This window comes from Streptomyces sp. NPDC087440 (genome assembly GCF_044744005.1).
Classification (GTDB): domain Bacteria; phylum Actinomycetota; class Actinomycetes; order Streptomycetales; family Streptomycetaceae; genus Streptomyces.
In genome coordinates this window covers 458,959-513,664 of sequence record NZ_JBIUXN010000001.1, presented here as the reverse complement: position 1 = coordinate 513,664, position 54,706 = coordinate 458,959, and the positions used below count along the sequence as shown (strand labels likewise).

The 54,706-nt window shown below is 73.1% G+C and carries 54 protein-coding genes, 1 tRNA gene and 1 pseudogene (2 of these 56 running past the window's edge); 26 read left to right on the top strand and 30 right to left on the bottom strand.

What is annotated here, in order from left to right; all coding sequences use genetic code 11:
* The 4 genes from ACIO3O_RS02160 to ACIO3O_RS02145 form a co-directional block, all read right to left on the bottom strand.
* Nucleotides 1–707 carry the start of a methyltransferase gene (locus ACIO3O_RS02160; RefSeq protein ID WP_401740806.1) on the bottom strand. The gene continues 1,012 nt to the left of window position 1, outside the view, so only the first 707 of its 1,719 coding nucleotides appear in the window; its start codon is at nt 705–707; the stop codon falls past the left edge of the window.
* Nucleotides 708–917: 210 nt separating this feature from the next.
* The gene (locus ACIO3O_RS02155) at nt 918–2,132 is read right to left on the bottom strand and encodes a 4-hydroxybenzoate 3-monooxygenase (protein ID WP_401741838.1); all 1,215 of its coding nucleotides are present in this window, start codon (nt 2,130–2,132) and stop codon (nt 918–920) included.
* A gap of 211 nt (nt 2,133–2,343) precedes the next feature.
* Entirely contained in the window at nt 2,344–3,087 is a 744-nt protein-coding gene (locus ACIO3O_RS02150) for a hypothetical protein (RefSeq protein ID WP_401740804.1), read from the bottom strand.
* Nucleotides 3,088–3,207: 120 nt separating this feature from the next.
* A complete protein-coding gene (locus tag ACIO3O_RS02145; RefSeq protein ID WP_401740801.1) occupies nt 3,208–4,257 on the bottom strand; it encodes an aldo/keto reductase in 1,050 nt (349 codons plus the stop codon).
* 116 nt (nt 4,258–4,373) lie between these two features.
* Between ACIO3O_RS02145 and ACIO3O_RS02140 the strand changes: the two genes are divergently transcribed.
* The 5 genes from ACIO3O_RS02140 (at nt 4,374) to ACIO3O_RS02120 (ending at nt 8,329) form a co-directional block, all read left to right on the top strand.
* Complete coding sequence (locus ACIO3O_RS02140; RefSeq protein WP_401740799.1) at nt 4,374–4,841, top strand: MerR family transcriptional regulator; 468 nt, start codon at nt 4,374–4,376, stop codon at nt 4,839–4,841.
* 227 nt (nt 4,842–5,068) lie between these two features.
* On the top strand, nt 5,069–6,277 hold the full coding sequence (locus ACIO3O_RS02135; RefSeq protein ID WP_401740796.1) for a mandelate racemase/muconate lactonizing enzyme family protein: 1,209 nt from the start codon (nt 5,069–5,071) through the stop codon (nt 6,275–6,277).
* Complete coding sequence (locus tag ACIO3O_RS02130; protein WP_401740794.1) at nt 6,274–6,963, top strand: RraA family protein; 690 nt, start codon at nt 6,274–6,276, stop codon at nt 6,961–6,963. The genes ACIO3O_RS02135 and ACIO3O_RS02130 overlap by 4 nt, the downstream gene beginning before the upstream one ends.
* A gap of 62 nt (nt 6,964–7,025) precedes the next feature.
* Nucleotides 7,026–7,823 (top strand): thymidylate synthase, encoded by a 798-nt coding sequence (locus ACIO3O_RS02125; RefSeq protein ID WP_401740792.1) that lies wholly within the window; start codon nt 7,026–7,028, stop codon nt 7,821–7,823.
* Nucleotides 7,820–8,329, top strand: coding sequence for a dihydrofolate reductase (locus tag ACIO3O_RS02120; RefSeq protein WP_401740789.1), 510 nt, complete (start codon nt 7,820–7,822; stop codon nt 8,327–8,329). Before ACIO3O_RS02125 ends, ACIO3O_RS02120 begins: the two co-directional genes overlap by 4 nt.
* 11 nt (nt 8,330–8,340) lie before the next feature.
* Here ACIO3O_RS02120 and rph read toward each other — a convergent pair whose 3' ends face one another.
* Both rph and ACIO3O_RS02110 read right to left on the bottom strand, forming a co-directional pair.
* Nucleotides 8,341–10,986, bottom strand: coding sequence for a rifamycin-inactivating phosphotransferase (gene rph, locus ACIO3O_RS02115; protein ID WP_401740786.1), 2,646 nt, complete (start codon nt 10,984–10,986; stop codon nt 8,341–8,343).
* Nucleotides 10,987–11,156: 170 nt separating this feature from the next.
* The gene (locus tag ACIO3O_RS02110) at nt 11,157–12,149 is read right to left on the bottom strand and encodes an NAD-dependent epimerase/dehydratase family protein (RefSeq protein ID WP_401740785.1); all 993 of its coding nucleotides are present in this window, start codon (nt 12,147–12,149) and stop codon (nt 11,157–11,159) included.
* A gap of 108 nt (nt 12,150–12,257) precedes the next feature.
* On the opposite strand from ACIO3O_RS02110, the gene ACIO3O_RS02105 reads away from it, so the two are divergent.
* On the top strand, nt 12,258–12,860 hold the full coding sequence (locus ACIO3O_RS02105) for a DoxX family protein (RefSeq protein WP_401740783.1): 603 nt from the start codon (nt 12,258–12,260) through the stop codon (nt 12,858–12,860).
* A gap of 404 nt (nt 12,861–13,264) precedes the next feature.
* Here ACIO3O_RS02105 and ACIO3O_RS02100 read toward each other — a convergent pair whose 3' ends face one another.
* Together ACIO3O_RS02100 and ACIO3O_RS02095 are read right to left on the bottom strand one after the other, a co-directional pair.
* The gene (locus ACIO3O_RS02100) at nt 13,265–14,638 is read right to left on the bottom strand and encodes a uracil-xanthine permease family protein (RefSeq protein ID WP_401740780.1); all 1,374 of its coding nucleotides are present in this window, start codon (nt 14,636–14,638) and stop codon (nt 13,265–13,267) included.
* Nucleotides 14,635–15,759, bottom strand: a complete 1,125-nt coding sequence (locus ACIO3O_RS02095) for an aryl-sulfate sulfotransferase (protein ID WP_401740778.1) — start codon at nt 15,757–15,759, stop codon at nt 14,635–14,637. The genes ACIO3O_RS02100 and ACIO3O_RS02095 overlap by 4 nt, the downstream gene beginning before the upstream one ends.
* Before the next feature lie 954 nt (nt 15,760–16,713).
* On the opposite strand from ACIO3O_RS02095, the pseudogene ACIO3O_RS02090 reads away from it, so the two are divergent.
* Nucleotides 16,714–17,247, top strand: a pseudogene (locus tag ACIO3O_RS02090) (helix-turn-helix domain-containing protein); the annotation flags it as partial.
* A 132-nt stretch (nt 17,248–17,379) separates the two neighbouring features.
* The gene (locus tag ACIO3O_RS02085) at nt 17,380–18,042 is read left to right on the top strand and encodes an SGNH/GDSL hydrolase family protein (RefSeq protein WP_401740776.1); all 663 of its coding nucleotides are present in this window, start codon (nt 17,380–17,382) and stop codon (nt 18,040–18,042) included.
* Nucleotides 18,043–18,083: 41 nt separating this feature from the next.
* On the opposite strand, the gene ACIO3O_RS02080 is transcribed toward ACIO3O_RS02085, so the two are convergent.
* A complete protein-coding gene (locus ACIO3O_RS02080) occupies nt 18,084–18,644 on the bottom strand; it encodes a GNAT family N-acetyltransferase (RefSeq protein WP_401740774.1) in 561 nt (186 codons plus the stop codon).
* Nucleotides 18,645–18,905: 261 nt separating this feature from the next.
* Here ACIO3O_RS02080 and ACIO3O_RS02075 point away from each other — a divergent pair, with 261 nt between their 5' ends.
* Together ACIO3O_RS02075 and ACIO3O_RS02070 are read left to right on the top strand one after the other, a co-directional pair.
* Nucleotides 18,906–19,517 carry a TetR/AcrR family transcriptional regulator gene (locus tag ACIO3O_RS02075; RefSeq protein WP_401740772.1) on the top strand — a complete coding sequence of 204 codons (612 nt, stop codon included), beginning with the start codon at nt 18,906–18,908 and terminating at the stop codon, nt 19,515–19,517.
* Nucleotides 19,518–19,698: 181 nt separating this feature from the next.
* A complete protein-coding gene (locus ACIO3O_RS02070) occupies nt 19,699–20,904 on the top strand; it encodes an FAD-dependent oxidoreductase (RefSeq protein WP_401740770.1) in 1,206 nt (401 codons plus the stop codon).
* On the opposite strand, the gene ACIO3O_RS02065 is transcribed toward ACIO3O_RS02070, so the two are convergent.
* On the bottom strand, nt 20,880–21,776 hold the full coding sequence (locus ACIO3O_RS02065; protein ID WP_401740768.1) for a CPBP family intramembrane glutamic endopeptidase: 897 nt from the start codon (nt 21,774–21,776) through the stop codon (nt 20,880–20,882). The two genes, ACIO3O_RS02070 and ACIO3O_RS02065, sit on opposite strands and share 25 nt — an antisense overlap.
* Nucleotides 21,777–22,413: 637 nt before the next feature.
* Between ACIO3O_RS02065 and ACIO3O_RS02060 the strand changes: the two genes are divergently transcribed.
* Nucleotides 22,414–23,238 carry a phosphotransferase family protein gene (locus ACIO3O_RS02060; protein ID WP_401740766.1) on the top strand — a complete coding sequence of 275 codons (825 nt, stop codon included), beginning with the start codon at nt 22,414–22,416 and terminating at the stop codon, nt 23,236–23,238.
* Here ACIO3O_RS02060 and ACIO3O_RS02055 read toward each other — a convergent pair.
* Both ACIO3O_RS02055 and ACIO3O_RS02050 read right to left on the bottom strand, forming a co-directional pair.
* Complete coding sequence (locus ACIO3O_RS02055) at nt 23,202–23,519, bottom strand: hypothetical protein (protein WP_401740764.1); 318 nt, start codon at nt 23,517–23,519, stop codon at nt 23,202–23,204. The two genes, ACIO3O_RS02060 and ACIO3O_RS02055, sit on opposite strands and share 37 nt — an antisense overlap.
* Nucleotides 23,520–23,603: 84 nt before the next feature.
* On the bottom strand, nt 23,604–24,101 hold the full coding sequence (locus ACIO3O_RS02050; protein ID WP_401740761.1) for an NUDIX domain-containing protein: 498 nt from the start codon (nt 24,099–24,101) through the stop codon (nt 23,604–23,606).
* Between the two features lie 559 nt (nt 24,102–24,660).
* Here ACIO3O_RS02050 and ACIO3O_RS02045 point away from each other — a divergent pair.
* Complete coding sequence (locus tag ACIO3O_RS02045; protein ID WP_401740759.1) at nt 24,661–25,530, top strand: SGNH/GDSL hydrolase family protein; 870 nt, start codon at nt 24,661–24,663, stop codon at nt 25,528–25,530.
* Between the two features lie 107 nt (nt 25,531–25,637).
* Nucleotides 25,638–25,886, top strand: coding sequence for a hypothetical protein (locus ACIO3O_RS02040; RefSeq protein ID WP_401740756.1), 249 nt, complete (start codon nt 25,638–25,640; stop codon nt 25,884–25,886).
* Between the two features lie 26 nt (nt 25,887–25,912).
* On the opposite strand, the gene aac(6') is transcribed toward ACIO3O_RS02040, so the two are convergent.
* A complete protein-coding gene (gene aac(6'), locus ACIO3O_RS02035; protein ID WP_401740754.1) occupies nt 25,913–26,392 on the bottom strand; it encodes an aminoglycoside 6'-N-acetyltransferase in 480 nt (159 codons plus the stop codon).
* A gap of 33 nt (nt 26,393–26,425) precedes the next feature.
* Here aac(6') and ACIO3O_RS02030 point away from each other — a divergent pair, with 33 nt between their 5' ends.
* Complete coding sequence (locus ACIO3O_RS02030; protein WP_401740751.1) at nt 26,426–26,677, top strand: hypothetical protein; 252 nt, start codon at nt 26,426–26,428, stop codon at nt 26,675–26,677.
* A 471-nt stretch (nt 26,678–27,148) separates the two neighbouring features.
* Here ACIO3O_RS02030 and ACIO3O_RS02025 read toward each other — a convergent pair.
* Nucleotides 27,149–27,220: transfer RNA gene (locus tag ACIO3O_RS02025), tRNA-Pro, on the bottom strand.
* Between the two features lie 106 nt (nt 27,221–27,326).
* Between ACIO3O_RS02025 and ACIO3O_RS02020 the strand changes: the two genes are divergently transcribed.
* The 3 genes from ACIO3O_RS02020 (at nt 27,327) to ACIO3O_RS02010 (ending at nt 30,265) form a co-directional block, all read left to right on the top strand.
* Nucleotides 27,327–28,430 carry a winged helix DNA-binding domain-containing protein gene (locus tag ACIO3O_RS02020; protein ID WP_401740749.1) on the top strand — a complete coding sequence of 368 codons (1,104 nt, stop codon included), beginning with the start codon at nt 27,327–27,329 and terminating at the stop codon, nt 28,428–28,430.
* A gap of 121 nt (nt 28,431–28,551) precedes the next feature.
* The gene (locus ACIO3O_RS02015; RefSeq protein WP_401740747.1) at nt 28,552–29,490 is read left to right on the top strand and encodes an alpha/beta fold hydrolase; all 939 of its coding nucleotides are present in this window, start codon (nt 28,552–28,554) and stop codon (nt 29,488–29,490) included.
* Nucleotides 29,491–29,536: 46 nt separating this feature from the next.
* A complete protein-coding gene (locus ACIO3O_RS02010) occupies nt 29,537–30,265 on the top strand; it encodes a MerR family transcriptional regulator (RefSeq protein WP_401740744.1) in 729 nt (242 codons plus the stop codon).
* Nucleotides 30,266–30,274: 9 nt separating this feature from the next.
* Here the strand turns inward: ACIO3O_RS02010 and ACIO3O_RS02005 are convergent, their stop codons facing one another.
* Nucleotides 30,275–31,027 carry a Clp protease N-terminal domain-containing protein gene (locus ACIO3O_RS02005; protein WP_401740741.1) on the bottom strand — a complete coding sequence of 251 codons (753 nt, stop codon included), beginning with the start codon at nt 31,025–31,027 and terminating at the stop codon, nt 30,275–30,277.
* A 157-nt stretch (nt 31,028–31,184) separates the two neighbouring features.
* The gene (locus ACIO3O_RS02000) at nt 31,185–32,519 is read right to left on the bottom strand and encodes an alpha/beta hydrolase (RefSeq protein WP_401740738.1); all 1,335 of its coding nucleotides are present in this window, start codon (nt 32,517–32,519) and stop codon (nt 31,185–31,187) included.
* 75 nt (nt 32,520–32,594) lie between these two features.
* Between ACIO3O_RS02000 and ACIO3O_RS01995 the strand changes: the two genes are divergently transcribed.
* Nucleotides 32,595–33,212: a TetR/AcrR family transcriptional regulator gene (locus ACIO3O_RS01995; protein WP_401740737.1), complete on the top strand. Its 618-nt coding sequence runs from the start codon at nt 32,595–32,597 to the stop codon at nt 33,210–33,212.
* 56 nt (nt 33,213–33,268) lie between these two features.
* Here ACIO3O_RS01995 and ACIO3O_RS01990 read toward each other — a convergent pair whose 3' ends face one another.
* Nucleotides 33,269–33,643: a winged helix-turn-helix transcriptional regulator gene (locus ACIO3O_RS01990; protein WP_401740735.1), complete on the bottom strand. Its 375-nt coding sequence runs from the start codon at nt 33,641–33,643 to the stop codon at nt 33,269–33,271.
* 82 nt (nt 33,644–33,725) lie between these two features.
* On the opposite strand from ACIO3O_RS01990, the gene ACIO3O_RS01985 reads away from it, so the two are divergent.
* Complete coding sequence (locus ACIO3O_RS01985; RefSeq protein ID WP_401740732.1) at nt 33,726–34,307, top strand: carboxymuconolactone decarboxylase family protein; 582 nt, start codon at nt 33,726–33,728, stop codon at nt 34,305–34,307.
* Nucleotides 34,308–34,387: 80 nt separating this feature from the next.
* On the top strand, nt 34,388–34,684 hold the full coding sequence (locus ACIO3O_RS01980) for a DUF1330 domain-containing protein (RefSeq protein ID WP_401740730.1): 297 nt from the start codon (nt 34,388–34,390) through the stop codon (nt 34,682–34,684).
* 27 nt (nt 34,685–34,711) lie between these two features.
* On the opposite strand, the gene ACIO3O_RS01975 is transcribed toward ACIO3O_RS01980, so the two are convergent.
* The 6 genes from ACIO3O_RS01975 to ACIO3O_RS01950 all read right to left on the bottom strand — a co-directional run bounded on the left by ACIO3O_RS01975 (nt 34,712) and on the right by ACIO3O_RS01950 (nt 40,628).
* A complete protein-coding gene (locus ACIO3O_RS01975; protein ID WP_401740727.1) occupies nt 34,712–35,242 on the bottom strand; it encodes a GNAT family N-acetyltransferase in 531 nt (176 codons plus the stop codon).
* Between the two features lie 30 nt (nt 35,243–35,272).
* Complete coding sequence (locus ACIO3O_RS01970; RefSeq protein WP_401741835.1) at nt 35,273–36,043, bottom strand: polysaccharide deacetylase family protein; 771 nt, start codon at nt 36,041–36,043, stop codon at nt 35,273–35,275.
* Nucleotides 36,044–36,235: 192 nt separating this feature from the next.
* Nucleotides 36,236–36,631, bottom strand: a complete 396-nt coding sequence (locus ACIO3O_RS01965; RefSeq protein WP_401741832.1) for a RidA family protein — start codon at nt 36,629–36,631, stop codon at nt 36,236–36,238.
* Between the two features lie 105 nt (nt 36,632–36,736).
* Nucleotides 36,737–38,371, bottom strand: coding sequence for a hypothetical protein (locus ACIO3O_RS01960; RefSeq protein WP_401740725.1), 1,635 nt, complete (start codon nt 38,369–38,371; stop codon nt 36,737–36,739).
* Between the two features lie 184 nt (nt 38,372–38,555).
* Complete coding sequence (gvpJ, locus tag ACIO3O_RS01955; protein WP_401740723.1) at nt 38,556–38,939, bottom strand: gas vesicle protein GvpJ; 384 nt, start codon at nt 38,937–38,939, stop codon at nt 38,556–38,558.
* A 126-nt stretch (nt 38,940–39,065) separates the two neighbouring features.
* Nucleotides 39,066–40,628, bottom strand: coding sequence for a N,N-dimethylformamidase beta subunit family domain-containing protein (locus ACIO3O_RS01950; protein WP_401740720.1), 1,563 nt, complete (start codon nt 40,626–40,628; stop codon nt 39,066–39,068).
* 156 nt (nt 40,629–40,784) lie between these two features.
* Between ACIO3O_RS01950 and ACIO3O_RS01945 the strand changes: the two genes are divergently transcribed.
* On the top strand, nt 40,785–41,105 hold the full coding sequence (locus ACIO3O_RS01945) for a hypothetical protein (protein ID WP_401740717.1): 321 nt from the start codon (nt 40,785–40,787) through the stop codon (nt 41,103–41,105).
* A gap of 18 nt (nt 41,106–41,123) precedes the next feature.
* On the opposite strand, the gene ACIO3O_RS01940 is transcribed toward ACIO3O_RS01945, so the two are convergent.
* From ACIO3O_RS01940 to ACIO3O_RS01920, 5 genes are all read right to left on the bottom strand, one after another.
* On the bottom strand, nt 41,124–42,521 hold the full coding sequence (locus ACIO3O_RS01940) for a tetratricopeptide repeat protein (RefSeq protein ID WP_401740715.1): 1,398 nt from the start codon (nt 42,519–42,521) through the stop codon (nt 41,124–41,126).
* Nucleotides 42,522–42,676: 155 nt separating this feature from the next.
* Nucleotides 42,677–43,588, bottom strand: coding sequence for a hypothetical protein (locus tag ACIO3O_RS01935; protein ID WP_401740712.1), 912 nt, complete (start codon nt 43,586–43,588; stop codon nt 42,677–42,679).
* On the bottom strand, nt 43,578–44,789 hold the full coding sequence (locus ACIO3O_RS01930) for a DUF2306 domain-containing protein (RefSeq protein ID WP_401740710.1): 1,212 nt from the start codon (nt 44,787–44,789) through the stop codon (nt 43,578–43,580). Before ACIO3O_RS01930 ends, ACIO3O_RS01935 begins: the two co-directional genes overlap by 11 nt.
* Before the next feature lie 174 nt (nt 44,790–44,963).
* Entirely contained in the window at nt 44,964–45,527 is a 564-nt protein-coding gene (locus ACIO3O_RS01925; RefSeq protein WP_401740708.1) for a PadR family transcriptional regulator, read from the bottom strand.
* A 36-nt stretch (nt 45,528–45,563) separates the two neighbouring features.
* On the bottom strand, nt 45,564–46,718 hold the full coding sequence (locus tag ACIO3O_RS01920) for an FAD-dependent oxidoreductase (RefSeq protein WP_401740706.1): 1,155 nt from the start codon (nt 46,716–46,718) through the stop codon (nt 45,564–45,566).
* A gap of 112 nt (nt 46,719–46,830) precedes the next feature.
* Between ACIO3O_RS01920 and ACIO3O_RS01915 the strand changes: the two genes are divergently transcribed.
* The gene (locus tag ACIO3O_RS01915; RefSeq protein ID WP_401740704.1) at nt 46,831–47,499 is read left to right on the top strand and encodes a TetR/AcrR family transcriptional regulator; all 669 of its coding nucleotides are present in this window, start codon (nt 46,831–46,833) and stop codon (nt 47,497–47,499) included.
* Between the two features lie 106 nt (nt 47,500–47,605).
* Nucleotides 47,606–49,945 carry an ATP-binding protein gene (locus tag ACIO3O_RS01910; protein ID WP_401740703.1) on the top strand — a complete coding sequence of 780 codons (2,340 nt, stop codon included), beginning with the start codon at nt 47,606–47,608 and terminating at the stop codon, nt 49,943–49,945.
* Here ACIO3O_RS01910 and ACIO3O_RS01905 read toward each other — a convergent pair.
* Both ACIO3O_RS01905 and ACIO3O_RS01900 read right to left on the bottom strand, forming a co-directional pair.
* A complete protein-coding gene (locus ACIO3O_RS01905) occupies nt 49,923–50,423 on the bottom strand; it encodes a response regulator (protein WP_401740701.1) in 501 nt (166 codons plus the stop codon). The genes ACIO3O_RS01910 and ACIO3O_RS01905 overlap by 23 nt on opposite strands.
* Nucleotides 50,424–50,478: 55 nt before the next feature.
* Nucleotides 50,479–52,257, bottom strand: a complete 1,779-nt coding sequence (locus tag ACIO3O_RS01900; protein ID WP_401740698.1) for a PP2C family protein-serine/threonine phosphatase — start codon at nt 52,255–52,257, stop codon at nt 50,479–50,481.
* 373 nt (nt 52,258–52,630) lie between these two features.
* On the opposite strand from ACIO3O_RS01900, the gene ACIO3O_RS01895 reads away from it, so the two are divergent.
* The 3 genes from ACIO3O_RS01895 to ACIO3O_RS01885 form a co-directional block, all read left to right on the top strand.
* Nucleotides 52,631–54,034, top strand: a complete 1,404-nt coding sequence (locus ACIO3O_RS01895) for a sensor histidine kinase (RefSeq protein WP_401740697.1) — start codon at nt 52,631–52,633, stop codon at nt 54,032–54,034.
* A 128-nt stretch (nt 54,035–54,162) separates the two neighbouring features.
* Entirely contained in the window at nt 54,163–54,336 is a 174-nt protein-coding gene (locus ACIO3O_RS01890) for a hypothetical protein (RefSeq protein WP_401740696.1), read from the top strand.
* Between the two features lie 190 nt (nt 54,337–54,526).
* A protein-coding gene (locus ACIO3O_RS01885) for an MFS transporter (RefSeq protein WP_401740695.1) crosses the window boundary here: on the top strand, nt 54,527–54,706 show its start. Its footprint extends 1,194 nt past the window's final position; the window shows 180 of its 1,374 coding nt (coding positions 1–180); the start codon lies at nt 54,527–54,529; its stop codon lies off the right edge, out of view.

Here is a 54,706-nt window from a genome sequence, read left to right as displayed (position 1 = left end):
TCGGCGGGCAGGCGGGACTGCTGGTCGGCGAGGTGGGCGGCCAGCAGGTCGCGGTGGTCGCCGGGGGCGTAGAGCTCGATGCGGCGGTACGGGGACGGGGAGTGGGCGGGCACCGTGAAGTAGAGGACGGTGCCGTTCTCGTGGTGGTTGTAGCCGCCGCCGTCGGGGGCGGCGCCCTGGCCGAGGAAGGCGGCGTGCAGGCCGCGCAGGACCAGGGGGTCGGGACGTACGACCTGGAAGGCGACGTGTGCCTCGTGCTGGCGGGCGCGTTCGTCGGCGGCGATCGCCTCCGCGGGCGAGCCGGGCGCGACGGTCAGCGCGAAGACCTCCACGGTGCGCAGGTCGCCCTCGGCGGACGGCACGGGCGGGCGGTGGATGGTGACGTCCAGCTCGGCGGGCGGCAGGTCGTGCCGCCGGGCGAGGCGGTCCCGTACGACCACGCTGGGACGCGGCGCGCACGAGGCGTCGAGCCCGCAGTCGGCGAGCAGGGCGGGCAGTTCGGTGTCGTCGGCGGGGAAGACGAGCAGCGCGGCGTGGCAGAACCGGCAGTGCTCCAGGACCGAAGCCAGCTCCGGCCCGTCGAGCCCGGGCAGGAGCCGGGGGAGGAGGGCGGCGGCGTCCTGCTCCGCGACGAAGTCGACGGCGGCGCGCAGGCGGGCGGCGTCGGTGAGGTCACCGGTCGGCGTGGTGGTCACGGTCATGGTCATGGGGGAGGGGGTCCTCAAGGGTGCTTGGGAGAGGGGCTGTTGGCGCGAGCGCGCGTACGGGAAGGAGCGCGTTCGCGAAGGAGCGCGCGCGAGAAGCAGGGCGTACGGGAAGGAGCGCCCACGGGAAGGAGCGCGTTCGCGAAGGAGCGCGCGCGAGAAGCAGGGCGTGCGGGAAGGAGCGCGTACGAGAAGGGGAAGCAGCCGGGGGGCTCACAGCCCCACGTAGCGCTCGGCGAACCAGTCCTGCTGGCGGCGCGAGACGGCGAGCGAGGCGAGGCGGGAGCGGCGCAGCGCGTCCAGGAACAACGATTCTCCGGCGGCGCCGCACGGGGTGTCGGGATCCCGGGTGCCGACGGGCAGCCCGTGCCAGTCGGACGGAGCGTGCAGCAGCTCGATCATCCAGCGGGAGAACTCCTGCGCCCGCCACACGTGCGCCAGACACCGCGCCGAGTACGCGTCGAGGCCCTCCTCGGTGCCGCGCAGCAGTGCGTCGCCCAGGGCCCGCCCGAGCAATTCCGCCTCCAGCACCGCCAGGTTGGCCCCCTTCGCGGCGGACGGGCTGATCAGTGCGCCCGCGTCGCCCGCCAGGAGAAGCCTGCCGTGCCGCAGCGGGTCCAGCACGTCCGACTCCAGGTCGACGACGGCGCGTTCCACGATCCGCCCGCGGGTCAGCGGCCCGTGCTCCTTGGCCCCCATCCGCAGGTCCAGCTCGTCCCAGATCCGCTCGTCGGACCAGGAGTCGGCGGGCGTGCCGCGCGCGACCTGGAGGTAGTAGCGGGTGACGGTGTCGGTACGGGCCATGTGCCCGGCGAATCCCCGCCCGTGCACTGCGTACCCCACGGCGTCGAGGCTGGGCGGCGCCTCGGCGAGCAGACCCAGCCAGGAGACCCGGTGGTCGATGTGGCGGCGGACCGCGCTGCCGGATGGCAGGGAGCGCCGGGCCGCGCCGTGCCTGCCGTCGCACCCGGCGACGTACCGCCCCTGCCAGCGGGCGGTCCGCCCGTCGGGCTCGCGGACGTGCACGGCGGGCCGGTCGCCGTCGGCGTCGCGCACTTCCGTGGCCTCGACGCCGAAGCGGATCTGCCCCCCGGCGCTGAGGAACCGTTCCAGCAGGTCGCGGACCAACTCCTGCTGCGGGTAGACGACATGGGTGTCCCCGCTGCCCAGCGTGCTGTAGTCGAGCCGGAACCGGGCCTCCTCGGTCCGGAACTCGCAGGTGCCGTGGACCTTCCCGCGCAGCCGCAGCCCCGCCGCGAGACCGTGCCGTTCCAGGATGCGTACGGTGGCGGCCGCCAGGAACCCGGCGCGGGCCCGGGACTCGATGTGGGCGCGGTCCGCGCGTTCCAGGACGACGCAGTCGATGCCCTGGTCCAGCAGCAGATTCGCGAGGACGAGCCCGGCGGGACCGGCCCCGAGGACGATCACGTCCGCCGCGTGGGCGGGGGCGTGCCCGTGGTGTGTTTCTGTCACGGACCGGAGCGTAAGTGGCCGAAAACGTATGGCTAAACCGGAATCACCTCAATGAGCGACAGAACAACCGATCGAAGAGGATGTGTCCTGCTCCCGCCTGCCTTTCGCCTGATGCGCGCCTGATTCTCGGCTGCCCTTCGGCTGCCTCCCGACTGCGCGGGATCGATTATTCAGCGCGCGTGGCGGGGCTCAGCCACAGCGACTCCGCGTGGGCGCAGAGCTCGCCGTCGCGGGTGGCGACGGCGCTGCCCGCCAGGTACTTGCGGCCGGAGTGCGCGATCTTCCACGCGAAGCTCACGTACTCCTCGCCCGGGACCATCGGGCGCAGCACCTCGGCCGCGAGGTACGCGGTGACCGTGCCGTACGGGGCGTCGGAGTACAGGTGGCAGGCCCACCCGGCGGGGCAGTCGAGCGCACCCCACACATGCTCGGTGGGGAGCGGGGCGCTGCCGGGGCGCAGCGCCGGGTCGGGGCGCCACGCGGCGGCGACCATGGCGTGCTCGGGCAGCGCGGAGATGTTCTGCCGCAGGCCCTGCCCGGGTTCGCGGCCCATGCCGCAGCCGAAGCAGTCGGAGGAGGCGAAGGGCGAATCGACCAGCGTGTGTTCCTTCTCGGCGCGCAGCGCTTCCTCCCAGGTGGGGATGCGGGGCGGCAGCGGTACGGCGTCGGTCGCCTGCGCATGGACGAACGCCCCGTCCCCGTCCGTGATCTCGTACGTCTCCTCCGTACCGGCCCGCACCTCCAGCGCCGTACCCAGCGGCAGGGGGCGCCGGAAGCTCACCTTCACGGGCCCGCCGTCGAAGCGCCGCGCGAGCAGGCCCGCCGCATAGCCGCCGAAGCCCACCCCCGGCAGGCCGTACGCGTGCGGCGGTATGACGACGGTTCGCTGATCCTGCGCGGGGTTGGGCATGGGGCTCCTCACACGACGTACGGGCGACCGGGGGCCCGGGACGGGCCGGGGCCGGCCGGGAAAACCCAACACGCCTCCGCGCACAGCGTCAACCACCTTCCCGCCGGGCCGACTTCGGCCTCACCCCGCCGAACGCTCCCCGAGCGGGCGTCGCCGCAGGGAAGGCTCCTTCAGCGAGCGCGGCTGGAGGTAGGCGGCGGGGTCGTAGAGGTTCACGCCCGGCGGGACGATCGCGTCGATGCGGTCCAGGGCCGCGTCGTCCAGCACGACCGAGGCACCCTTCAGCAGGCCCTCCAGCTGCTCCATCGTGCGGGGGCCGAGGATCGCCGAGGTCACCCCCGGGTGGGCCACCGTGAACGCCACCGCCAGCTGGGGCAGCGTGCAGCCGAGGTCGTCCGCCAGCTCCGCGAGCTGTTCCACGGCCTCGTACTTGGCCGCGTTGGCGGCGACGGCGGGGTCGAAGTTGCCCGGCCGGAACGCCGCCCGCCCGGTGTCCAGGTCCGCCGTCCGCCCCTTGCGGTGCTTGCCGGTCAGGAAGCCGAAGGCCAGCGGGCTCCAGACCAGCACCCCCATCCCGTACCGCTCGGCCACCGGCAGCAGCGCGGTCTCGACGCCGCGCGCCAGGATCGAGTACGGCGGCTGCGCGGTGCGGAAGCGGCCGAGGGCGCGGCGCTCGGAGACGTGGTGGGCCTCGACGATCTCGTCGGGCTGGAAGTTCGAGCAGCCGAAGGCCCGGATCTTGCCCGCGCGCACCAGGTCGGTGAGGACGGAGAGGGTCTCCTCGATGTCGGTGGTGTGGTCGGGGAAGTGCACCTGGTAGAGGTCGATCCAGTCGGTGCCCAGGCGGGTGAGGCTGTCCTCGACGGCTTTGAGTATCCAACGCCGGGAGTTTCCGCCCCTGTTGGGACCCTCGGCCATCGGGAAGTGCACCTTCGTGGCGAGCACGACGTCGTCGCGCCGCCCGCGCAGCGCCTTGCCGACGATCTCCTCGGTCTCGCCCCGCCCGTACATGTCGGCGGTGTCGACGAAGTTGACCCCCTGGTCGAGCGCGGCGTGGACGATCCGGGCGCACTCCTCGTGGTCGCCGTTGAAGCCGTCCTGGAACATCATCGTGCCGAGGCAGTGGGTGCTGACCTCGATGCCGGTCCGGCCGAGGGTGCGGTAACGCATGGCGGTGCCCTTCGCTGAGCAGAGGTGTTGGGTGCGACCCGTACGAGAAACAGCAGGTCGTGAGAGGGACCCTAGGATCTAGACCCGGCTCTAGCTCAAGCCCTTACCCTGATCCGATGGTTGAGGATCGGATGGTTGAGGACCAGATGGTTGAGGACACGACACGCACGGCGGGCCTGAGCATCGGCCAGGTCGCCGACCGCACCGGCCTGAGCGTGCACGCCCTGCGCTTCTACGAGCGCGAGGGCCTCTTCCTGCACCCCGTACGCCGTCAGTCCGGCGGCCGCCGGGTCTACACCGACCACGACGTCGACTGGCTGAACGTCTGCATCATCCTGCGCGCCTCCGGCATGCCCCTGCCGGTACTCCGCCGCTACACCGAGCTGGTGCGCGAGGGCGTCGGCAACGAGCCCGAGCGCCTCGCGCTGATGCGCGAGCAAGAAGCGCAGGTCACCGCGCAGATCGCCGCCCTCACCGAGTCCCTGGACCTGATCCGCTACAAGGTCGGGGTGTACGAGGACATCCTCGACGGCGCCGAGATCCTCGCCCACGAGTGCCACGCCCCGGCCTCCCCGGCACGCTGAGCCCAGCGACGTGAGCCCGGCGGCCTGAGCCCAGCGACGTGAGCCCGGCGCGCCACCCGACCCCGTAGCGGCGACGCCGTGGAGCGAGGGAGTGGTTTGGCCAAAACCCTGGACGGGATGCCGAGTTGGTCCCGATACTGGGCCGCGTCCAGCTCGTACCGTCCAGTGGTCGGGCCAATCGGCAGAATGGGTCGCCGGTGGCCTTCTCTCTCACGTACGGAGTGCACATGACCCCCGCGCCACCGCCCGACGCCGTCGACCGTCGGCTGACGGTCGCCTCCCTGCGGCCCGTCCTCCTCTCCGCCGTCTACCCGCCCGGCGAGGAACTGGCCTGGGTCGGCGGCGTGATCCGCTCCTGGGACGCCGCGCTCGTCGAGGTCATCCTGAGCGACGGCACCACCGGGCTCGGCGAGGCCGGGGCCGGGATCATGGCCCCGACGGCCGTCCCCGGCATCGTCGAGGCCCTGCGCCCGTACGTCGAGGGGCAGGACTTCGCCGACCCGCTGCACGTCGGCGACCACCTGCGCGACCGCACCGCCTTCTGGTCGCGCGGCGGCATCGCCTCCGGCACGCTCGGCGCGGTCGAGGCCGCGTGCGTCGACGCGGTCGGCAAGCGGGAGGGCGTACCGGCGTACGAACTCCTCGGCGGGCTGCGCCGCCCGAGCATCGAGGCGTACGCCAGCGGCGGGCTCGGCAGCACCTTCGAGCAGGTCGCGCAGTGGGCGCTCGGGCAGGTCGAAGCGGGCCTGCACACGGTCAAGTTCCGCGCGATGCAGGACCCGGACACCACGGTGGAGCTGGTGCGCCACGTCGTCCCGCTGCTCCCGGAGGGGACGCGCTTCGTCGTGGACGCCGTGCAGGGGTGCGCGTCCGAGCCGTGGTCCGTGGAGGACGCGACACGGGTCGGGAAGGTGGTGGGTGAGCTGGGCGCGCGGTGGTACGAGGAGCCGTGCCGCGCGGAGAACGTCGCCGGATACGCGACCGTGCGCGCCGCGCTCGACGTCCCCGTCTCCGGTGTCGAGTCGGACGGCACCGTCGAGGAGTTCCGGGTACTGATCGAGGCGGGAGGGGTCGACATCGCCCAGCCCGACGCCACGTTCGTCGGCGGGCCCGTGGCCTTCGGGCGGGTCGCCGACCTGGCCGCCGCGCACGGGGTCGCGTGCGTGCCGCACGTGTGGGGGAGCGGGGTCACGCTCATGACCAACCTGCACGTCAGCGCGGCGCACCCGCACGTCGAGCTCTTCGAGTACTGCACGCTGCCCAATCCGCTGCGGGAGGCGCTGCTGGTGGCACCCCTGGAGCTGCGGGACAGTCACGTCGTCCTTCCCGCCACGCCCGGATTCGGCGTCCGGCTGACCGCCGAGGTCGAGGCGGAGTTCCCGTTCCGGCCCGGCGGCGGGCATGTCATCGGCGCCCGGAAGGGGGAGGCCGCGTGAGTGACTACGGCGATACGTTCGAGCCTGCGCCCGGTGACGAACGGCTCACCTCGCCGATCGTCTCGGACGCGCTGGACGCGGCGGGACTCCGGGGGCAGGTGTTCGCGGCGGGGCTGCGGGGCCCGGTGCCGGGGGCGCGGTGTTTCGGGCGGGCGGCGACGGTGCAGTTCGCGCCGACGGCGGAGGACCGGGACCCGTACGGGGACGCCGTCGACTTGGACCCGTACGGGGACGCCATCGACTACATCGACGCGCTGAGGGCGGGCGCGGTGGCGGTGCTCGCGACCGGGGACAGCACACGGTCCGCCTTCTGGGGCGAACTGTTCAGCGCGGCGGCGATCGGACGCGGGGCGGTGGGGGTCGTCACGGACGGCTGCCTGCGGGACACCCCGAAGATCACCGCCCTGGGCTTCCCGGCCTTCGCCCGGGGGAACCGTCCGCCGGACTACCGGGGGCGGATGCGCGTGGTGGCGGCCGGGCAGCCGGTCGTGCTGTGCGGGGTGACGGTCCGCCCCGGCGATCTGGTCCTCGCGGACGACGACGGGGTGGCGGTGATTCCCCGCGAGGCGGAGGCGGAGGTCCTGGCGAGGGCGCGGGAGCGGGCGGCGGGGGAGAGCACGGTGCTGGGGGAGCTGCTGGGCGGGGACGGGCTGCGGGAGGTGTGGTCGCGGCACGGGATTCTCTGAGGGGGGCTCCGTGCGGAGCTGTGGGTCGAGGCAGGGGTGAGGGGTCAGTAGACTCGTGCGTCGTGGCGGATACCCAGTACGAAGACCTTTTGCGGCTGACACTCACCTCCGGAACGGCCAAGGCCGACCGGACGGGCACCGGTACCCGGAGCGTGTTCGGGCACCAGTTGCGGTACGACCTCTCGCAGGGGTTTCCGCTGGTCACCACCAAGAAGGTGCACCTCAGATCCATCGTGTACGAGCTGCTGTGGTTCCTGCGCGGCGACTCCAACATCGGCTGGCTGCGCGAGAACAAGGTCACCATCTGGGACGAGTGGGCCGACGCGAACGGCGACCTCGGCCCCGTCTACGGCGTGCAGTGGCGTTCCTGGCCCACCCCCGACGGCGCGCACATCGACCAGATCAGTGGCGTCCTCGACACCCTGCGCAACGACCCCGACTCCCGCCGGATGATCGTCTCCGCCTGGAACGTCGCCGAGCTGGACAAGATGGCGCTCGCCCCGTGCCACGCCTTCTTCCAGTTCTACGTCGCCGACGGCAAGCTCTCCTGCCAGCTCTACCAGCGCAGCGCCGACCTCTTCCTCGGCGTCCCGTTCAACATCGCCAGTTACGCCCTGCTCACCCACATGGTGGCCCAGCAGGTCGGCCTGGAGCCCGGTGACTTCATCTGGACCGGCGGCGACTGCCACATCTACGACAACCACGTCGAGCAGGTCACCGAGCAGCTCACGCGCACCCCGTACGACTTCCCCGAGCTGCGCCTGCACCAGGCCGACTCGCTCTTCGCGTACGCCTTCGAGGACGTGGAGGTCGTCGGATACCAGCACCACCCGGCGATCAAGGCCCCGGTCGCCGTATGAGCACGCACGTAGGGCTGATCTGGGCGCAGGCCCGTGACGGCGTCATCGGCGCGGACAACGCGATCCCGTGGCGGCTGCCCGAGGACATGGCCCACTTCAAGGCGACCACCCTCGGCCACCCCGTCGTCATGGGCCGCAAGACCTGGGACTCGCTGCCCCCGCGCTTCCGCCCGCTGTCCGGCCGGCACAACATCGTCGTCACCCGCGACCCGCAGTGGTCGGCCGAGGGCGCCGAGCGTGCCGGTTCCGTCCCCGAGGCGCTGGAACTGGCCGAGAAGGCGGCCTCCGGCACCGGTGAGGTGTGGGTGATCGGCGGCGGAGAGATCTACCGCGCCGCCCTCGACCACGCCACCCTGCTCTCCGTGACCGAGATCGACACGACGGTCACCGGCGACACCCACGCCCCCGTGCCGGGCCCGGAGTGGAGGACCGCCGCCGGGGACCAGGACTGGCAGACCTCCACCTCCGGGCTGCGCTACCGCATCCGTCGGTACACGCGCCCCTGAGGCGCGAGGAATCAGTCCAGGAACTCGACGTAACCGTCCGTGCCGTGGATACGGATGCGCTGCCCGTCCCTGATCAGCCGGGTCGCGCTCCCCACCCCCACCACCGCCGGCAGCCCGTACTCCCGCGCGATCACCGCCCCGTGCGTCATCAGGCCGCCCACCTCCGTCACCAGGCCCGCGATCCCGACGAACAGCGGTGACCAGCTCGGGTCCGTGAAGGACGTCACCAGGATGTCGCCCGCCGCCAGGTCGGCGTCCGCCAGGTCGAGCACCACCCGGGCCCGCCCCTCCACCGTCCCGGCCGACACCGCCAGCCCGGTCAGCGCACCCTCCGGCACGTCGTCCCGCCGGTAGGAGCCGCTCAGCGCCTCACCGTCCGAGGTCAGCACCCGGGGCGGAGTGAGGGACGCGTACGTACGGAAGTCCTCCCTGCGCCGCCGCACCAGGCCCCCGTCCACCCGGCCGGAGCGGGCGACCTCGCGGAACTCCTCGTACGTCAGGAAGAAGACGTCCTCCGCCTCCGCCAGCACGCCCGCCTCCGCGAGGCGCTCCGCCTCCGCCAGCAGGGCCTGCTTGTAGACGAAATAGCGGCAGACGATCCCGTACTTCGGGTACTCCCGGTAGCCGATGAACGTCCGCACCCGCTCGATCATGTGCCGCGCCTCGGCGGCCTTCGCCTCCCCGTCCGGGAGTTCCCGCAGCCGCGCCAGCACCTCGTCGGCCTTGGCCTCCGCGCGCAGCCTGCCCTCCTCGAAGCGCTTCGCCGCCGCGCCCGGTTCGAAGTTCCGTACGTTGTCCAGGAGGACCGGCACCAGCGTGCCCGGGCGTTCGCGCCAGCGCGGGCGCGTGATGTCGATCTCGCCGATGCAGCGCATCCCGTACCGGTCGAGGTACGTCTCGACGGCGTCCCGCGCCTCGGCCCCGCCCGGCACCTTTGCCAGCCCGTCCAGGAAGTCGTCGCCCACGACGCCGCGCAGGTACGCCACCACCTCCGGGTGCGGACGGATCACGTCCGCGACGTCGAGCAGGTCCAGGCCCATCTCGGAGGTGATGTTGTCGGGGGCGGACAGGGTGAGGGTGTCGGCGGCGTTCTTCTCGCCGAGCCACTCCTCCAGCTTCTCGTTGAGCCACCAGGTGGCCTCGTGGCTCGCCATGATCGCCTGCATGCTCAGCGGGTCGCCGAGTACCTGCTTGTGCTCGACGAAGGCCTCGTCCAGGAAGTCGAACAGCGCCGGGCCCGTCTTCGTCCGGGCGGTCTCCTCCAGCGCGGCGACGGATGTCTCACTGCGCGCGATCAGCGCGGTGACGACTGCCGGGTCGTTCTCCAGCGGCTTGGGCGCGCTGGGCGCCGGGTGCGCGGAGGCGGCCGCAGCGGGTGCCGGAGCCGGTGCCGGATCGGGCAGTCCTCGTACGAAATCCTCCTGCGCCAGTACGGTCTCCAGCGCGTCCCGCACCAGCGGGTCGCCCTTCCCCATCAGGCCCAGGAGCCCGGCGCGGCTCGCGGGCTCGGCCAGGCGCTCGGAGACGTCCACGAAGAGGCGGCCGCCCGCCTCGTGCATCTGCACCATGGCCGTGCGCTGCCACATCGACCAGCCCAGCGGCTTCATGGCGTCGGTCATCATCTGCTGGTGGCCGACCGACACGTAGATGCGATGGTGCTGGTCGGGGGCCTCGGGGAGGGGGAAGAGCGTGGTGATCGGGCGGCTCTGGACGATGCGGAAACCGTCGTCCCCACCCGCCGGGCCGGTGTCGGAGACCAGACACCACTCGATGTCCTGCGGACATCCGAAGTGCGCCTCGATCCGGCGGCCCAGCTCCACCAGGCGCACGGCCTGCTCGTCCGTCAGCGCGGGCACCTCCTGCCGCGAGGCGTCGACCGTCACCTCCCGGGTGCCGCCGCCCGGCAGCGGCTCGATCGCACGCTGCTTGGCCGCGATCGTACGGCTGACGACCTGCCCGTCCCGCACGGCGAAGACGTCCGGGTTCACCAGACCCGACACCAGCGCCTCGCCCAGCCCGAAACCCGCGTCCACGGTCGCGACCCGGCGGTTGCCGGTGACCGGGTCGGCGGTGAACAGGATGCCGGAGGCCTGCGGGAAGACCATCCGCTGCACGACCACCGCCATGTGCACCGCCCGGTCGTCGATGCCGCCCCGCCTGCGGTACGTCACGGCCCGCTCGGTGAAGAGCGACGCCCAGCAGCGGCTGACGTGCCGCAGGATCTCCTCCGCGCCCACGACGTTGAGGTACGTGTCCTGCTGCCCGGCGAAGGACGCCGTGGGCAGGTCCTCCGCCGTCGCGCTGGAGCGCACCGCATAGGCCTCCCGCTCGCCGTGCCGGGCGACGGCCCGGGTGACCTCGGCCGCGAGGTCCGCCGGGAGGGCGATCCCCTCGACGGCGCGGCGCAGGCGGGCACTGAGGCTCCGAACCGCCTCCTGGTCGTCCGCGGCCATGCCCGCCAGCTCCGCCAGCAGGGCGACGACCGGCGGGGCCTCGGCGACGACACGGCGGAAGGCGTCCGTCGTCACGCAGAAGCCGTCCGGCACGCGCACACCCGCGACACGGGACAGCGTGCCCAGGTGCGCGCCCTTGCCGCCGACCGCGTCGATCTGCGTCCCGTCCGTGTCCCGCAGGTCCCGCACGTACTGCTCGCTCATCTGTGCCGCTCTCATTTCCGCAGGTGGTGGCTTCGGCGGATGATTCTGCGGCATCACGGGGGCCTTGCGGCAAGACCCCCCGCGGGGTATAGCTTGGTAGTGGCAGGGAGCACGGTCTCCCTGCCTTTGTGCTGTCCCGGGCCTTGCCTGGGCGTTTGCCCCGGGGGCGGTCAGCCCAGGGCGTCCAGCAGCTCGTGTTCGCGGGCCGTGCTCAGCCCGGCGCGTCGCTCGCGGTCGAGGCCCTGCTCGCGCTCCCAGCGGAGGGTGTCCGCGATCATCTCGGCGCGCGGGCGATGCCGCAGACCCGCGGCGGCGGCAGCGGCCCCGCTGCGGTCGGCGAAGGCGTCCCAGCCGGGCTCGACGATCCACAGCGCCAGCGACTCGGGGCCCATGAACTCCACCACGCCCAGCTCGCGCAGCCGGTCCGAGGGCGCGCGGACGACCGGACCGGTGTGCCCGCCCGCCGTACGCGACAGCTCGATCCACTCTCCCAGCGGGACGACCGGGCCCACCGCGTTGTACGTCCCCGTCATGCCCTTCTCGGCGGCGTCCAGCAGCCAGGCGCTCAGGTCGCGCGCGTCGATCACCTGCGTCGGCAGTGCGGGCTCGTCCGGGACCAGCAGGGGTTCCTCGGGGGCGCGGGCGGCGCGGGCCACCCAGTAGCCGGAACGCCCGCTGTGGTCGCCGGGGCCGCCGATCACCCCCGCCCGCGCGATCACCAGACGGTCGCCGACCGCCGCCGAGGACGCCTGCTCGCACGCCACCTTCGCCTCGCCGTACTGCTCGCGCTCCGCCTCGCGCAGCTCCGGCGGGGTCGGCGGGAGGAGGGCGGCGGACTCGTCGGCGCCGTGGTCGCCGTGCGTGGCGTACGCGCTCGCGGAGGACACGTACGTCCAGTGCCGGGCCCGCGGCCCCAGGGCGTCGAGTGCGTCCCGTACGAAACCGGGCTGCCAGGACACCTCCAGCACCGCGTCCCAGTCACGGTCGAGCAGCTTCTCGTACGCGCCCGGGGCCGACCGGTCGGCCGCCACCAGCCGGGCCCCTTCCGCCACGTCGCCGCTCTCGCCACGAGCCAGGCACGTCACCGCGTGCCCGCGCTCGATCGCCTGCCGGGACAACTCCCGGCCCAGCCATGCCGTACCACCCAGTACCAAGATCTCCATGCGGCCACACAAGCACCCTTTGCGGTACGACGCCCAGCGGATTCGCTCTCGGCGGACCCGGCACCGATGTGCCCGCATACCGGGCCACAAGGGGGGAACCCGCGCCCCATGGCACTCATCAGGAGGATCGCAAGGCCCTTGCTGGCTTCGACGTTCATCAGCGGCGGCATCGGCACGCTCCGGCACCCGGAGAAGGTGGCCCCCGAGGGCGAACCGGTGGCGGTTCCGCTGGTCAGCCGCATACCGAAGCTGCCGACCGACCCCGAGAAGCTGGTCCGGATCAACGGCGCGGTGCAGGTCGGCGCGGGCGCGCTGCTCGCCCTGGGCCGCTTCCCGCGCCTCGCCGCGCTGGCCCTCGCCGGAACGCTGGTGCCGACCACGCTCGCCGGTCACCGCTTCTGGGAGGAGAAGGACCCGCAGGCGAAGGCCGAGCAGCGCAACCACTTCCTCAAGAACATGTCCCTGGTGGGCGGGCTGCTGATCACCGCGGCCGACACGCACGGCAAGCCGTCGGTGGCGTGGCGGGCCCGCAGGTCGGCTTCGGCGGGTCGCCGCAGCGCCGAAAAGGCGGGCCGCCGGGCCGAGTTGACGTTCCGCCGGGCCGAGGCGGCCCGCGCCCGCTCGCTGCGGGCGGCCCAACGCACGTCGCGCGCGGCGGGGAAGAGGGCGCGGGGGGCGGCGGGTTCGGTGCGCAAGAGGGTCACGGCGTAGGGGCCGGGGCCGTGCCGGTGTGGGCGGGGCGCTCGTCCGTGCGGGGCGTGGGCTGGACGGTTTCCGTGCGAGTGGGTGGGTGGCTGGTCGCGCAGTTCCCCGCGCCCCTGATGGCATGCCCTCCGGGCAGCCATATCCCCCTGTGGCGGAGCCGCACCCCTCCCCGGAGCCCCCTTGGGCGGCGGGGCCGCCCCCCGGGGGCGGGACGGGCGGGCAAGGGGGCGGCCCGCCCGACACCGGCTCCGCCCGGTTCCGGCCCTCTCGCCGCCGGTCCGCCCCGGTACCGGCCCTGGCCGAGCACCGTGCCGGGTGTGCGTCGCCGCCAGGGCCCCGGCCCAGCCCCGTACCGGATGCGTGCAGCCCCGCCCCGCCTGGGCAGGGGGTCCCCAGCCCCGCCCCTTCACCTAAACCCGCGGGGGCAATAGACGGTTCCGTGCGGGTGAGTGGGTGGTTGCTCGCGCAGTTCCCCGCGCCCCTGGACGGGACGCCAGCGTGAAGAGGCCGTGGAGCAGGATCGCCGTCAGGGTTCCCGCCACCACCCCCGACCCCAGCACCGTCCGTACCCACGAGGGGAAGCCCGCGTACAACTGCGGTGCCACCACCGGCAGCAGGCCGACCGCCAGGGCGAGCGCCGCCACCATGGAGTGCCCCTGCTGCGCGAGGTCCGCGCGAGCCAGCATCTGGACGCCCATCACCGCGATCAGGGCGTAGACGACCAGCGCCGACCCGCCCACCACCGCCGGCGGAATCCCCGCCACCGCCCGCGACACCGGGGCCAGCAGGCCGACGGCCACCAGCAGCACACCGGCCGCGGCCGTGACGTAACGACTGCGCACCCCCGTGAGGCGGCTGATGCCGATGTTCTCGGAGCTGGTGACCATCAGGGACGTGCCCCACAGGCCGCCCAGCAGCGACATCACCGCGTCCGCCCGCGCCACCTTCGGCACGTCCCGCCCCGGTGCGACCTCGCGGCCCGAGGTCTCGCTGTTCAGGACGGTCTGGCCGGTGATCTCGGCGAGGGTGGTGAGGCTGAAGATGAGGAGGGGGAGGGCGGCGAGGAGGTCGAACTGCGGTGTTCCGTACGGGAAGAGGGAGGGGAGGGCGAAACCCGTGCCCGCCGCCGGGGTGTAGGTCCCCAGGCCCGTGGTCACCGCGATCACCGTGCCCGCCGTCATGCCGATGAGTACCGCACTCTGGCGCCACACGCCGCGCAGCAGGAGGTACGCGGCGAGGGTGACGGCGACCGTCAGACCGGCCAGGACGACGGAGCGGGGCAGGGCCTGGCCCGTGGGGCCGGTGACCAGTTGGGCCGCCACCCGCACCATCGCGATGCCGATGAGCAGCACCGTCACGCCCATGACGAGGGGCGGGAAGAGACGTACGATCCGCGCGTACAGCGGCACGACCGCCAGCAGGAGCAGCGCCGCGAGGAACACCGAGCCCGTGGCCACCGCCGGTCCGTGATCGGCGGCGATCTGGAGGAACAGTGCGGCCGCCGCCCCGCCCGGCAGCATCACGAAGGGGAGCCGGGCGCCGATCTTCCAGACGCCGAGGGACTGGAGCAGGGAGCCCGCCCCGCACAGCACGAGCACGGCGCTGAGGAGTGAGGCGGTGCGGGCGGGGGAGAGGTGGAGGGCGGCGGAGGTCAGGAAGACCGTGGAGATCGGGGCCGCGGCCATGGCGAGGACGTGCTGGACGGCGAGCGGCACCAGGCGCGCGGGCGGAACCCGCTCGTCGACCTCCGCGACCTCCGTGACCTCCGTGCTGGCGGTGCTCATCGGCCCGTCTCCAGCCAGGGCAGCTCCTCCGCCGCGTAACGGTACGAGCGGAAGACCGCGTTGGGCTCGGCCGGGAAGAGGCCGCGCACCTCGGACTCCTGGTACCCGCCGAAGTACGGGACGACGTACTCCCAGACGACAAGACCGTCCGCCGTCACCTCGAAGAGGCGACCGGCGGGGGAGTCGGTGATCAGCGTGTTTCCGTTGGGGAGGCGCTGGGCCGAGCCCATGAAGGGCGCGAAGAAGGACTCCTTGGCGGGGTCGTGGTACTCCCACACCACCTCCTTCGTCGCGCGGTCGATCTCGATGACGCGGGAGTACGGGACGTCGTGGCCGGGGCGGAAGACGCCGTTGTCGAAGACGAGGAAGGTGCCGTTCGGCAGCTCGGTGGGGTGGTGCTGCTGGGAGACCAGGCCCGGGTCGGTGCGCCACAGGACCTCGCCGGTCTCGCGGCTGATGACGATCACGGCGGACGAACTGCGCAGGCTGGCCAGGATGTTGCCGTCGGCGAGAGGGGTGACGGAGTTGATGAGCGGCCAGTGCTCGCGGGCGTAGTCGGGGTGGAGGGCGTACGCCTCGCGGTCGAGGTGTTCGGACGCCCGCCAGGACCACACCTCCCGGCCCTCGGCGTCCACCTCCACGATCGTGTCGGCCCAGACCGTCCCGCCCTCGGCCTCCGACCCCGGAACTCCGCCGCGCACGGCCGCCGCGTCCGGGCCCGTCAGGGCTTCGAGGCCGCTGTAGAGGATGCCGCCGTCGTCGAGGTGGTGGGCGTCGTGGTGCTGGAGGGGGTCGATGTGCTCGCGCAGCGGTGTGCCGTCGGGGGCGTACACACCCATGACTCCGCCCCGGTACTTGTGCCACATGGGGAAGAGGGCTTCCTGGTCCGGGAGTACGCCGTTGTGCGCGAGGTTCCCGCCGGGGAGGATGCGCGCGTGCCGTCCCGCGCGGTACGGCAGCTTCCAGGTGTGGACCTCGGTGCCGTCAAGGTCGATCAGGTGGACTTCCCCGCCGCCGGTGAGCGGGGCGAAGAGGGTGTACCCGGCGAAGGCGTGCTCCGGGTCGAGAGCGATGAGCCCCGTGCCGCGGCGGCGGCGCTGATTCTGGTCGACGGTGGTCACGGCGAGCCCTTTCGGTGCGGTGCGGATCAGAATTTCTTTGACGTGGTCGAATGCCTTTGAAGCTAGGGGAGTTGTGTGTCAGCGATGTGACAGGAGTACGAAGCCTCGCGCGGCCCCGCATAGGGTGATCGCGAAAGGCGGGCGACGACCATGGCAGATGCGCGGAACGCGGACACGGGTGCGGGGGCGGGTGTGGGTGCGGCTGCGGGCTCCCTGGGCGCGCGGGCGGGAGGTGCTGAGGGGGCTACCCGCGCCGGGGGTTCCGGAAGGGCCCAGGTTGCCGGGGGCGTTGGGGGCGTTGGGGGCACCGAGGGCATCGGGAGTACCGGGAGTACCGGGAGTACCGGGAGTGCCGGGAGTGCCGGGACCACCAGAGGCGCCGGGGTCACTGAGGTCACCGGGAGTGCCGGGAGTACCGAGGCCACCGGGAGTGCCGGGGTCACCGGGAGTACCTGGAGTGTCGGGGTCACCGGGAGTGCCGGGAGTGCTGGGGTCACCGGGAGTGTCGGGGGCGCCGGGAGTGCCGGGGTCACCGGGAGTACCCGGAGTGTCGGGGTCACCGGGAGTGCCGGGAGTGCTGGGGTCACCGGGAGTGTCGGGGGCGCCGGGAGTGCCGGGGATACCGGGAGCGCCGGGAGCGCCGGGGGTACCGGGAGTGCTGAGGTCAACGGGAGCGCCGGTGAGCCGGACAGCCGGAGCGCGCCTCAGCCCACCGGCGTCGCCAGCACATCTCAGCCCGCCGGTCCGGCAAGCGCGCCTCAGCCCACCGGCGTCGCCAGCACATCTCAGCCCGCCGGTCCGGCAAGCGCGCCCCCGCCCACCGGCGTCGCCAGCACATCTCAGCCCGCCGGTCCGGCAAGCGCGTCCCCGCCCACCGGCGTCGCCAGCACACCTCAGCCCGCCGGTTCCGCCGGCACGCCCCCGCCCACCGGCCCTGCCAGCAGCACGCCCCCACCCACCGGACTCGGCGGTGCCGTCCGGCGTCGGCGGCGGGCCCTGGACCTGACCCTCGCGGCCCTCGCCGAGCGCAGTGGCCTCTCCGTGCCCTTCCTCAGCCAGATCGAGAACGAGCGCGCCCGCCCCAGCATGCGTTCCCTGCAACGCATAGCCGATGGCCTCCAGACCACCGCCGTGCAGCTCATGGCCGCCGCCGACGACACCCGCGCGGCCCTTCACGTGGTGCGGGCCCAGGACGATCCGGGCCTCGCCTCGGACACGGGGGTACGTCCCCTGGTGCGCGGAAACCGCCGGCTGCACGCCCTCGAATTCACCGGCCCGCAGCACGCCGACCGCGAATTCCTGCACGAGAACGACGAGTTGATGTACGTCGCGGACGGCACCGCCGAGGTCCACGCCGAGGGCCGCACCCTCGTCCTCGAACGCGGCGACACCCTCTACCTCGCGGGCGGAGTGCGCCACCGCTGGCGCGCCATCGGCCCCGAGACCCGGGTCCTCCTGGTGGCCGTCGCGGACGGCAGCGACCACTGAGGTCCCCCGAACTCCCCTTCGACCCCACGTCTGTCGGCGGCGCGTCGGCGACTGTCGGCCCGCTGTCGGCAGGCTCCGGCACCGTCGAGGGTGTCGAGCCGGACACCCGTCCGGCGGGCGGAAGGAGCGCACATGACGATCACCCTCCGGCCGGGAAGCACCGTGATGTTCACCGGCGACTCGATCACCGACTGCGGGCGACTGGTGAGCGAGGACGGCCTCGGCTCCGGCTACCCCCTGCGGATCGCGGGCGAATGGGGCCTGCGACACCCGGACCGCCCCGTGACCTGGCTGAACACCGGAATCGGCGGCCACAAGGTGAGTGACCTCGCAGCGCGCTGGCACCGGGACGTGCTCGACGTGCGCCCGGACGTCGTGTCGATCCTCGTCGGGGTCAACGACATGGGCTGGCACACGCTGGACCCGCAGGGCCGCGTCATCCCCGTCGAGGAGTTCGCGGCGGGCTACGACCAGTTGCTCGCGCCTCTCGCCGCCGCGGGCACGGAACTCGTCCTCATCGAGCCGTTCCTCCTCCCCGTACGCGGAGTCTTCGAGGCCGGAGCCGCACTCGTCGGGGAGGCCGAGCGCAAGGAGTGGCGCACCGACCTGGACCCGAAGATCCGAGCCGTACGCGAACTCGCTCGCAGGTACGGAGCCCAACTCCTCGCTGCGGACGACCTGTTCGCCGAACTGTCCACGACGACCGAGCCGGAGCACTGGTCCCCGGAGGGCGTCCACCTGACCCCGGCCGGCCACGCCGCACTCGCGGAGGCCTGGCTACGACTGGTCGCCTGAGCGGACACGCCCGCCGGAAGCACCTCCCTCCGGCGGGCCACCTACATCACCGGCGGCTCATCGTGCAGGACGCGCTGGAAGATCCGGTGGTCCCGCCACTCCCCGTCAACATGCAGATAGCGCGGCGCCGACCCGATCGCCTCGAAGCCGCACTTCTCCAGCACCCGCTGGGACCGCACGTTGTGCAGCACGGTCGTCGCCTCGATGCGGTGCAGCCCCAGCTCGGTGCCCGCCACCTCGCACACGTGCCGCACCGCGGCGCTCGCCAGGCCCCGCCCGAGCTGATCGGCGGCCGTCCAGTACCCCAGGTACGCACTGCAGAACGGCCCCCGGACGATCCCCGACAACGTCACCGCCCCCACCACACGCTCCTCCCGCACCATCAGCCACGGCACGACCCGCCCCTCCTCGTACTGCACGAGCCGGTCCCGCAGCCGGGCCGCCTGCCCCTCGGCGGTGAAGTAGTTCTCCGGCCAACGGGGTTCCCAGGGACTCAGGTGCTCCCGGTTCTCCCGCACGGCCTCGGCAAGCGCCTCGGCGTCCTTCAGCGTGGCGATGCGCAGGTCGACCCCGCCGGGCAGGTCGTACGTTCGACTGATCATGCGCCCACGGTAGCCGCCGTGCCCGAACCCGTGGAGGCGGTGCGCGGGGTTCGACCGGCAAGCCGGGCGGCACCCGTACGCCCGCCACCCCGCGATGGCGGGTGCGCGATCCCCCCCGCAGCCCGCAGCCCGCAGCCCGCAGCCCTCGGCCGATTCCGGGCCGCTCCCGCTCCCACGCTCCGGTCAGCCGCCACCCCCCTTACCGTCCGTTCGGTAAACTCCGTACGCCGTCCCGTCCTGCCCCGCCCCGAGAGGACCCCCGTGCCGACCTCCCGCCCCTCCTCGCGCCGACCTGCCGCCGAGACCCGGGCCCGTATCCTCCAGGTCGCCGTCGAGCTCTTCACGGAGAAGGGGTACGAGGCCACCTCCGTGCGGGACATCTCCGAGGCCCTCGACCTCACCAAGTCCTCGCTCTACTACCACTTCCGCAACAAGGAGGACATCCTCGCCTCCCTGATGGCCGAGCGCCGTGACGAAGCCGCCGAGCTCGTCGAGTGGATCACCGCGCAGCCGCCCGCCGCCGACCTCACCCGGCGTGCCGTCCTGCGCTGGCTCGACGGCACCGACGGCCAGAACCTCCAGGTCCTGCGCCTTGCCCAGGCCAACCAGCCCGTCATCCGGCGGCTCGCCGCCCAGGGCGGCGACGTGCCCCGCGTCTTCGACCGGGTCCTTGCCGCGCTCGCGGGGGAGGGCGCGTCCGACGCCGCCCTGCTGCGGCTGCGCATGGCCTTCGACACCGTACGCACCACGCTGCTGGCGGCGCAGGGGACCGCCGCCTCGGACGGCGACATCCTGGCGTGTGCCCGGCGGGCGGCCATCGCGCTCACCGAGCCGTCGTTCCTCGACGCGGGTGAGGCGGACGGGGCGGAGTAGCACCCCCGGCTGGTCCCCGAGCAGCGCCCTGCGGAGCCCCGGCCTCGCAGGGCGCTTCTGCGTGCGGCCGCACCCGTACAGCCATTCCCACTTGCTTACCGAACGGCCGTTAAGTAATCTCACTTACCGACCGCTCGTTCAGTAAGCGGTCCGAGGGAACCCGAACAAAAGGAGAGAAACCATGACCACCCACCCCCGCATCGCTCTCATCGGCGCAGGCCCCGGCGGCCTCCTCTGCGCCCGCGTGCTCCAGCAGCACGGCATCCCCGTCACCGTCTACGACGCGGACGCCTCGGCCGATGCCCGCGACCTCGGCGGCACGCTCGACCTGCACGCCGACACCGGGCAGATCGCCCTGGAGATCGCCGGGCTGTCCGACGCCTTCCACGCTCTGGCCCGCCCCGAGGGCCAGGCCAAGACCGCCATGGACCACCACGCCACGGTCCTCCACCATTTCGCCCCCGACGACGGCGACACGGCCGCCCCCGAGATCGACCGCGGCCAGCTGCGCCGCATGATCGCCGACCACGTCGACCCCGCCACCCTGCGCTGGGGCCACAAGCTCACCCACGCCGAGACCCTCCCCGACGGCACGCACCGCCTCCACTTCGCCAACGGCACCCACACCGACGCCGACCTCGTCATCGGCGCCGACGGCACCTGGTCCCGGGTGCGCCCCCTCGTCTCGCCCGCGACGGCCGCGTACACCGGCGTTTGCTTCCTCGACGTGCGGTACGACGACGCGGACGTCCGGCATCCCGCGATCGCCCAACTGGTCGGCGACGGGCACCTGTTCGTGCGGGACGGCCAAGGCAACGCCGTCATCGCCCAGCGCAACAGCAACGGCGTGGTCCGCGCCTACCTCGCGATGCGCGCCCCCGCCGACTGGCCCGAGCGGGCCGGGATCGCGGACCTCTCCGCGCCGGGCGCCGAAGACGCCGTACGCGCGCACCTGTTGGGGGTCTTCGCGCACTGGGACGCGAGCCTGCTGCCCTTCCTGACCGACGTCGACGGCGGCTACCGCCTGCGCCCCATCCACGTCCTGCCCGACACGCACACCTGGCCGCACACCCCCGGCGTCACGCTCCTCGGCGACGCGGCCCACGTGATGTCGCCGTTCGGCGGCCACGGCGTCAACCTCGCCCTCCTCGACGGCGCCGAACTGGCCGAGGCCCTCGCGGGGGAGCCCACCGTCGATGCCGCGATACGACGCTACGAGCAGAGCCTGCGTGAACGCGCGGGCGCCCTCGCCCCCGGAGCCAACGAGGCCCTCCAGCACTTCTTCGGCGACACCGCCCCGGGCCTCCACCGCGCCCCCGACCCGGCCGAGGAGCACCGCGGCTACCAGGAGCGCGCGGCCGCCTACCGGGCCAGGCGTTCGGCGTAGTACGCGGGCCGCAGCCGCCCGCTCGCCGCGAGGAACGCCACGAACGCCCCCGTCACCACCCACCCCGGCCACCCGGTGAGCCCCATCCGCAGAGGATCGAGTGGACTGTCCGCGTCCGCGAACTCCTTGACCATGCTCACGCTGACCGTGCTGCAGAAGGCGTGCCCGATCACCGCGGGCACCACCGACCCCGACCGCAGCCGCAGCCACGTGAACACCGGCAGCACGAGCACGCAGCTCACCACCATCGCGGGCACCGCCACGTACCAGGCCCGGCCCGGGTACTGCCCGCCCATCAGCAGCGTGGGCAGATGCCAGAGCGCGAAGGCCGCACCCGTGAGCACGTACGCCCGCACCAGTCCGGCGGCCCCGCCCGTCGCCCGTACGAGACGGGGAAACAGAAACCCCTGCCAGCCCAACTCCTCCCCGAAGAACAGCGGCAGCGACATCAGCATCCCGCCCAGCGCCGCGAGCCCCCAGCCGTCGAGCCGCACACTCCCGAAGGGGTAGTCGCCGGTGAGCGTGCCGAGGGCCAGGGCCGCGACGGTGAGCCCGGCGGGCACGGCGAGGGCGAGTCCGCAGGCTCGTACGGTACGGGGCCAGGGCTTCGGCCAGTTGAGCGCGAGGGCCGCGCGCACCGAGGGGCGGCGCTCCACGAACCGTACGGCGACGAACGCGGCCAGCGCGGGCGCCGCCATCGCGACGGCGATGCACACCTCCTCCAGCGCACCCGTGCCCTGCCGGGCGTCCCCGCGCCGGAACCCGCCGAGCAGGAGCGGGGCCATCGCCACCCACATGCCCGCGTAGGCCAGGGCGAGATAGGTGAGGAGGCTGCGGCGCGTCACCCGTGAATCCGTCGAGGTCATCAGCATGCGCCGGACGCTACGGGGAGGCCCGGGGCCGGACCATCGGGGCGGAGCCACCAAGGTGAGGGGGTGTGATGTCACCGGGAGGGTGTCCCCAACCCCCTTGTCGGAGGCGGGGGTTGGCCATCCGCAACCCACGGCTCCCCGGCTCCGCGGCTCCCCGGCTCCCCGGCCGCCGATGCCGGTCGAGGCACGGCGAGCGTCGTGGTCGAACACTTTGGCGCTGGTGTACGGATACGGGCCCGGGCCGTCGGCCCGCGTGCCCGGGCTCGGGACGTCACCCTCGGACGGGCGCGGGCCCGGGCGCGGGCACAGGCTCGGTCCGGGCTGTGCGTGGCGGCGCCCGGCCGCGTACGTCGCGCCCCGCCGGCGGCCGCGACCGAGCCCGGCACCGGTCCGCCGTCCATGACCTGCCTGCGCTTCCGCCCCTCCACCCGCGCAGACCTCACCGGCGCCCCTCACTCCCTCATCGCCGTCAACGCGCCCTTATTCAAAGCCAGTTGACACCTCCACCTCCTGGCGAGGAAATGCGCGAGCTGGTCAGATGCCCAGGCCGCCCGGAACGGGTACGGGCCCACTGGGCACCGCTGTTGGCGAAACAAACCCCGTGAAGAAGCCGCCCGTATCCCCGATGCTGGCCCACATGGCTCCCACACCGCCCCCAGCCCCGGCGGACGAGGTCCAGGTCGTCGTCGCCCACTCCGAGCGCGCGACCCTGCGCGTCGGTGACGTGTTCCTGAAGGTGGACCCCGACCGGGCCCGGATCGACACCGAGGTCGCCGCCATGGCCCTGGCGCCGGTCCCGACCGCGCGCATCCTCTGGAGCAAGCCGCCCGTCCTCGCCCTCGCCAGGGTGCCGGGTGCCCCGCTCGGCCGCCTGGGCACCCCCTCGACCGCGCCCCCGGAAGCGTGGGCCGCAGCAGGTGCCGCCCTCCGTGAACTGCACACCGCCCCCCTGCCTCCCCACCCCGGCGGGGCGGGCCGGTCCTTGGCCGCCCTGCGGGCGGAACTCGACACCGAATGCGCCCGCCTCGTGGCCGACGCCGTACTGCCCGCCGACCTGGTCGCCCGCAACCGCCGGGTCGCCGATGCGGCACTGCGTCCGTGGCCCGAGGCCTTCACCCACGGCGACCTCCAGATCGCACACGTCTTCACCGACGGTGCCCGGATCACCGGAATCCTCGACTGGTCGGAGGCGGGGCGCGGCGATGCCCTCCACGACCTCGCCACACTGACCCTGGGCCAGGAGGAACGCCTCCCCGACCTCCTCTCGGGCTACGGCACCCCGGTCGACCTCACCGTGATCCGCGCCTGGTGGTCCCTCCGCAGCCTCCTGGCCGTCCGCTGGCTCCTGGCCCACGGCTTCGACCCGGCCGCCCCCGGCTGCGAAATCGACGTCCTGCGCACCCAGATGCAGCCGGGCACGGGCCGTCAGATCCAGCCGCCCCAGCCGAACGTCGCGACGTAGGCCCGCCGGAGTGCGTCCCGGCCGCGGCCGTCGCCTATGTGGATCACTGTCAGGGCCAGAAGGAACCAAGCCGTGAAAGCGCCGGCAACGATCAGCGTCCATCGAGGGCCGGAGAAGATGGCGATCGCGACCAGGGCGATGACGGTCACGCCCAGGCCCAGGTGGGCGTCAGGCAGATCGGAGCGCAGTGCCTCGCGTACGGCGCGGCGTTCTTCCCGTATGTCACGGGTGTACCGAGAAAGCGAGTCTTCGTCGCTCGCCTCCGCAGTGCTGTGCCCCATGGTGCCCCCGTAGATCCCGTTGCGACTGCAATTCGAACAGCCTATCCGGTGCGGTGAGCACGGGAAGGCGGGATCATGGTGCGCCTACGACAGCACCAAGCCCCCGTCCTGCAAGTACAGCGTCCCGCCCGTCCGCAGCGCCTCCCGTACGAGCGCGAGGCGTGCCGTCTGCTGCGGGCCGACCAGGGGTTCCCACTCCTCCACCGTGCGCAGACCCCAGGCGTCGTGTTCGTGGGACAGGGCCACGGTGAGGTTGTCCGGCGTGATCGACGGGCCGCGGAAGAGGAATTGCGTGTACGGGGCCAGGTCCGGCGGGCGGCACCAGTCGACGCCCAACAGGGCCGGTGGGCTGGTGAGTTGGTAGGCGATTTCCTCTTCCACCTCGCGAACTGCCGCCTCCCACGGGTCCTGGCCGTGCTCGACCGTCCCGCCGGGGAACTGCCAGGCGTCCTCGTACGTCGCGTGCAGGAGCAGGAGGCGCAGCTCGGGGTCGTGGAAGACGACCGATGCGGCGGAGGTCGTACGGACCATGGAGGCCAACCACTCCTCGTGGGTGGGCTGTTGCTGTACGGCCATGTCCATGCTGCGTGCTGCTCCTGTCCGCCGAGGATCGGGGCCCGTCGTCGCCGCCCGGATGACGGTCGGTGATCTTCGGGTTCGGGCGCAGTATTCACCACGTTGACGTGGCCGGGCCGAACTACCGCGCCGGGGAGGCCAATTGATCACCCCATCCGGTGAACGTCCCGTAAGCGTCCCGTAAGCGCCCCGTCGGCGTGGGGCGGATCAGAGAAGTACGGTCATCGCGCCGGCGACCTCGTCGCCCGCCGTACGTGGCCATGGCCGCCACCGCGCGGGAAAGCGACCGTGTCGACATGGTTGACGCGGGCACAACAGCAGTCGCACATTACCTATCGGTAGGTGTACCTGCCGGTAAGTCCCGGCGCCCACACCCTGGTTCCCGCTGCTCGTGCGCTTCCGGTTGTACGTCTCGTGCGTCACGCAGGCCTCATGTGACTGGTGAGTCCCGTACGTCTCGTACGTCTCGTACGTCCCGTACGTCGCTTCCCGCGCCCCCCTCAGCCGCCTCGCCGCCCCCGCCCGCACCCGGGGCCCCGCGAGGCTTCACGAGAAGAGAGAGCACATGCCGAAGTCGCTCCGCCGTGTCATGACTGCGTCAAGTCTGGCCGGGGTCATGGCCCTCGGCCTCACCGTCGCCACCCCCGCCACCGCCTCCGAACCCCTCGACTACGTCGCCCTCGGCGACAGCTACAGCGCGGGCTCCGGCGTCCTCCCCGTCGACCCCAGCAACCTCCTCTGCCTGCGCTCCACCCGCAACTACCCCCACGTCCTCGCCGCCAGAACCGGCGCCCATCTCAAGGACGTCACCTGCGGCGGCGCCCAGACCAAGGACTTCAGCCAGTCCCAGCACCCCGGCACCGCACCCCAGCTCAACGCCCTCTCCGCCGCCACCGACCTCGTCACCCTCACCATCGGCGGCAACGACAACGGCACCTTCATCAACGCCGTCGTGGCCTGCGGCACCGCCGGGGTCCTCAGCGGCGGCAAGGGCAGCCCCTGCAAGGACAAGAACGGCACCACCTTCGACGACCAGATCGAGAAAAGCACCCTCCCCGCCCTCAGGGCCGCCCTGGGCGCCGTCCGCGCCAAGGCCCCGAACGCCCGCGTCGCCGTCCTCGGCTACCCGTGGATCACCCCCGCCCAGGCCGATCCCACCTGCTTCGCCAAGATGCCCCTCGCCACCGGCGACGTGCCCTACCTGCGCGCCATCCAGACCCACCTGAACTCCGCCGTCGAGCGGGCAGCGCGCGAGACCGGCGCCACGTACGTCGACCTCGCGGCGGCGTCCGACGGGCACGACGCGTGCACGCCGATCGGGACGCGCTGGATCGAACCGGTGCTGTTCGGCACCAACATCGTCCCCGTCCACCCCAACGCGCTCGGCGAGCGCCGGATGGCGGAACGGGCGATGTCCGTGCTCGGCCTCGGCTGATTTCCCTCCATCGGGGGGTCGTCCCGGCGGACGGGTGCACACGTACACTGACGTGAACTTGTGCACCCGTACCCGGACTTGATGGACATGGACGAGGACTTCCGCACGTGAGCGCGATTCCCGCGCGGTTCGCCGCGCACGTCGGGCGGGCCGTCAGGGACCTGCCGACTCCGGCCAAGGAGGAGATCCACGCCGCCGTGCTGCGGGCGTGCGGCGATCCGTGGTCGTGGCCGCAGGCGGACAAGTACGAGATGGACGAGACGGTACGGGTCATCACGACGTCCGCCGCAATCATCCACTACGCGATCCTCGCGGGCGCGGAACCTCACCTGTGGGTCTTCGCGATCGTCACCTGAGGCGAGCGGGGGGGGGAGGGTGCGGGTCAGGTCAGCTCGTCGGCGAGGAGGTCCATGAGGAGGCCGTCCTGCCAGGTGCCGGTGGTGTGGTCGAGGGCGTACGCGCGCATGACGCCGACCGGCCGGAAGCCGACGCCGGCGTAGCAGCGGATCGCCGCCTCGTTGGCCGCGGCGGGGTCGATGGTCAGCCGGTGGTGACCGCGTTCGTGGATCAGCCAGCGGGCCAGCGTGCGTACGGTGTCGGAGCCGAGGCCCTTCCCGTGGTGCCGCGCGGAGAGGAAGATGTCGATGCTCGCGTGCCGGAATTCCGGGTCGGTCTCCTCGTCGTACTGGACCGCCCCGATCACCTCGCCCTCGTGGACCACGGCGAGCATGCCGCCGAAGTCCTCTGGGGGCGACCACCAGGCGGCGACTTCCGGTTCCCGTACGACCCGTTGGAGGATTTCGATGTCGTCGGGCGTGGCCACCGGACGGAGTTCGACCTTGGTTCCCTGGAGCGGCTTCATGGATTCATTGTCGCCGGGCAGCGGCGGAGGGAGGTGGGAGGGACGGGCGGCCTTCTGGAACTGCTCCTGGCCTTCGGGGGCATCGGGCTGATCTCCCTGCTGCCGATGCTCGTCATCAGGACGCCCGCCTACTGGTGCCGTACGTGCAAACACCAGCGGGAGGACCACGCCGGAGGGACCGGGGAGTGCTCGGGGGACGAGTTCCCCGCAGGGGAGTTCGCACCGGGCGGGACCTGCGCCTGCTCGGCGTACGTGCCCAACAGGCGTGAGGCGAGGGGTGGTTGACGGGTGGCGCCCGAGGGGGTGGAGCGGAGGGTGTGGGTCCTCCTGAGGGGGCCGGGGCGGGCGATGGGCCGGATCAGCGCCCTTCAGGTCCGGGGGGGGTGTCGGCGGACGCGGGCCCGTCGGGGCTCGCGGGATGCGGGGGGACGCTTGCACCTGTGCCCTGGCTTCGGCCCTGTGCCCTGGCTTCCGCCCGGCGCCCTGGGTTCGGGCGGGCGGCTTGGCCGGGGCCGGCTTGGCTGCGGCCCCGGTGTGCTGGCCGCGGCCCGGCGTGCTGGCTTCGTCTCGGCGTCCTGGCTTCGGCCCGGACCCCGGTTCCGGTCCGGCATGCCCGTCCGGCGGTGACGGTGTCCCGCTCCGTGCCGGGCCCCGCGCACCCGCTGCCTGCGGAGGGCGTACGGCGACGAGGCCCCGCGACCTGGGCGGGTTCCTTGCGGTGCCGTTCCTTCGGCGGTGTCGCCCGGGTCCCTTCAGCCGACGTGGCAGGTGCTGCCCCCGCGTCCTCCGGGTCCCGAGCCCGGCGCTCTGCTGCTGAGCTACACGTCGTTGTGCCCGGGACACTACGGCCGCCCCGCCCCCCACTCAACCGGTATTCGACCGCGCCCCGATATCCTGCGCGAAGCCGCCCGCCGCCGTCAGGAACGGAGAGCCGATGACCGCCCCCGTCCTCGACGCCCGTGCGCTCAACCGTGCGACCCTCGCCCGTCAGCTCCTCCTCGACCGCTCCGACCTCCCGGCCCGGGACGCCGTGTCCCACCTCGGTGGTCTTCAGGCCCAGGAGCCGCAGGAACCCTTCATCGGGTTGTGGAGCAGGCTCCGGGGGTTCCAACCGCAGCGGCTGGACGAGATGGTGACGGGGCGTCAGGTCGTACGCACGCATCTCATGCGCCGCACCGTCCACCTCGTCACCGCCGACGACGCCCTCGCCTGGCGGTCCCGGCACGACGTCATGCTCCGGCAGAAGGTCCTCGCGGTCTACCGGCGCGAACTCGCCGGGATCGACCTCGAAGAGCTCGCCGAGGCGGGCCGCAAGGTCATGTCCGACGGCGAGCCCCGCACCATGGCCGAACTCACCCGCGCCCTCGTCGACCGCTGGCCCGAGCCCGGGCCGCGTCCCCTGGGTGAGTTGCTGGTCGCCGGCCTCCTTGCCATGGTCCAGCTGCCCCCGCGCGGCCTGTGGCGCGTGAAGAGCGGTGTGCGCAATCTGCCGTACTCCGTCTGGCTGGGGCGGGCGCCCGATCCGCTGTCGGAGGATGCCGCCGATCCCGTCGGGCAGGCGCTCGTACGCCGCTACCTCGCGGCCTACGGCCCGGCCGCCTCCGCCGACCTCCGCGCCTGGTGCGGCCTCGCCGGGCTGCCGGCCGCCGTGGCCGCCGTACGCGGAGAGCTCGTCACCTTCCGCGACGAGCGCGGCCGCGAACTCCTCGACCTGCCGGACGCTCCCCGGCCCGACCCGGACACCCCCGCCCCGGTCCGCTTCCTGCCCGCCTTCGACAACGCGATCCTCGGCTTCCACGACCGCAGCCGGATCATCGACGACGCCCACCGGGGGCTCTCCGTTGCGGGCACCCGGGTGGCCCTGGTCGACGGCCGGGTCGCCGCGACCTGGACGTCGGACGCGGACGGCACGGTGACGGTCACCCCGCTGACCACCCTCTCCCGTACCGACCGCACCGCGCTCACGGAGGAGGGGCAGCGGCTGGCCGCCTTCCTCTCCGACGGCGAGAGCGACCGGGCGAGCATCACGCCGCTCTGATCCGGCGCGGTTCCGGTGCGGGTCCGACGTGGGTCCGAAGCGGGTCCGCGCCCTGTGCCGCCCCCGGACTCACGGGCCTGGGCTTGACCTTGACCCTGCGTCAGGGTTGCAAGGTACGGGCATGACGCATTCCACCGCTTCCCTCACCCCGCCCCTCGGCACCTTCCAGGACCTCGACGGCCGTCGCCTCTTTGTGCACCGGACCGGCACCGGCGGCCCCGCCGTCGTCTTCCTGCCGGGGGCCGGGGCCGTCGGCCTCGACTACTACGGTGTGCAGCAGGGGATTTCGCAGTTCACGACCACCGTGTCGTACGACCGGGGCGGGACCGGTTTCAGCGAGCGCACCCCCTTCCCGGCCACCCCCTTCCCGGGCACCCCCCTCCCGCGCACCGCCACCTCCGTCGCCGCCGAGCTGCGGGAGCTGCTGAGGACGCAGGGGCTTCCCGGGCCCTACGTCCTCGTACCGCACTCCCTCGGCGGGCTCTACGCGCACCGCTTCGCGCAGTTGTATCCGCAGGACGTCGCCGGGCTGGTCCTGCTGGACGCCTTCCAGCGGAGCTGGGACGACTTCATGCCGCCCGAGGCCCGGCTCGCCGAGATCGAGCGGATGGCGCCCGGCCGCGAGCAGCTCCTGCGCATGCGGCCCGAACTGCACGCCGTGCACACGGAGTTGTACGCGCAGCTTCCGCGGGAGGTGCGGCGGGCACTCAGCGACGGCAAGACGAGCGAGGCATGGCTGGAGTCCGGCATGGCCGAGCGCACCGGGCTGGCGGCCCTCGCCACCGAACTGCGCACCGGGCCCGGCGTCCCCGACGTACCCGTCATCGCCCTCACCGTCGTCGGGGTCGACCCCGGGCAGCGGGCCCTCACCCCCGAGCGGACCTTGCGCGAGATCAACGAGGCGAAGGTGAGGATGGACGCGGCCCTCGTCGGCTCGGTCTCGCACGGCGAGCAGCGGATTCTCGACGACACCGCCCACCACCGGCTCTGCTTCGACCGGCCCGACGCCGTCATCCGGGCGGTCCGGGACGTCGTCGGGCAAGCGCGCGCCCGCGTCTAGACTCGTCATGATCATGTCTTGTCGGGGCGAGGACCCAGGGGGTGCGGTGCTCACCATCGGCCGGCTCGCCGCGACCGCGGGCGTGACCGTGCGTACCGTGCGCCACTACCACCACGTGGGCCTGCTGCCCGAGCCCGACCGCGACGCGTCCGGCTACCGCCGCTACAGCGCGCAGGCGGCCGTGGACCTCATCCGGATCAGGACCCTCGCCGACGCGGGCGTGCCGCTCGCCCGCATCGACGCGCTGCTGCACGCCCGGCCCGAGGAGTTCGCCGAGGCCCTGGTCGAGATCGACGCCGCCTTGCAGCGGAAGATGGCGGAGCTGGCCTCGTACCGGACGAGGATCGCCCAACTCGCGGGCGGGGAAAGCCTCGTACTGCCGCCCGAGGTCGTCGCGGTGCTCGACCGCATGCGCGGTCTCGGCATCGGCGAGCAACGGGTGCGTCTGGAGCGGGACGCCTGGATCTTGATGCGGGCCCTGGATCCGGACGCCGTCCCGCGGCGGCTGCGGGAGAAGAACGCCGCCCTCGACGACCCCGAGACCACGCGGCTCCTGCTGGCCTGTGACGCGGCGGTCGACTGGGACGCGTACGATCCGCGCGTCGACCGGCTGATCGAGGAACTCGACGCCTGGGAGATCCGGTACGCCCACGACCCGCACCGGGCAGGGGAGTTGACCTCGGCCCGGATCGCCGAGGCGTCACCGGCCTGGCGACGGATCGCCGAGACGCTCGCCCGCCGCGCGGAGGCGAGACGGGCGACGGACGGCTCCTGACGGCCTCGGTCACTGCGGCGCGGCGAGGCCGAGGTGCTCCTCCAGGCGGGCGATACGGGCGTTCAGCGGCTGAATCTCCTGGCGGAGTGCCGCGGTGAGGGCCTGTTCCACATCAGTGACGGGAGACGGGGGACCGCTCTGCGCCCGCAGGTGTACGTAACCCGCCAGGGCGGCCACAACGGCGCGGCGGACCAGCTTGGGCTCGGCGCCCAGACCGCGCAGCGCCTGTCCCGCGACTCCGTCGGGCTCGGTGACCAGGCCGAGCAACAGGTGCTCGCAGCCCACGTAGTTGTGGCCGAGCGAGGTGGCTTCGGTGACGGTGAGTTCGAGGGCGTTCGCCGCCTGGCTGTCGAAGCGGCGCGGGTCGTTGTCCGCCTCGGGGGCGGTGCTCGTCGGGGTACGTCGGTCCAGGTCTTCGCGGACCCGGGCGGGGTCGATCTCCATCGCGCGCAGGACGTGCAGGGCGAGATTGGTGTTCTCGTCCAGCAGTGCGCTCAGCAGGTGCTCGGTGCGCATCCGGGGGGCACCGGTGTCCCGCGCACGCTCGGCGGCCAGGCGCAGAACGGTTCGGGTGCGGGGGGTGAAGTGGGCTACGGCACCGGTGGGTTCACCGTCGAGGTCGCCGAGCACGGCCTCGCGGATCGCGGTCACCCGGCGCACGGCGTGCTCCAGCGCACGCTGGCAGACGGCGGACACGGGGACGCCGGATTCCTTGACCGCTTCCGCGAGTTCGTCGGGGAGATAGACGTTGATCTTCGGCACGGTGCACACCTCCGCGATGAGACGAGTTGTGGTGCGTGATGCGGCCCCACCCAACCTCGCCGGGGCGAGGCGGGGTGAGACGGGTTGGGTTCTAACCCCACGCTAACCCCATAGGGGTTAGAACTCCACGGTGCGACCGAAGTTGAGGCCTGCCCGCCTACTTGTGGTCACGGAGGAAGGCCGGGATGTCCGCTCGGGTCGGGTAGTCGGGCAGCGGTGCGGGCTTGTTCTGGAGGAATGACGTGATGACGGCTGCTGCTCGTTGGTCGTTGTCATCCAGGCCGTTCCACATGTGGTGGCCGACGCCGGGCATGTACTGGGTGCGCCGGATGGCGGGGTTGTCCGCGAGGACGGCCGTCTGCCACTGCCGGACCTGGGAGGAGCACTCGGCGATCATCAGCATCGCGGGTGTCCGCGAACGCCTGAGCTGCGGGGCGATGGTGGGGGAGTCCTTGATCGTCTGCTGGATGCGGAGGCTGGCGGCGGCGCTGAAGGAGAAGTTCTCCGCCGTGTCCTCGACCGGGATGCGGTGCGCGTCGCGCGCGCAGTAGGCGGACGCGGTGTCACTGCCGAGATCGGCAGCGGTGAAGGCGTTGTCTCCTTCTGCCTGCCCGACCAGGCGGTTGTCGGGGCTGAGCAGTCCGAGCCGCATCAGGCCGAAGGCGACCGCGTAGCGAGGGAGGTGTGTGGAGCGCGGTCCGGTCATGGCCGGGGCGATGTCGCGGGCCAACGGCCGGCCCTTCTGCTCCGTGAACCGGGCGCTGGGGCCGTCCATCGGACCGGGCTCGGCGATGACGGCCCGGCGCAGGCGGGCGGCGACGGCCGGGTCGGCCAGCGCGCGGGTGAGCACGACCGCGCCCGAGGAGAATCCGAGCACGTCGGCGCGGCCTGTGCCGAGCCTGCCGACGAAGGCGGCGAGGTCGTGGACGGAACGGGTGATCGCGTACTGGTCCATGGGCAGCAGGCCGCTGCGTCCACCGCCGGCCTGTTCGTAGGCGTACACGTCGTGGCCCTGTCCCGCGAGCCGTTGCAGGAAGCGGTGGTCGAGCACGGAGATGCCGCGCACCGGGCCGCCGTTGAGGTAGACGAGCGGGACGCGTTGGCGGGGGCTGTCGCCGGTGGGCGGGTAGTGGTAGACCGCGACCTCGCTGCCGGTGGACAGGCGCCAGTGCTCGGTGGTCACGAAGGGCAGGGCGGGCGGGTGGCGGCGCGTCGTGGGGACGGTGGGCACGCACACCGACAGCGTCAGGGCTGCTGCGACGAGCACCGGCAGTAACGACACGAGCCGCCTCCGCCGGGGGCGGCGGCGGCCCCGCCACAGCACTGCGACGACCGCCGTCCCCGCAGCCGCGGACCATGCGACGAACCCCGAGCCCGCGCCGTCGGTGGCGACGAGCAGTGCCAGGAAGAGGGCGACCGGCCCCACCACCGCGGCGGTGGCCGCCAGCAGGCGGCCGGCACGGCGCAGGGGGCGTATGGCGGGCGGTGGCATGGTGAGCTCCCTGGGTGCAGGTTGTTTTGAAACGGCGTTTTGAAACGATGTTATCAGCATGGGTAAACTGCTCCCATGGGAAGGCCGAGGACGAACGACGCCGCCGTCAGAGAACGGCTCGTGGCATGCGCCACCGAGATGTTCGCCACCCGTCCCCCGGAGTCGGTCACGGTCCGCGCGCTGGCCACCGCCGCCGGAACGTCGACGGCGGCGGTGTACACGTTGTTCCAGGGGAAGGACGGGCTGATCGATGAGGTGCGGGACCGGGCGGTCGCGGGTCTGTTCCAGGACCTGACGTCCGCTCCCGGATCGGAGGACGCCCTGGACGATCTGTACGCATTGGCCGTCGCGTATCGCCAGTGGGGGCGCGAACACCGCCACCTGTACGCGGTGTTGTTCGGTGGCGCGCAGTCCTTCGTGCCGTCGGACAGGGTCGGCGACCGGGATCCGGTGCGACCGCTTGTCGCGGCGATCGACCGCGCCGTGGCGGACCGTGTCCTCGCGGGCGACACCACGCTGATCGCCGTCTCGTTCTGGGTCGCCCTGCACGGGCTCGTGAGCCTCGAACTCGCCGGCGGCCTCGACGGCGCCGCGGCCGAGACCGCGTTCCGGTCAACGATTGCCGCCGTACTGCGCGGCTGGGCAACCCCCGCCGCCTTCCCGGGCTTTCGGCGCCCGGATCCGGTGACGTGAGGCCGTAGCCGGACGCGGCCGTCCGCGAGCCGGGAGGGCCGAACGGCCGCGCCCGGTTACTTCAACTCGTCGCCGCGCTGCGACCCTTCTGCCGGACCGGCGTCCACTTCCCCCGCCCACCGTCGGCTCCACGTGAACAGCGGCTGGAGGGAGCCGACCAGGTCCTCACCGAGCTGGGTGAGGTGATACCTGTCCTCCCGCAGGGTGACCAGACGGGTCTCGGTCAGCTCGCCGAGCCGGGTGCTGAGCACGCTGGAGGACATGTGCTCGCACCGACGCTGCAACTCGCGGAAGCCGCCCGGGGCTTGACTCAGCTCCCACACGATGCGCAGTGTCCAGCGCCGTCCCAGCAGATCGAGTGCGGCCATGACCGGGCGTCCCGTTGAGGACCCCCGCACCGGTACGCCGGGCCGCGGTGCTCCGCCTCCCATGGTTGCCCCTTCTCCTTGCGCTTCGCTTCTCGAAGCAGCATAGTGATTCGAAAAGAGAAGCAGGAGTAAAAGGGGAGTGCCGATGTCGCGATTAGCCCTGCTGGAACCGCCGTACGCCGACCAGGCCGACGCGCTGCTCGCGCGCATGATGCCCGGGGGCGTGCCGCCGATCGGGCTGTTCCGGATGTTCGCCAGGAACCTTCCGATGGCCGACGCCATGCATGGATGGGGGCGCTACGAGCTGGGCCGACAGCTCACCCTGACCATGAGGGAGCGCGAGATCGTCATCGACCGGACATGCGCGCTGTGCGGCTGCGAGTACGAGTGGGGCGTACACATGATGATGTTCGCCGGACGGGTCGGGCTCACCCGCGACCAGGCGGCGTCCCTGGTGCACGGCGGTCCCGCCGACACGTGCTGGACGTCCGAACGGGAACGGCTGCTCATCCTCGCCGTCGACGCGCTCCACGAGCGTTCCGACGTCGACGACGCGCTGTGGAATCGGCTCGCGTCGGTCTTCGACGAGCTCCAGTTGCTCGATCTGCTTCTGCTGTGCGGGTGGTACCACGCCGTCAGCTTCGCCGCGCGCGCCACGCGCCTGCCGCACGAGCCCGGCGCGCCCCGCTTCGCCGACTTCTTCCCGCACGCTACCGGGACCGGCTGATGAGGGCCGCCCGGGAGCACTCCGAGGCGCGGCTGCTGAACTCCCCCTCGGTCACATCCAGTCGAACACAGGAGGATTCCATGACCAAGGGTTACTGGGTCAGCGTCTACCGCACCATTTCCGACCCCGAGAGGCTGACCGCCTACGACAAGCTGGCCGGTCCGGCCGTCCGGGCCGCCGGTGGGCGGCTCCTTGCCGGCAGTGGCAGCCGAGTCGTCGCCCACGAAGCCGGAAACACGCACCGCGTCGTTCTGATCGAGTTCGACAGCTTCGATCAGGCCGTCGCGGCATACGACAGCGAGCTCTACCAGAAGGCGCTGGCGGTCCTCTCCGACTCCGTCGAGCGCGACTTCCGCATCGTCGAGGGCCTCGACTGACCCGACGGGCTCCCCCCACCCGTGTTCTCAGCGGACTTCCGGGGCGCGTACGCCGAACCACTGCTCCGCGCCCCACGCCTCGTACCGTTCCGCCTCGGTGAATCCCAGCTTCCGGGCGAGGCGCATCGAGGGGGTGTTGGCCGACTGGGTGGCCAGGACCACCGGTTCACCGGGGCGCGTGGTGTCGAACCAGTCGAGCGCCGCCCCGCACGCCTCGGCGGCGTACCCGTGTCCCCACGCCTGCGGCAGGAAGAGGTAGCCGAGTTCGGCCCTTCCGGCCGCCCGATCGATCTGGGGCGGCTCGCAGCCGAGCGTGATCTGGCCGATCATCTCGCCCTCGCGCTCCACCACGAAGCATCCCGGACGCTGACCCGGCACCTCGGGCATCGCCTCTTCGAGCTTCTCGCGCGGCTGCGGGCCTCCGACGTACACGTTGACCTCGGGGGAGGAGAACAGGGCGATGAAGGCGGGGCGGTCCCGTGCCTCGGCCGCGCGCAGGATCAGGCGTTCGGTGGCCATGGGGGCGGGGGGCCAGCCGTTCGGTGCGGTGGTGGTCATGCCGGGCAACCTATTCTCCGTACGAGAACCTCATCGGACGGGGAAGCCGAACGAGTAACCGTGAGCGGTGAGTTGGGGCAGCAGGCGGGCCAGCGCCTCGACCGTCTGGGTGCGGTCGCCGCCCGCGTCGTGGAAGAGGATCGTCGGGCCGTTGCGCAGCTCGCGCTCGACGGTGGCGACCATCGTCGCCGTGCCCGGGCGCTCGAAGTCCTTGCTGTCCACGTTCCAGCCCAGCGGCCGCATGCCCCGGTCGGCCGCCAGCTTGCGGCTGTACGGGGTGAACGCCCCGCCCGGCGCGCGGTAGTACATCGGGCGCACGCCGCCGGACGCCTCGGTGATCATGCGTTCCGCGTCGAGGATCTGCTGCGACTGGTAGGCCGGGGACTTCTTGTCCATGCCGGTGTCGTGGGAGACCGAGTGGTCGCACAGCCGGTGCCCGTCCGCGACGACCTTCTTCACCAGGTCCGGGTACGCCCGCGCCTGCGGCCCCACCATGCAGAACGTGGCCTTCACCTTGTGCTTGCGCAGCAGCTCCAGCACCTGCGGGGTCCACCGGGGGTCCGGGCCGTCGTCGATGGTGAGGTTGAGGCCGCGCGCCCCGGCGTCGGAGGCGTGCGCGATGCTCGCGTCGACCGCTTTCACGGCGGTACGGGGGGACGCGGCCGGTGCCTTGGCCCCGGGCGGCGCCTCGGTGCCGGCCTGCGCCGTCCACACCGAGGCCCCGCCCGCGAGCAGGGCCACACCCAGCGCCGCCCCGATGACCTTGCCGTACCAGCCGCGTCCGCTCTCGTGCCGTCCCATGTCCGCCCCCTTGGTGCGCCGTTCCTCGTCCGTGATCGGCAAGTCGGTGGCCTTGCGATCACTTGGCAGGACGAGGAACGGCGGCACGTGGATGCGTCCGTTACGGATCACGGACAAATCCGGGGGATTTCCGGGACAACCCGGAGGCGCCCCCGGGCGTCCGGCAGTCCTGCGCAGGCGGTCGGGGGCGGGTCAGGCGACGGCCGTACCCTCCAGCTCGACCAACTGGCCCGGAATCGCCAGCCGTCGCACTTCGAGCATCGTGGTCGTCGGCGCCACCCCGGCGGCCCCCAGCCGCCCCGCCAGCACGCCGTAGTGCGGGAAGAGCCCGTCGATGTCGGTGGTGTAGACGTTCAGCCGCACCAGGTGGGCGAAGGTCATGCCCGCCTCGGCGAGCACGGCCTCCAGGTTGTCGACGCTCAGCGCCAACTGTGCCGCGATGTCGCCCTCGTGCTGGGGTTTGCCGTCGGCGTCCATCGCGGTCTGCCCGGACACGTACAGGGTGCGGGTCTCGCCGGAGACCAGTTCGCCCTGGTTGAAGCCCAGCTCCACGGACCAGTCGACCGGGTTGACTGCGGTGCGTTCGATTGCCATGACGGCTCCGTTCGTATGTGCATACGGGGACAAGGAGAGTCGCGTACGTTCGCTGACGTCGCGGTCATGACCTTCTCAAGCCAAGTACGACACCCTTGGTCACGTATTCCGTACGACGTGGTGTCCCGGCCCCTCCTCCTCGTCGACCGGTTCGGGGGACGAGGCCGACGACGGCAGCGGGCAGCCGAACGGCAGCACCCGCTCGCTGAGGCGACCGGTGACACGCCCCTCGGACAGGGACGCCTCCGCGAGCCAGTCGAAGGCCACCAACTGGTCGAGGTGTTCGGCCAGTTGAGAGGAGTCGATGGCGCAGAAGGCGGCCAGTTCCGCCGCCTCCAGGCCCTCGCCGCCGCTCCCCAGGCTGCCGTCCCCGCTGCTGTGGGCCGCGCACGCGAGGGCGAGGAGGCGGGTGGCGGCCGGGGTCTTCTTCTTGCGCAGCTTGCGGTCGCCCACGCCCTTCTGCGCCCACCCCGACAGCTTCGTCCGTGCCACCTTGCCGAAGCCGAAGGGGCCCACCGTGCCCGGTGCCGGGACCAGCGTCGGCACCAGGATGGCCGTGGGGTCCTCCGGGGCGGAGGTCAGCAAGTCCTGCACGGTGGAGGGGAGTTGGATCCAGCCGGAGTCCACCAGGTCCTGGAGGACCTGTTCGGGGTCGCCCAGCGGCCAGCCGTTGACGTCCTGGCCGGTGACGTTGCCGCTGCCGGTGCGGGCGGAGCGCAGTGTCAGCAGGAGGATGAGCAGGCGCGCCTCCGGGCCCGGCACCGGGGAGTTGTCCCGTACGTGAGCCAGTACCGTCCGCGCGTGCGTCCAGTGGTTCGGGCTGGTCAGGACGCGCTCGATGCCGCCCGGAACGCCTTCGCCGGTGCGGTGCGCGTGCTGTGTGCGGGCGGTGGCGGCGGCCTGCTCGGCGCGCTCCGCCTCGGCGCGCAGGCTGTCGTCGCCGGTGGCCGCTGCCCAGGTGACGAACGCGCGCGCCTTGCGTTCGTGCAGATCGGCCAGGGCGGCCAGGTCGGGTTCGCCGGACTTCTGGTAGGTGCGGAACGCGTCGCCCAGCTCGATGAGTTCGTCCCGCAGCGACACCGGCCGCAGGTCGTGCGGTACGAGCCGCTGCGCGATCTTCCCCTGCCGCCGGGGCCGCCGGGGCCTCGGCGCGGCGGTACGGTGCGGGGCCGCCCCGCCCCCCGGACCCGGCACGGGGGCCCCGGCGGCGGAGAACGCGGGCGCCCCGGCGGCGGAGAACAGCGGCGCCCCCACCCCGCCCACGGTCGGCACCGGACCGCCCTGCGCGGGAACGGCGGCACCCTGCGCGGGAACCGCGGAGGGGCCCTGCGTCGACGCCACCACCCGCGCCGTCGGATGTGCCGCCGCACAGCGCGCGCAGCACTCCCACGCCCGCCACCACCGCCCCATCGGGTCCACGGCCACGGCCAGCACCACCGCCCCGCCGCACTGCGGGGCCGGGGCGTTGCGCCCGGTCTCGGCGTGCGCCTGGCACCCCTCGGCGCGGCACGCGCACGCCGCATCCGGGCGCGGGCCGCCCGCCGCCCGCAGGTGGGCGGTGAGGTGCGCGCCCGCGTAGGTGCGCCCCTCGGCGGCCGACGCCAACTGCCGGGTGGCGCAGGCCGGCCGACTGCAGTCGACCTTCACCGCCGCCACGTCACGCCCCACGGCACCGAGGCGTACGGTCCACGACCGTCCCGCCACCCGCTCGCTGTCCACCTGGGCCTGCGCCACGAACTGCCCCTCCCTGCACGCTTCTTGACCGGGGGCCCCGGAAACCCCTGAGACCCGGAGACCCCCGGGACGCCGGAACCGCTGAGGGACATCATCCAACATTCGCGACCGCGCCGTGCGACGAACCGGGCACACTGCGTCAACACTGCGGTGTCGCAACCCTTCCTGGCGCCGGAAGGTGCTGCTACCGCCGGGAGTTGGAGCTCTCCAGCCCCTCCCGGACCTGCCCCAGCACATCGGAGATCCCCTTGGCGACGCCCGTCACGGCCCCCTCCTTGGGCTTGCGCCCCGCGGTGCCGTTGAGGATCTCGGGCAGGCCCGCGGGCTTCTTGGCGCCGGTCTCCAGGTCGAGCCGGTTGCAGGCCTCGGCGAACCGCAGATAGGTGTCCACACTGGCGACGACGATCCGGATGTCGATCTTCAGGATCTCGATGCCCACCAGCGACACCCGGATGAAGGCGTCGATGACGACGCCCCGGTCCAGGATCAGTTCCAGTACGTCGTAGAGCCCGCTGGTGCCTCCGCCGCCCCCGCCGCCGCCCTGTCGGGGGGTGATCGCCGTCGTCATGACCGTGCCTCCTGCTCCTCGCCGCCGCCGGGGCGCCGGTGGCACCCGGGGCGAACCGTCCGCCGTCGTATGCATCCGTGTGCCCCCGCTGCACGCGTTCACGACTGGGCGACGCAAGACGGCGGATCAGGGGGCCGGGGCCGTGCCGAGCGGATCGGCCACGTTGTCCTCGGCGGGACGGTCGAACCCCGCCGGGCCGTCCGCGAAGGCACGCAGGACATTGGCGGTGACCGTCCGGGTGAAGTGCGCGGCGCGGGCGTCGAGGCCGTGGTTCGCCCGGCCGCCCGCCGGGCCGCTCGCGTCGAGGGCCTCGACCCAGCGCATGGTGCCGGTGGCGAAGACGGCCGCCCCGCCGGGCAGCGTGACGTAGGCGGTGTCCGCGTACGAGGGACGGCCCTTGCACACCACGGGGGAGCGGGACAGGATCTCCAGCGGCCTCGGGGTCGGATGCGCCAGGTTGACGCGGTCGAACTCGACCCCGACCAGGTGCTCGAACGCGTCCCCGGCCCGCGCGCCGGTGCCCGCCAGCAGCCAGTGGCCGGGGTTCGTCACGACGTACGGGGCGTCCACCGGGTAGCCCGCGTAGATCACCCCGAGCAGGGCGCTCTCCGGATCGGGATCGGGGCCCCGCCGGAAGTCGTTGGTCGCGGGCAGTCCGCGCCGGAAGCCGGGGTCCTCGGCGTAGTCGTCCTTGTAGCAGACCGCCACCCGGTCCGGCCCGACCGGGGAGTCCTCGAAGCGGATGCGCCGGTAGCAGCAGTTCGCGCCGAGCACGGCGAGGTTGCTCCCTGCGTCACGGGCCGAGGTCACGTGGAGCCGCTGCTCCGGGCTCCAGTATTCGTCGTGCCCCAGTGAGACGACCGCCGAAGCACCCGCCACCGCCTGCGGATCGAGGGCGACGTCCACCCCGGTGGTGTACGCCAGCGGCAGGCCCAGTTCCTCCGCGAGGGCGATGAGCGGAGCCTCGTACACGAGGAACTGACCGGCCCCCTGCGCGTTCGCGTACGGCCGGTCGAAGGAGACCTTCAGGGCCCTCGACCCCTTCTTCCCGGTCTTCCCCTTGTACAGATCCGCGCCGCCCCACCGGTTGTACGCCTGCCAGGTCGCGACCGCGTTCACCAGCACCGTCCGCCCCACGACCTCGGGCGAGCGGACCGTCACGGGCACGAACCGCTGCGCCCGCCCGTCCGTCGTGTCCAGCCGCAGCAGGTAGCCGCCCTCCGGCCACCCGGTGGTGTCGATCAGCGCGGTGCGCTTCCAGGGCGCGCGGGCCATGCGCGTCGCGCCGTCCATGGCCGCCCCGGGCTGCCGCACTCCCGGCAGCGCCCCCGACCGCCACACGAGCCGGGCCCGCCGCCCTCCGTACCAGCCCATCCGGTACGCGGAGACGGTGTACGACGCCGAGCTCGTCGACACCCGCAGCCCCAGCGGCTGCCCGGCGAGCACACTGACCCGCTCGGCGAAGCCCTCGACCGCCCGCGCGCTCCCGGTCCGGGTGATCCGCCAGTCCGCCGCCCCGGGCAGGGCGTTCTCCGCCACCACGTCCAACGGCGTACGACGTGCCCGTACGTCCCCCTCCGCCGCCCGCGCCCCCACCCCCGGCAACGCGGCGAACGCGGCCGCCGCCCCCAGCCCCAGCACGACTCGCCGCGCGGGCCCTCCGCCGCCCTCTTCCGTCTCGTGCCCCATGCCCACACCATCCCGAATGTCCGTATTGGTAGGGCAAGTAGTAGCCCACCGCGGCGCATCGGCCCGCCGTGACATGCGGGAGGGCGCGACCGGGCGCCCCCTGCCCCGGCGCGATATGCGGATGCGCGGGACCCCGGCCCCTGCGACCCTGGGCGCATGCCTCGACGGATCATGTTCGTACAGCTGAAGACGGGTTATGACACCGACCGCGGACCCTCCTGGATCGGGTGGGTGGACTTCTCCAAGACGTGGAGCACGGCCCGCTTCCACGAGCGGACGCTGCGCCGCGCCGAGGGCATGTTCGACGCCAACTTCCACGACACGGAGACCGGCGAGGAGTTCTGGGTGTCCGGCCCGAAGCGGGACCGCACCGACGCCCGCTACGGCCCCCGCGCCGCCGAGATCGAACCGGACGCCGCCGACGCCTACCGCGCCTTCCTGGACGGCGCCCCGCTCCCGGGCCGCGAGAACGGCTAGGGAGCCCGGTGGCAGGCTCTAGCCGTTCTCGCGCGCCCGGTGGCGGGCCGTCGCCGCGTCCGCGTGGTGGCCGAGGCGGTCGGCCAGGCGGGCCTGCGTGAGCCAGTTGTACGGGGAGGACGGGCGCAGGGCGATGCGTTCGCTGAGGAGGGTGCGGGCCAGGTCGTGGCGGCCGGCCCGCAGGGCCGCCTCCAGCAGGGTCTTCTGGACGGCGTCGCGCTGGGCGTGGCTGCCGCCGAAGGAGGCGAGGCGGTGGCGCAGCGGGAGGAGCAGGTCGACCGCCCGCCGGTCGTGGCCCGTTCCGTACGCGATGAGCGCCTCGCACACCGGCAGGCCGACGGCGGCGGTCATGGCGTGGTTGGAGAGGGCCGGGTCCGTGGTGGCGGCGAGCCAGCGGCGGCGGTCGGCGACCAGTTCCTCGGCGTCCTTGATGCGGCCCGCCCCGACGTACGCCATGACGATGTGCACGTCGTTGAAGGCGTAGTACGGGCCGTCCGCGCGGCCCGCCCAGTCCTGCGCGAGACGTTCCCAGCGGTCCGCGACGTCGTGCCCGGCGAGGAGCAGCCGCCACAACAGGGCGGAGGCGTCGAGGAGTTGCATGGCGAGGGCCGGGGCCTCGGGCGGGTGGACGGCGGTGTCGTAGATGTCGAGGACCCGGGGGACGTCCTGTGCCTCCAGGGCGAACAGGGCGTAGTGCCACCAGTTGTGCACGGTCAGGAAGTTGCCGGTCGCCCAGTCGGCGGTCCGTGCGTCCAGGAAGCGGATGCCCTCCCGGAAGCGGCCCCGCATCTCGAAGGTGTGCGCCACCCCGTGCACGCCCCAGACGTCGCGTGGATTGCGGGCGAGGGCCTCCAGCCCTGCCTCCTCGGCCTGTTCGTAGTGGCCGGACTCCTCCAGGCCGAAGGCGTACATGCCGCGCAGCGGCCCGTAGTGGGGGTCGTCCGGGTCCCAGGCGCCGAGCGCCCCGCCGATCCGGTCGCGCAGCCGGGCCGCGTCGCCGGTGAGGAAGTCCAGCTGGTGGCCCGCGAGCAGGGCCAGGGCGTCGCGCGGCCAGCCGACCGCCAGCTCGTCCAGGATGCGGGCCGCGCCGTGCAGGTCCCCGCCGAGGCAGGCGTCGGCGGCGGCGAGGTGCAGGCTCTCGCGCGGGGTGACGGTGGACGCGTCGAGTGCGGTACGGAAGCGGAGGTACGGGTCGCGGACCGCGGCGGTGTCCTTCTCCTCGGTGCCGAGCACGGCGAGGTAGACGCGCAGGGCGTGCCCGAGGGGTGAACCGGGGGAGGCCCGGAGCACGTCGGCGGCGTGCTCGACGACTTCCGGCCGGAAGAACAGGAGGGCGTCCAGGGCCTGTTCGTAGTGCTCGGCGGCGTCGGGGGTGGTGTGGGTGAGGGGGTGGAGGTGACGGTCCGTGGCGGGCATCGGGGCTCCCGGGGCGGCGGCGGAGGTTGGGGGGGAAGCCTGCCCGGGGCGGGGCGGTTTCAAGGGCCCGCCCCGATCCCGCTCCGTTTCAAGAGGCCCGCCCCGATCCCCTTCCGTTTCAAGGGCCCGCCCCGGTCCCCCTCCGTCGGCGCCGCTCAGGCCGGGCGGGGTTCCTCCCCGGCACCCGACTTCGCCGCTTCCCGCCGCACCAGCATGCCGCCCGTCAGCCCGCTCGCCGCCAGGCCCAGGACCAGTGCCACCAGCGCCAGGCCCGGCCCCGAGGTCCAGTCGACGGAGCCCGCGCGGGCGGCCAGGACCACCGTCAGGGCGAGGGCCACTCCCGGGAGGGCCAGCAGCGCCGGGCGGAGGCGGGTCAGGTCGTCCTCCGCCAGGGAGCCGAGGACGCCCACGCCCAGGGCGACCGCCCAGACGCCCAGGCCCTGCGCGTCGGGCCGGTTGACCGTCCAGGGGACGAACGCGTCCCAGAAGTCGGGGCGCAGGAGCAGCCCCGTACCGATGCCCAGCCAGCTCGAACCCAGCACCGCGAGGAGCGGCTTGGACCAGGCGGGGAGCCGTACCCCCGCTCCGGTGAGCGGTGTGCCCACTGTCGTGAGAGGCGTGCCGGGCTTCGCGAGCTGGAAGCCCACCGCCAGCAGCGCGCTCAGCGCCAGCGCGCCCAGGATCGCCACCCAGCCGAGGCTGAACAGGACCAGTACTGCCGAACCGCCCTCCGCCGCCTGGAGCTTCCCCGCGTTCAGGAGCGTGACCGTGAAGGTTCCGGCCAGGACGACGAGGAGAGGCAGGGCGAGGGTGCGGACCTCCTCCCAGACGCGTGCCTTGGAGATCGCGAACAGACCCGGAGCCACTCCCGCCATCGCCGCCCCGATCAGCCCGGGGCTCAGCGGGAGGGCGGACTTCCAGGGGCTGAAGGCGTATCCGAGCAGGCCCGCCACCGCCATGATGCCGCCGGTCGTGAGGCTCACTGCCGCGACGACGGAGGCCAGCACGGCCAGGCCCGCCGTCAGGGGGCGGCCGCCCGTGCGGGGAGGGTCGGTTTCACTGGGCATGGGCGGGCTGCTCCGTCCTCGGGGCTGCGGGCTGGGGGGCGGGCTGGGGGTCGGGTTCGAGTGACGCGCGGCGGGCCGTTTCGCGGGCGTGGACGACGCGCAGGCTCAGCAGTGCCGTCGCGGCGAAGGCCAGCACGCCGCAGCCGATGCCGACCGTCGAGGCCAGCGCCGTGTACCGGTCCAGCGACATCGACATGCCGAGGGGGACGGTCAGTGCGGCGGAGAGTGCCGGTGCCAGGCACAGCGCCGTCAGGTGCAGACGCCACTCCTCGCGGGCCCAGGCGTCGCCCCGCCGGGTCGCCGCGCGGTGCCGGTGGAGCATCACCGCGTACGTGATGACGTACGGAATCAGGAAGCCGCCCAAGAGGCGGCGGCCCGACGCCCCCTCGGCGAGGAGGCCCACGGTGATCCAGGCGATGCCCGCGGCTCCCGCCAGGTGGGCGAGGAACAGGACCGGGGTGGGGGCCCAAGTGCCCTTGATCTGCGGCGACGTGGTGCGGCGGGTCAGTGCGCGCGAGGCGAGCAGTGCGGCGAAGACCACGATCGAGCCCAGGTGCATGATGGCGACCCGGTTGATCTCCTCCATGGGGAGACCGGGGAGGAGCAGCGGGAGGCCGCCCCATTCCAGGCGCAGCAGCGGGGCGGTCATCAGGTAGCCGTAACAGAGCAGCATCCAGCGCTGGTGCAGTTCCGGCATGCGGCGTACCGCCGCGAGGATGCCGAAGGTCACGCTCAGTACGGTGCCGATCAGGATGGTCGCCAGCACGATCCAGAACGACGCCCCGCCGAAGGCGTCCTCGGGCGCGGTGCGCAGGAGGTAGAGCGCGGCCCCCGCCATCGACGCGTACACCGTCACGGCGAACGCCACCCCCGCGACGCGGTGCAGGCGGGGCCTGCGGCGTACCGCCGAGAGCAGCTGGACCGGGCCCAGTAGCATCAGCGCGCCGCCCAGCACCGAGTGCACGACCAGCGGGATCAGGCTGCGTCCGTACGGTGCGATACGGGTGGCCAGCGCCTCGGCGACGTAGCCGGGGGTGACGGCCTTGCCCAGCAGCCATTCGCCGATCGCGGGCGCGCCCGGCCGGGCGTACGGCCAGAGTTCGGTCATGGCGATCGGCGCGTACGTCAGGCAGACGACGACCGTCACGACGGCGGCGATGCGTGCGGCGCGCTTCCGGGGTGCTTGCTTGAGGCGGTTCACGGCTCCCTCACGAATCCCTCGCGTCCGTCGCGGCGCTTGCGGCTGCGGCGCGGCTGGCGCACGGCTGCCGCGTGGTGGGCGCGTACGGCGATAGTCCTTTCTGGACTATCGAGACCGTAGAGGGGTGCCCCGGGCGGCGTCAACGGCCTGGAGGGGGTGGGTTACCGGTGAGTTCTACTCGCCGGGAGGGGCAGTGGGGGTCTCCCCTTCGGGTGTCTCGGGGGATTCTGCGGGAGACCTCACCCAACCCCAGAAATCCACCATCATCCGCTCGTACCGGATGCCGAATTCGAGCGCCCCGCGCTGCCCCGCCGTGAGCAACTCGCCCACGCTGTCGTCGAGTTCCTCGTACGCGGCCAACGTGCGCCGGTGCTCGGTGAGTTGGGCGGGGGCCAAGGTCTCGGGGCGGGCGCCGAACCACAGCTTCAGGATGCCGCGCTCGCGCGCCTCGACCGGCACGAAACCGGGGTCGGCCAGCCACCCCACCAGCGCCTCGCGCCCCGCGTCGGTCAGACGCATCACGCGCCGGTTGCGGCCGCCCTCGCGGCGGACCTCCGCGATGAGCCCCGCCTCCAGCAGGCGGTCGCACTGCGCGTACACCTGCGCGTGCGGCACGGACCAGAAGGGGCCGACCGTCCGCCCGGCCTCGACCTTCACGTCGTACGGACTCGCCTCGCCGAGCTGGTCGATGACGCCGAGCACGAGGTAGGAGGGGGTGGTCAGGCGGATCTCAGACATGCGGCGACCGTACCGTGCGCCCCGTGCGGGGACGGGTCAGGCCTCGGCGCCGTCCCCGGCCGTGAACATCTCGATCAGCCCGTACGGGGCCCGCTCGCCCAGGCACAGGTCCAGCACCTCGTGCGCGTCCCGGTAGAAGGCGTCGCTGCGCGGGAAGAGGGCCGCCTCGTACGCCGTCAGCGCGCCCTCCACGTCACCGGGGTGCGCCACGATCGCCCGCGCCAGTTCGGCCCCGTCGAACATCGCCAGGTTCGCGCCGTCCCCCGACGGCGGCATCAGGTGCGCCGCGTCGCCCAGCAGCGTCACGCCGGGCACGCGCTCCCAGCGGTGGCCCTCCGGGAGGGAGTGGATCGGGCGGGCGACCGGCGCGCTCTCGCCGCCGGTGATCAGCGCGGTCAACTCGGGGGCCCAGCCCTCGAACTCGGCCGCGACGGTGGCGGTGGCGGAGGCGGCGTCCGTGAAGTCGACGGCGTCGAACCACGCGGCGGGGCGCACGAGTTGGACGTATGTGTGCAGGACGTCGCCCGCCTCGCGGTGCGCGGCGATGCCCTTGCCCGGGGTCAGCGCGAACATCGTGCCCCGCCCGACGGCCTTGGCCGTCGCGGGGTGGCGGGCGTCCACGTCGTACAGATAGGTCTCCACGAAGGTCGTGCCCGTGTAGACGGGCACGGCGTCGGAGAGCAGCGGGCGGATCTTCGACCAGGCGCCGTCGGCGCCCACGAGGAGACCGGTGGTCACCGTCGAGCCGTCGGCGAAGGACAGCTCGTGACGGCCGCCGTCGAGGCGGTGTACGCCCGTGACCTTGTGGCCCCAGCGGACCGTGCCGGCGGGCAGCGAGTCGAGCAGGATGCGGCGCAGGTCGCCGCGCAGCACCTCGGGGCGGTCCGCGGTGCCGTCGTCGGCCTCCTCGTACAGCGGGCGGGCCTGCGGGTCGAGCGCGCGCACGGCCTCCGCGCCCTCGTGGATGATCGCGCGGAACTCCTCGGTGAGCCCGGCGGCGGCGAGGGCCGCCTGACCGTCCTGCACGTGGATGTCCAGCTGGCCACCCTGGGTGCGGGCCTCGGGGGAGGCGTCGGCCTCGTACACGGTGGCCGGGACGCCGTGCACGTGCAGGACGCGGGCCAGCACGAGGCCGCCGAGTCCGGCGCCGACGATCGTGACGGGGGTGGGGTGCTGCGGGGTCGTTTCCATGGTCATTCCCATCTGACGAGTTCGACTAGAACGTTGTTCCATTCCTCCACTGTGGAACACCGATCCAGTCCTGTCAATTGGAACACCGATCCAGCCATGTCAGGATGGCCCCATGCCGACCACGCCGCGCAGTCCCCGACGCACCGACGCGCTCACCAAGGAGCGGATCGTCGAGGCCGCGATCGAGATCCTCGACACCGAGGGCGAGAGCGCCCTCACCTTCCGCGCGCTCGCCGCCCGCCTGTCCACCGGCAGCGGCGCGCTCTACTGGCACGTCGCCAACAAGGACGAGCTGCTCGCCGCCGCAGCGGCGGACGTCGTCGGCACGGCGCTGGCCGGGGGCGACCCCGACGCCTCGCCGCGTGCCGCGGTCCGGGCCCTCGCGCTCGGCGTCTTCGACGCGATCGACGCGCATCCCTGGGTCGGCACCCAGCTCTCGCGCGAACCGTGGCAGTCCGCCGTGCTCCAGATCTTCGAGGGCTTCGGCGGGCGCATGGCGGCGCTCGGCGTCCCCGAGGAGGCCCGCTTCGACAGCGCCTCCGCGCTCGTGAGTTACGTTCTCGGGCTCGCCGCCCAGTACGCGGCGGCCGCGCGCCTCGTGCCCAAGGACGCCGACCGCGCCGCCTTCCTGGGCGACATCGCCTCGGGATGGCTGCGGCTCGACCCCACGACGTACCCCTTCCTGCACACGGTGGCCCCGCTGCTGCCGGAGCACGACGACCGCCGCCAGTTCCTCGCGGGCGTGGACGTGTTCCTGAACGGGATCGCCACCGTTTCCTGAACGGGATCGCATTCGCTTCCTGAACGGGAGCGCTGTCGCTTCCTGAACGGGAGCGCCTCCGCACGCCGACCGCCTCCCCCGTACCACCGACCGAAGGGCGTCCCCCGTGCAGAACGAGTGGCTCTCGCCGCGCGACCTGGCGGCCGAACAGGCCGTCCCCGGCGGCTTCGACCTCGCCGCGTGCGTGCGCGAGCCGATCCACCGGCTCGGCGGCGTCCAGTCGTACGGGGTCCTGCTCGGCGTCGACCCGGACACCCTCCTCGTACGCGTCGCCTCGGACAACACCGCCGCCGTCCTGGGCGTCGAGACCCGGCGGCTGATCGGCGCCCCCGCCGACGTCCTGCTGGAGCGGGCCGTGCTGGAGGAGGCCCGCGAGACCACGGCCGGGCACGACGGGCAGGCGACCGTACTGCCCGTCGTGCTCGAAGTGGCCGGCGAGGAAAGGGACTTCGACCTCTCCGCGCACCGGCGCGAAGGGCTCCTCGTGCTGGAGCTGGAGCCCCGGCCGTCCGGGCCCTTCGAGTTCACCGGCTTCTACCGGGGCGTGCGCACCGCGCTGGCCCGGCTGCGCTCCACCGACTCCGTCACCGAGAGCTGCCGGATCGCCGCCCGCGAGATCCGGGCGCTCACCGGCTTCGACCGCGTGGTGGCGTACCGCTTCGACGGGGCGCTCGGGCCGGGCGAGGTCATCGCGGAGTCCGTCACCGACGGGTGGGAGCCCTGGCTCGGCCTGTGGTTCCCGGCCACCGACATCCCGCCGCAGGCCAGGCGGCTGTACCTGGAGAACTGGATCCGGGTGATCAGCGACGTCGAGGACGTCTCCGCCGGGCTGGTGCCGCCCGTCCTGCCGGGGACCGACCGGCCGCTGGACCTGTCGGGGGCGGCGCTGCGCACCGTCTCCGGGTTCCACCTGGAGTACCTGCGCAACATCGGCGTACGGTCCTCGATGTCGGTCTCCGTCGTGCGCGACGGCACGCTGTGGGGGCTCATCGCCTGCCACGGGGCCGATCCCGTGTACCTCGGACCCGAACTGCGGGCCGCCTGCGAGCTGTTCGGCTCCGCCTTCTCCCTCCAGCTGGACGTCGTGGAGGAACGGCACCGGGCGCGCTCCCTCACCCGGGCCAGGACCCGCATGGCGCGGGCGGCGCAGCTGCTGGGGCCGGTGCTGGAGGGCGGGGCCGAGGAGTCGCACGCGGCGGTCGCCGGGCTGCTGGACGCCGACGGGCTGGTCGTCTTCCGGGACGGGCGGGCCACCGGGACGCCGCTGCCCGCACCCCTGCTCGCCGAGCTCGTGGAGCGGGCCGCGCTGGCCGGGGTCGGGTCGGTGTGGGCCACCGACCGGCTCGCGGAGGAGCTCGACGCGGACACCGCGGAGGCCATGGGGGCGGCCCCGCCCGAGGTCCAACAGGCGTGCCCCGCAGGGCTGTTGATGATTCCGCTCGGCGGTGCGGAGTTCCTCGCCTGGACCCGCGCGGAGCGGCCCGTGCCGCGCGCGTGGGCCGCCGACCCGTTGCAGCCGGTACGTACCGGGCCGCACGGGGAGCGGCTGACCCCGCGCGGGTCGAGCGCCGTCTACCGGGAGACGGTACGGGGCCGCAGCCGCCCGTGGAGCACCGTCGACCGGGCGGTGGCACAGGAACTGTGGCAGCTGCTCACCGACCTCGTTCTGCACCAGGCCGCCGAACTGGGCGTGCTCAACGACGAGTTGCGCATGATCAACCTCGACCTCGACTCCTTCGCGCACGCCGCCGCCCATGACCTCAAGGAGCCCCTGCGCGGCATCTCCAACTCCGCCACCTTCATCCTGGAGGACGCCGGGGGGAGCCTGGACGAGGTGACCCGGCGCAGGCTGCACACCATGCAGCGGCTCACCGGCCGCATGGACGAACTCCTCAACTCCCTGCTGCACTACGCCCGGTTGGGCAGGTCGGGGCTCACCCGCACCCGGGTCGCACTGGACGACGTACTCGACAGCGCCCTGGAGATCGCCGGGCCGCGCCTCGCGGAGGAAGGGGTCGCCGTGGTGCGGCCGCAGGCGCTGCCCGCACTGGAGGCGGACGCCGACCGGCTCACCGACATCCTGGTCAACCTGCTGGTCAACGCGGCCAAGTACGCGTCCCCCGGGCGCGCCGACCGCCGGGTGGAGGTGGCCGTGCTGCGGCTGACCCCGCCCGGGGCCGAACAGCCGCAGGACACCGTACGGGTGCGGGACAACGGCATCGGCATCCCCGCCGACCGGCACGAGGAGGTCTTCGACCTGTTCCGCAGGCTGCACCGGCCCTCCGAGCACGGCGGCGGCACCGGCGTCGGGCTGGCCGTCGTCAAGCGCATCGTCGAGCGGCACGGCGGCCGGCTGTGGCTCGACAGCGCGCCGGGCGAGGGCACGTCCTTCCACTTCACGCTCGCGCCGCCGCCCGGCGGGCTCACCGGCCCTGCGGCGGGCTGACCCGGGTGTCCTGCCAGTAGTCGACGGCGCCCTTGAGGACCGTACGGAAGAGGTCGAAGTTGACCGGCTTGTAGATATAGCTGTCGGCCCCGGCGGCGTAGCTGGCGTCGACCTCGGCGGGGGCGGTGGACGAGGTGAACACGACGACCGCGACCCCGGCGAGCTCGGGGCGGGAGCGGATGTCGCGCAGGACGGAGAAGCCGCTCACGCCGGGCATGTTGAGGTCCAACAGGACGAGCCCCGGCAGGAGTTCGTCCGTGAGCAGGCCCGCCACGACGCCCTCGCCGCGCTCGGTGAAGCGCAGCGAGAGGTCGGGGTGGGAGCGGCTCAGGGCGCGCTCGATGGCCTCGGCGTCCTCCTGGGAGTCCTCGACGACGAGGACACGGGTGTGGTCGACCGGGAGGGGGGTGTGGTCCGGCTCGTTCGGGAGGAGGGTGTGGTCCGGATTGTTCGGGGGAGTGCCGTCTGCCTTGTTCATCAGCCTGTTTCTGCCTTGTTCACGGGCCTGCTGCCGGGGGAGTGCGCCGGGGGTGTCAAGAGGCCTCCTCCACGTGCGCGGCCAGGACGGCGGTGTCGTCGGCCCCGCTGACCCGGAACCCGGACGCCGCCTCGGTCAGGCGCTCCGCGAGGGCCTCCGGGAGCTTCCCGCCGATCGCCGCGAGCGCACCCGGCAGCGACGTCTCGAAGAACGCACCGTCCGCGGCGCGGGCCTCGGTGAGCCCGTCCGTGAACAGCACCAGCGAGTCCCCGCGCCCCAGCCGCAGCTCGGTCGTCGTGTACTGCGCCGACGCGAGCACGCCGAGCAGCATGCCCGACACCGGTACGGTCTCCACCCGGCCGTCCGCCCGCCGCACCAGCGGACGCGGATGGCCCGCGCTCGACACCAGCGCGCGGAACTCCCCGTCCACCGGGCGGAGTTGGACGACGAGAGCCGTCACGAAGCGGGAAGTGTGTTCGGCGGCCAGCTCGGCGTTCAGCCGGGTCAACGCCTGCGCCGGGCCCGTACCGTCCTTGACCAGCGTGCGCAGGGTGTGCCGGGCCAGGCCGGTGAGCGCTGCGGCCTCCGCCCCGCGCCCGCACACGTCGCCGATGAACAGGGTGACGCCTGCGCCGCCGGGTCCGGGCACCGCGTCGTAGAAGTCGCCGCCCACGTCCAGGGTGGCGTCGGCCACCTCGTACGAGGCGCTCAGCCGCAGCCCCGGAATCTCGGGCAGGGCGCGGGGCAGCAGGTGCCGCTGCAACGACTCGACGTGCCGCCGCTGCTGCTCGTACAGCGTGGTGCTGTCGATGGCGAGCGCCGCGCGGGCCGCCAGGTCGCCCAGCAGTTCCGGGTCCACGCCGCCGTCCTCGCGCCGGTGCAGGAAGGTGAGGGTGCCGAGCGCCCGGCCGCGCGCCCACAGCGGGCTCGCGCTCATGGCCCGCACGCCCCGGCCGCGATCGCCGAACGGGCCCTCGGCCAGGTCGTCGCCCCGGAGCTGCACGGCGGAGCGGCGGTCCAGGGCGTCGGTGAGCACCCCGGCCAGCCAGGCGTCGTGCCGGGCGGTCCCCGCGAGCCACGCCTGCCGGCCGGCGGCGACGTGGGCGGAGGCGCTGGGGGTGAGTCGGCCGTTGACGTCGGCGAGGTGGATCATGCAGCCGTCGGCCAGGGCGGGCACGGCGAGCCGGGCCACCCGGGCGAGGGTCTCGTCGACGTCGAGGCTGCTGTCCATCTGGAGGGACGCCTCGGCGAGGAACGCGTCACGCACCTGGCGGTGCTCGTGGCGCTGCTCCTCCAGGATGCGGCGGTTGCCCGCGACGAGGATCTCGCAGACCTGCCGCATGCGCAGGTGCAGGGTGGTGTCCACGGCCTGCGAGGCGTCGAGGCCGACGGTGAGGGCGGCCACGTCACCCGTGTCCAGGGTGAATTGATACTCCAGCGCACGCACGGCACCCGCGTCACGCAGCAGGGCGGCCTCGGCGGGATCGTCGAGGCCACCGGCCCCGGCCGCCGTCTCGTACTCCCGCACCTGCACCGCGGAGTCCTCCCGGACCGGCCCCGACCGCCGCACGCTCGGCTCCCCGAGCGGTACGAGCGCGGGTGTCTCGTCACCGGCCCGCTGCAACCGTACGTACCGGAGCCGACCGGCGCTCCACCGGGCGCCGACGACGGCCACGACGCCGGGCTGCTCCAGCAGGGCCTGGTAGAGGGGGCCGGACAGCGCGGTCACGTCGGTCACGCGCAGGGCGGCGGACCACAGCCCGTGCAGTTCGGTGGACCAGTCCTCCCACTTCCCGGCACCCCCGGCGCCTGCCGCACCCCACGTCCCGCTCATGCTCCGCCGCCTCCGTCTCTCGTGCTGGGCACAGTACGGCACGGGCTTGAGGGGGAGGGGGGTGCGGGGGCTGCGCGGGGGTGGGCGGGGGAGGGGCGCCGGGGTGCGTGCCGGGGGTGCTGCGGGGTGCTCTGCCGGGTGCGTGTCGGGGGTGCTGCCGGGTGCGTGTCGGGGTGCTGCGGGGTGCTCTGCCGGATGCGTGCCGGGGGTGCTGCCCGGTGCGTGCCGCGGGTGGTGCCGGGTGCGCGCCGGGAGGGGCGGCCGCGCCCCCGCCCGCCAATCCGCCGGAACGAAGCGGACCTTCCGCCTCCGGATATCCTCCGGCTCCGACCCGGTCCCCACCGGGAGAGGAGCGCGAGCCGAGGAGAACCGGATGGTACGGAGCGAAGAGGCACCGGGCGCGGAGGGAGTCGACGCTCCCGGCGACGGCGGGTCCGGCGGGCCCCGGGGCACCGGTTCCGAGGGCGCGGGGCCTGTTGGTTCCGGGGGTGCGGGGCCTGTTGGTTCCGGGGGTGCGGGGGCCGGAGGCCGGGGCGACGTGGGCTCCGGCGGTTCCGGTGGCGCGCGGGCCGGTGATGAGGGGGCCGGTGATGACCGGTGGCTGGCGGTCGTCATGCACGTCGCCTTCTTCGTGCTGCTGCTCTCCTCCCTCGCCCGCTACCTCCACGTCCACCCGCACGCCCCCGCCACCCCCTGGGTCGCCGGGCTCGCCGTCCTGCTCGGGGCGCTCTACCTGCTGGGGCCCGTCGTCGGGCCCGTTCCGGCGCGGACCGCGACCTCGGTGGTGTGGCTCGCCGCCGTGTTCGGGTGCTGGCTGGTGCTGGTGACCCTCGCGCCCAGCTTCGGGTACTGCGCGGTGAGCCTCTTCTTCACCGCGCTGCGCTCACTGTCCACCCGGGTCGCGATCGTGCTCGTCGCCGTCCTCACCGCGTGCGTCGTCGCCGCCCAGCTCAAGCTCCGGCTGCGATTCGGCTTCGACGCCAACCTGTTCCTGGCCCCGCCCGCCGTCGCCGCCGTCGCCACCGCCGTCTTCGTGCACTCCAAGCGCCAGGCGGCCCGCCTGCAACGAGCCGTCGCCGACCTCGTCGACGCCCGCCGCGAACTCGCCGCCACCGAGCGCCGCGAGGGCACCCTCGCGGAGCGCCAGCGACTCTCGTACGAAATCCACGACACCCTCGCCCAGGGCCTCTCCAGCCAGCAGATGCTGCTCCAGGCCGCCGAACGCGTCTGGACCACCGACCCCGAGGCCGCCCTGCGCCACACCCGTTCCGCCCGTGCCGTCGCCGAGCACAACCTCGCTGAGGCGCGCCGGTTCGTGCACGACCTCGCCCCCGCCGACCTCGCGGACGGCGCCGGCCTCGACAGCGCCCTGCGCACGCTCGCCGCCCGCGAGGACTCCTCGGACCTGCACGTCCGCTTCCGGCAGGACGGCACTCCCGCCGAACTGCCCGAGAACGTACGAGCAGCTCTTGTACGCATCGCCCAGGGCGCTCTCGCGAACGCCCGCGAGCACGCCCGCGCCACCACGGTCACGCTGACCCTCACGTACCTCGACGACCAGGTCCTCCTCGACATCGCCGACGACGGACGCGGGTTCGCGCCCGCCGCGACCGCGTCCACGGGGGTACGGGGTCACGGCCTGCCCGCGATGCGCGCCCGGGTCCGCCAACTCGGCGGCACCCTCGGCATCGAGTCGGCGCCCGGCGAGGGGACGGTGGTGACGGCGGCCGTGCCGCTGGTGGCGGAAGGCGGAGCTCCGGGGGATGCCGCGGGGTAGGGGCGGGCGTCACATCCGCCCGGCAGAAGCAGGCAGCAGGGCGGGAGGAAATTCTTCGGCGGGAGCACCGTTTCCCCCGGGACGCGAGGGGCAGGCGGTTCTTCGAACGACGAAGGAAGGAGCACGTCATGAGCGCTGGAGAAAAGGCCAAGGCCAAGGCCGAGCAGGTTGTCGGCAAGGCCGTGAAGAAGACGGCCCACGCGGCCGGTCAGGACACCACGGCCGCCAAGGGCGCCGCCCTGGAGGCCCGGGGCGAGGCCCGGGAGTCCAAGGAGAAGGCCAAGGACACCTTCAAGCCCTGAGCGACGACACGGCGTGCGCCCGTCCGACGGGTGGGGCGGGTCTCCGGCGACGAGCCGGGGACCCGCCCTTCGTCCGTGTCCGGGGTGTCCTGGGACACTGGGACGGTTCCGATAGATGTAGCGGGCAACATTTCGTACGAGAGGGTTCATTCCGTACGGGACTGCCTTGCGGCGAGCACCCAGGAAGACCGTGGACACCAGCGAGAACAGCACCGGGGACGACCCACAGCCGACCGCCCCGACCCCCGGGCCCGACAAGCCCCACGGGCCCCAAGAATCCCCGGGGCCCCAGGGCGGCGCCGGGCCGAAACGGCACGGCTGGCGGCGCTGGGCGATGGACACCCGACCGCTGCGCATCCCCGCCTACCGC

Bases quoted from the DNA above. Each gene is read 5' to 3' on its own strand.
- ACIO3O_RS02110 (WP_401740785.1), bottom strand. From the start codon at position 12,149: ATGGAGATCTTGGTACTGGGTGGTACGGCATGGCTGGGCCGGGAGTTG.
- ACIO3O_RS02150 (WP_401740804.1), bottom strand. From the start codon at position 3,087: ATGCCCAACCCCGCGCAGGATCAGCGAACCGTCGTCATACCGCCGCAC.
- ACIO3O_RS01925 (WP_401740708.1), bottom strand. From the start codon at position 45,527: ATGTCTGAGATCCGCCTGACCACCCCCTCCTACCTCGTGCTCGGCGTC.
- rph (WP_401740786.1), bottom strand. From the start codon at position 10,986: ATGAGCGAGCAGTACGTGCGGGACCTGCGGGACACGGACGGGACGCAG.
- ACIO3O_RS01950 (WP_401740720.1), bottom strand. From the start codon at position 40,628: ATGGGGCACGAGACGGAAGAGGGCGGCGGAGGGCCCGCGCGGCGAGTC.
- gvpJ (WP_401740723.1), bottom strand. From the start codon at position 38,939: ATGACGACGGCGATCACCCCCCGACAGGGCGGCGGCGGGGGCGGCGGA.
- ACIO3O_RS02015 (WP_401740747.1), top strand. From the start codon at position 28,552: ATGACGCATTCCACCGCTTCCCTCACCCCGCCCCTCGGCACCTTCCAG.
- ACIO3O_RS02020 (WP_401740749.1), top strand. From the start codon at position 27,327: ATGACCGCCCCCGTCCTCGACGCCCGTGCGCTCAACCGTGCGACCCTC.
- ACIO3O_RS01995 (WP_401740737.1), top strand. From the start codon at position 32,595: ATGGGAAGGCCGAGGACGAACGACGCCGCCGTCAGAGAACGGCTCGTG.
- ACIO3O_RS01935 (WP_401740712.1), bottom strand. From the start codon at position 43,588: ATGCCCAGTGAAACCGACCCTCCCCGCACGGGCGGCCGCCCCCTGACG.
- ACIO3O_RS02145 (WP_401740801.1), bottom strand. From the start codon at position 4,257: ATGCGTTACCGCACCCTCGGCCGGACCGGCATCGAGGTCAGCACCCAC.
- ACIO3O_RS02070 (WP_401740770.1), top strand. From the start codon at position 19,699: ATGACCACCCACCCCCGCATCGCTCTCATCGGCGCAGGCCCCGGCGGC.
- ACIO3O_RS02105 (WP_401740783.1), top strand. From the start codon at position 12,258: ATGGCACTCATCAGGAGGATCGCAAGGCCCTTGCTGGCTTCGACGTTC.
- ACIO3O_RS02100 (WP_401740780.1), bottom strand. From the start codon at position 14,638: ATGAGCACCGCCAGCACGGAGGTCACGGAGGTCGCGGAGGTCGACGAG.
- ACIO3O_RS01980 (WP_401740730.1), top strand. From the start codon at position 34,388: ATGACCAAGGGTTACTGGGTCAGCGTCTACCGCACCATTTCCGACCCC.
- ACIO3O_RS02050 (WP_401740761.1), bottom strand. From the start codon at position 24,101: ATGGACATGGCCGTACAGCAACAGCCCACCCACGAGGAGTGGTTGGCC.
- ACIO3O_RS01895 (WP_401740697.1), top strand. From the start codon at position 52,631: ATGGTACGGAGCGAAGAGGCACCGGGCGCGGAGGGAGTCGACGCTCCC.
- ACIO3O_RS01970 (WP_401741835.1), bottom strand. From the start codon at position 36,043: ATGGGACGGCACGAGAGCGGACGCGGCTGGTACGGCAAGGTCATCGGG.
- ACIO3O_RS01915 (WP_401740704.1), top strand. From the start codon at position 46,831: ATGCCGACCACGCCGCGCAGTCCCCGACGCACCGACGCGCTCACCAAG.
- ACIO3O_RS02080 (WP_401740774.1), bottom strand. From the start codon at position 18,644: ATGATCAGTCGAACGTACGACCTGCCCGGCGGGGTCGACCTGCGCATC.
- ACIO3O_RS02000 (WP_401740738.1), bottom strand. From the start codon at position 32,519: ATGCCACCGCCCGCCATACGCCCCCTGCGCCGTGCCGGCCGCCTGCTG.
- ACIO3O_RS01920 (WP_401740706.1), bottom strand. From the start codon at position 46,718: ATGGAAACGACCCCGCAGCACCCCACCCCCGTCACGATCGTCGGCGCC.
- ACIO3O_RS01900 (WP_401740698.1), bottom strand. From the start codon at position 52,257: ATGAGCGGGACGTGGGGTGCGGCAGGCGCCGGGGGTGCCGGGAAGTGG.
- ACIO3O_RS02055 (WP_401740764.1), bottom strand. From the start codon at position 23,519: ATGGGGCACAGCACTGCGGAGGCGAGCGACGAAGACTCGCTTTCTCGG.
- ACIO3O_RS01945 (WP_401740717.1), top strand. From the start codon at position 40,785: ATGCCTCGACGGATCATGTTCGTACAGCTGAAGACGGGTTATGACACC.
- ACIO3O_RS01975 (WP_401740727.1), bottom strand. From the start codon at position 35,242: ATGACCACCACCGCACCGAACGGCTGGCCCCCCGCCCCCATGGCCACC.
- ACIO3O_RS02065 (WP_401740768.1), bottom strand. From the start codon at position 21,776: ATGCTGATGACCTCGACGGATTCACGGGTGACGCGCCGCAGCCTCCTC.
- ACIO3O_RS01940 (WP_401740715.1), bottom strand. From the start codon at position 42,521: ATGCCCGCCACGGACCGTCACCTCCACCCCCTCACCCACACCACCCCC.
- ACIO3O_RS02135 (WP_401740796.1), top strand. From the start codon at position 5,069: ATGACCCCCGCGCCACCGCCCGACGCCGTCGACCGTCGGCTGACGGTC.
- ACIO3O_RS02120 (WP_401740789.1), top strand. From the start codon at position 7,820: ATGAGCACGCACGTAGGGCTGATCTGGGCGCAGGCCCGTGACGGCGTC.
- ACIO3O_RS02085 (WP_401740776.1), top strand. From the start codon at position 17,380: ATGACGATCACCCTCCGGCCGGGAAGCACCGTGATGTTCACCGGCGAC.
- ACIO3O_RS02060 (WP_401740766.1), top strand. From the start codon at position 22,414: ATGGCTCCCACACCGCCCCCAGCCCCGGCGGACGAGGTCCAGGTCGTC.
- ACIO3O_RS01985 (WP_401740732.1), top strand. From the start codon at position 33,726: ATGTCGCGATTAGCCCTGCTGGAACCGCCGTACGCCGACCAGGCCGAC.
- ACIO3O_RS01990 (WP_401740735.1), bottom strand. From the start codon at position 33,643: ATGGGAGGCGGAGCACCGCGGCCCGGCGTACCGGTGCGGGGGTCCTCA.
- ACIO3O_RS02140 (WP_401740799.1), top strand. From the start codon at position 4,374: ATGGTTGAGGATCGGATGGTTGAGGACCAGATGGTTGAGGACACGACA.
- ACIO3O_RS01905 (WP_401740701.1), bottom strand. From the start codon at position 50,423: ATGAACAAGGCAGACGGCACTCCCCCGAACAATCCGGACCACACCCTC.
- ACIO3O_RS01890 (WP_401740696.1), top strand. From the start codon at position 54,163: ATGAGCGCTGGAGAAAAGGCCAAGGCCAAGGCCGAGCAGGTTGTCGGC.
- ACIO3O_RS02045 (WP_401740759.1), top strand. From the start codon at position 24,661: ATGCCGAAGTCGCTCCGCCGTGTCATGACTGCGTCAAGTCTGGCCGGG.